The organism is Oligella ureolytica DSM 18253, from assembly GCF_000373745.1.
Taxonomy (GTDB): domain Bacteria; phylum Pseudomonadota; class Gammaproteobacteria; order Burkholderiales; family Burkholderiaceae_B; genus Oligella; species Oligella ureolytica.
In genome coordinates, this window is record NZ_KB892280.1 from 57,672 (window position 1) to 115,342 (window position 57,671).

50 protein-coding genes, 1 tRNA gene and 1 other RNA gene (2 of these 52 cut by a window edge) are annotated in these 57,671 nt (G+C 43.7%); 21 read left to right on the top strand and 31 right to left on the bottom strand.

Annotation, left to right across the window (positions count from 1 at the left end; all coding sequences use genetic code 11):
- From rpsA to gyrA, 7 genes are all read right to left on the bottom strand, one after another.
- Positions 1–565, bottom strand: the start of a protein-coding gene (gene rpsA / locus B092_RS0100965) for a 30S ribosomal protein S1 (protein WP_018573373.1). Its footprint begins 1,151 nt before the window's first position; the window shows 565 of its 1,716 coding nt (coding positions 1–565); the start codon lies at positions 563–565; its stop codon lies off the left edge, out of view.
- A gap of 141 nt (positions 566–706) precedes the next feature.
- The gene (cmk, locus tag B092_RS0100970) at positions 707–1,384 is read right to left on the bottom strand and encodes a (d)CMP kinase (RefSeq protein WP_018573374.1); all 678 of its coding nucleotides are present in this window, start codon (positions 1,382–1,384) and stop codon (positions 707–709) included.
- Positions 1,385–1,423: 39 nt separating this feature from the next.
- Positions 1,424–2,740 carry a 3-phosphoshikimate 1-carboxyvinyltransferase gene (gene aroA / locus B092_RS0100975; protein WP_018573375.1) on the bottom strand — a complete coding sequence of 439 codons (1,317 nt, stop codon included), beginning with the start codon at positions 2,738–2,740 and terminating at the stop codon, positions 1,424–1,426.
- Positions 2,741–2,822: 82 nt separating this feature from the next.
- The gene (locus B092_RS0100980) at positions 2,823–3,779 is read right to left on the bottom strand and encodes a prephenate dehydrogenase (RefSeq protein WP_018573376.1); all 957 of its coding nucleotides are present in this window, start codon (positions 3,777–3,779) and stop codon (positions 2,823–2,825) included.
- Positions 3,780–3,872: 93 nt separating this feature from the next.
- Positions 3,873–4,973, bottom strand: a complete 1,101-nt coding sequence (gene pheA, locus B092_RS0100985; protein ID WP_018573377.1) for a prephenate dehydratase — start codon at positions 4,971–4,973, stop codon at positions 3,873–3,875.
- Positions 4,974–4,979: 6 nt separating this feature from the next.
- A complete protein-coding gene (gene serC, locus B092_RS0100990; RefSeq protein ID WP_018573378.1) occupies positions 4,980–6,110 on the bottom strand; it encodes a 3-phosphoserine/phosphohydroxythreonine transaminase in 1,131 nt (376 codons plus the stop codon).
- A gap of 5 nt (positions 6,111–6,115) precedes the next feature.
- Positions 6,116–8,788, bottom strand: coding sequence for a DNA gyrase subunit A (gene gyrA, locus B092_RS0100995; protein WP_018573379.1), 2,673 nt, complete (start codon positions 8,786–8,788; stop codon positions 6,116–6,118).
- A 451-nt stretch (positions 8,789–9,239) separates the two neighbouring features.
- Here gyrA and ompA point away from each other — a divergent pair, with 451 nt between their 5' ends.
- From ompA to B092_RS0101015, 4 genes are all read left to right on the top strand, one after another.
- Entirely contained in the window at positions 9,240–9,806 is a 567-nt protein-coding gene (gene ompA / locus B092_RS0101000; protein WP_018573380.1) for an outer membrane protein OmpA, read from the top strand.
- Positions 9,807–9,951: 145 nt separating this feature from the next.
- Positions 9,952–10,665, top strand: coding sequence for a bifunctional 2-polyprenyl-6-hydroxyphenol methylase/3-demethylubiquinol 3-O-methyltransferase UbiG (ubiG, locus tag B092_RS0101005; protein ID WP_018573381.1), 714 nt, complete (start codon positions 9,952–9,954; stop codon positions 10,663–10,665).
- Complete coding sequence (locus B092_RS0101010; protein ID WP_018573382.1) at positions 10,662–11,345, top strand: HAD family hydrolase; 684 nt, start codon at positions 10,662–10,664, stop codon at positions 11,343–11,345. The genes ubiG and B092_RS0101010 overlap by 4 nt, the downstream gene beginning before the upstream one ends.
- A complete protein-coding gene (locus B092_RS0101015) occupies positions 11,338–11,952 on the top strand; it encodes an OmpA family protein (protein WP_018573383.1) in 615 nt (204 codons plus the stop codon). The genes B092_RS0101010 and B092_RS0101015 overlap by 8 nt, the downstream gene beginning before the upstream one ends.
- Positions 11,953–11,979: 27 nt before the next feature.
- Here B092_RS0101015 and ssrA read toward each other — a convergent pair.
- Positions 11,980–12,313: a transfer-messenger RNA gene (gene ssrA, locus B092_RS14850) on the bottom strand.
- Positions 12,314–12,405: 92 nt separating this feature from the next.
- On the opposite strand from ssrA, the gene B092_RS0101020 reads away from it, so the two are divergent.
- Entirely contained in the window at positions 12,406–13,095 is a 690-nt protein-coding gene (locus B092_RS0101020) for a hypothetical protein (protein WP_018573384.1), read from the top strand.
- A gap of 57 nt (positions 13,096–13,152) precedes the next feature.
- On the opposite strand, the gene B092_RS0101025 is transcribed toward B092_RS0101020, so the two are convergent.
- Entirely contained in the window at positions 13,153–15,378 is a 2,226-nt protein-coding gene (locus B092_RS0101025) for a carboxy terminal-processing peptidase (protein WP_083907437.1), read from the bottom strand.
- 112 nt (positions 15,379–15,490) lie between these two features.
- Between B092_RS0101025 and B092_RS0101030 the strand changes: the two genes are divergently transcribed.
- Entirely contained in the window at positions 15,491–16,720 is a 1,230-nt protein-coding gene (locus B092_RS0101030) for a lytic murein transglycosylase (protein ID WP_018573386.1), read from the top strand.
- 66 nt (positions 16,721–16,786) lie between these two features.
- Here B092_RS0101030 and B092_RS0101035 read toward each other — a convergent pair whose 3' ends face one another.
- Together B092_RS0101035 and B092_RS0101040 are read right to left on the bottom strand one after the other, a co-directional pair.
- On the bottom strand, positions 16,787–17,356 hold the full coding sequence (locus tag B092_RS0101035; protein WP_018573387.1) for a SecDF P1 head subdomain-containing protein: 570 nt from the start codon (positions 17,354–17,356) through the stop codon (positions 16,787–16,789).
- 128 nt (positions 17,357–17,484) lie between these two features.
- Complete coding sequence (locus B092_RS0101040; RefSeq protein ID WP_018573388.1) at positions 17,485–18,228, bottom strand: pseudouridine synthase; 744 nt, start codon at positions 18,226–18,228, stop codon at positions 17,485–17,487.
- A 25-nt stretch (positions 18,229–18,253) separates the two neighbouring features.
- Here B092_RS0101040 and B092_RS0101045 point away from each other — a divergent pair, with 25 nt between their 5' ends.
- A complete protein-coding gene (locus B092_RS0101045) occupies positions 18,254–18,832 on the top strand; it encodes a chorismate--pyruvate lyase family protein (RefSeq protein WP_018573389.1) in 579 nt (192 codons plus the stop codon).
- A 5-nt stretch (positions 18,833–18,837) separates the two neighbouring features.
- Here B092_RS0101045 and B092_RS0101050 read toward each other — a convergent pair whose 3' ends face one another.
- Both B092_RS0101050 and B092_RS0101055 read right to left on the bottom strand, forming a co-directional pair.
- On the bottom strand, positions 18,838–19,176 hold the full coding sequence (locus B092_RS0101050; protein WP_018573390.1) for a P-II family nitrogen regulator: 339 nt from the start codon (positions 19,174–19,176) through the stop codon (positions 18,838–18,840).
- Between the two features lie 100 nt (positions 19,177–19,276).
- Positions 19,277–20,968, bottom strand: a complete 1,692-nt coding sequence (locus B092_RS0101055; protein ID WP_018573391.1) for an NAD+ synthase — start codon at positions 20,966–20,968, stop codon at positions 19,277–19,279.
- A gap of 134 nt (positions 20,969–21,102) precedes the next feature.
- On the opposite strand from B092_RS0101055, the gene argH reads away from it, so the two are divergent.
- Positions 21,103–22,521 carry an argininosuccinate lyase gene (gene argH, locus B092_RS0101060; RefSeq protein WP_018573392.1) on the top strand — a complete coding sequence of 473 codons (1,419 nt, stop codon included), beginning with the start codon at positions 21,103–21,105 and terminating at the stop codon, positions 22,519–22,521.
- Positions 22,522–22,602: 81 nt separating this feature from the next.
- Here the strand turns inward: argH and B092_RS0101065 are convergent, their stop codons facing one another.
- The gene (locus B092_RS0101065; RefSeq protein WP_018573393.1) at positions 22,603–23,217 is read right to left on the bottom strand and encodes a regulatory protein RecX; all 615 of its coding nucleotides are present in this window, start codon (positions 23,215–23,217) and stop codon (positions 22,603–22,605) included.
- Positions 23,218–23,233: 16 nt separating this feature from the next.
- On the bottom strand, positions 23,234–24,319 hold the full coding sequence (gene recA, locus B092_RS0101070; protein ID WP_018573394.1) for a recombinase RecA: 1,086 nt from the start codon (positions 24,317–24,319) through the stop codon (positions 23,234–23,236).
- 187 nt (positions 24,320–24,506) lie between these two features.
- On the opposite strand from recA, the gene B092_RS0101075 reads away from it, so the two are divergent.
- Entirely contained in the window at positions 24,507–25,403 is an 897-nt protein-coding gene (locus tag B092_RS0101075; protein WP_018573395.1) for a recombination-associated protein RdgC, read from the top strand.
- A 34-nt stretch (positions 25,404–25,437) separates the two neighbouring features.
- On the opposite strand, the gene B092_RS0101080 is transcribed toward B092_RS0101075, so the two are convergent.
- The 4 genes from B092_RS0101080 to uvrB form a co-directional block, all read right to left on the bottom strand.
- Positions 25,438–26,256, bottom strand: coding sequence for a class I SAM-dependent methyltransferase (locus tag B092_RS0101080; protein ID WP_026253514.1), 819 nt, complete (start codon positions 26,254–26,256; stop codon positions 25,438–25,440).
- Position 26,257: 1 nt separating this feature from the next.
- On the bottom strand, positions 26,258–26,773 hold the full coding sequence (locus B092_RS0101085; RefSeq protein ID WP_018573397.1) for a DUF2478 domain-containing protein: 516 nt from the start codon (positions 26,771–26,773) through the stop codon (positions 26,258–26,260).
- A 19-nt stretch (positions 26,774–26,792) separates the two neighbouring features.
- Complete coding sequence (locus B092_RS0101090) at positions 26,793–27,338, bottom strand: hypothetical protein (protein WP_018573398.1); 546 nt, start codon at positions 27,336–27,338, stop codon at positions 26,793–26,795.
- Positions 27,339–27,410: 72 nt separating this feature from the next.
- A complete protein-coding gene (gene uvrB, locus B092_RS0101095) occupies positions 27,411–29,438 on the bottom strand; it encodes an excinuclease ABC subunit UvrB (RefSeq protein ID WP_018573399.1) in 2,028 nt (675 codons plus the stop codon).
- A 103-nt stretch (positions 29,439–29,541) separates the two neighbouring features.
- On the opposite strand from uvrB, the gene B092_RS0101100 reads away from it, so the two are divergent.
- Positions 29,542–30,741: an amino acid aminotransferase gene (locus B092_RS0101100; protein ID WP_018573400.1), complete on the top strand. Its 1,200-nt coding sequence runs from the start codon at positions 29,542–29,544 to the stop codon at positions 30,739–30,741.
- 91 nt (positions 30,742–30,832) lie between these two features.
- A complete protein-coding gene (gene lexA, locus B092_RS0101105) occupies positions 30,833–31,510 on the top strand; it encodes a transcriptional repressor LexA (protein WP_026253515.1) in 678 nt (225 codons plus the stop codon).
- A gap of 57 nt (positions 31,511–31,567) precedes the next feature.
- On the opposite strand, the gene B092_RS0101110 is transcribed toward lexA, so the two are convergent.
- The gene (locus B092_RS0101110) at positions 31,568–34,162 is read right to left on the bottom strand and encodes a heavy metal translocating P-type ATPase (RefSeq protein WP_018573401.1); all 2,595 of its coding nucleotides are present in this window, start codon (positions 34,160–34,162) and stop codon (positions 31,568–31,570) included.
- A 179-nt stretch (positions 34,163–34,341) separates the two neighbouring features.
- Here B092_RS0101110 and B092_RS0101115 point away from each other — a divergent pair.
- From B092_RS0101115 to B092_RS0101150, 8 genes are all read left to right on the top strand, one after another.
- Positions 34,342–34,419 (top strand) — tRNA-Arg (locus tag B092_RS0101115).
- Between the two features lie 415 nt (positions 34,420–34,834).
- Positions 34,835–35,092: a metal-sensing transcriptional repressor gene (locus tag B092_RS0101120; RefSeq protein ID WP_018573402.1), complete on the top strand. Its 258-nt coding sequence runs from the start codon at positions 34,835–34,837 to the stop codon at positions 35,090–35,092.
- 607 nt (positions 35,093–35,699) lie between these two features.
- The gene (locus tag B092_RS0101125) at positions 35,700–37,304 is read left to right on the top strand and encodes an isocitrate lyase (RefSeq protein WP_018573403.1); all 1,605 of its coding nucleotides are present in this window, start codon (positions 35,700–35,702) and stop codon (positions 37,302–37,304) included.
- A gap of 98 nt (positions 37,305–37,402) precedes the next feature.
- Positions 37,403–39,577: a malate synthase G gene (locus tag B092_RS0101130; protein WP_018573404.1), complete on the top strand. Its 2,175-nt coding sequence runs from the start codon at positions 37,403–37,405 to the stop codon at positions 39,575–39,577.
- Positions 39,578–40,117: 540 nt separating this feature from the next.
- Positions 40,118–40,588: an NAD(P)H-dependent oxidoreductase subunit E gene (locus B092_RS0101135; RefSeq protein WP_018573405.1), complete on the top strand. Its 471-nt coding sequence runs from the start codon at positions 40,118–40,120 to the stop codon at positions 40,586–40,588.
- Positions 40,585–42,165, top strand: a complete 1,581-nt coding sequence (locus B092_RS0101140) for a formate dehydrogenase beta subunit (protein WP_018573406.1) — start codon at positions 40,585–40,587, stop codon at positions 42,163–42,165. The genes B092_RS0101135 and B092_RS0101140 overlap by 4 nt, the downstream gene beginning before the upstream one ends.
- The gene (fdhF, locus tag B092_RS0101145; RefSeq protein ID WP_018573407.1) at positions 42,159–45,023 is read left to right on the top strand and encodes a formate dehydrogenase subunit alpha; all 2,865 of its coding nucleotides are present in this window, start codon (positions 42,159–42,161) and stop codon (positions 45,021–45,023) included. Before B092_RS0101140 ends, fdhF begins: the two co-directional genes overlap by 7 nt.
- Positions 45,024–45,035: 12 nt before the next feature.
- Complete coding sequence (locus tag B092_RS0101150; protein WP_018573408.1) at positions 45,036–45,275, top strand: formate dehydrogenase subunit delta; 240 nt, start codon at positions 45,036–45,038, stop codon at positions 45,273–45,275.
- 71 nt (positions 45,276–45,346) lie between these two features.
- Here B092_RS0101150 and B092_RS0101155 read toward each other — a convergent pair whose 3' ends face one another.
- From B092_RS0101155 to B092_RS0101165, 3 genes are all read right to left on the bottom strand, one after another.
- Positions 45,347–45,733, bottom strand: a complete 387-nt coding sequence (locus B092_RS0101155; protein ID WP_147277855.1) for a long-chain fatty acid--CoA ligase — start codon at positions 45,731–45,733, stop codon at positions 45,347–45,349.
- A gap of 134 nt (positions 45,734–45,867) precedes the next feature.
- The gene (gene codA / locus B092_RS0101160; RefSeq protein ID WP_018573410.1) at positions 45,868–47,124 is read right to left on the bottom strand and encodes a cytosine deaminase; all 1,257 of its coding nucleotides are present in this window, start codon (positions 47,122–47,124) and stop codon (positions 45,868–45,870) included.
- A gap of 24 nt (positions 47,125–47,148) precedes the next feature.
- Positions 47,149–48,336, bottom strand: coding sequence for an MFS transporter (locus B092_RS0101165; protein WP_018573411.1), 1,188 nt, complete (start codon positions 48,334–48,336; stop codon positions 47,149–47,151).
- A gap of 512 nt (positions 48,337–48,848) precedes the next feature.
- Here B092_RS0101165 and B092_RS13440 point away from each other — a divergent pair.
- Positions 48,849–50,525 (top strand): ABCB family ABC transporter ATP-binding protein/permease, encoded by a 1,677-nt coding sequence (locus B092_RS13440; protein ID WP_018573413.1) that lies wholly within the window; start codon positions 48,849–48,851, stop codon positions 50,523–50,525.
- An 83-nt stretch (positions 50,526–50,608) separates the two neighbouring features.
- The gene (sbcD, locus tag B092_RS13445; RefSeq protein ID WP_018573414.1) at positions 50,609–51,439 is read left to right on the top strand and encodes an exonuclease subunit SbcD; all 831 of its coding nucleotides are present in this window, start codon (positions 50,609–50,611) and stop codon (positions 51,437–51,439) included.
- Positions 51,440–51,643: 204 nt separating this feature from the next.
- Here the strand turns inward: sbcD and phoU are convergent, their stop codons facing one another.
- The 8 genes from phoU to B092_RS0101220 form a co-directional block, all read right to left on the bottom strand.
- Positions 51,644–52,408, bottom strand: a complete 765-nt coding sequence (gene phoU, locus B092_RS0101185) for a phosphate signaling complex protein PhoU (RefSeq protein ID WP_018573415.1) — start codon at positions 52,406–52,408, stop codon at positions 51,644–51,646.
- A gap of 62 nt (positions 52,409–52,470) precedes the next feature.
- Positions 52,471–53,151, bottom strand: a complete 681-nt coding sequence (rpiA, locus tag B092_RS0101190; protein WP_018573416.1) for a ribose-5-phosphate isomerase RpiA — start codon at positions 53,149–53,151, stop codon at positions 52,471–52,473.
- On the bottom strand, positions 53,148–53,495 hold the full coding sequence (locus B092_RS0101195) for an arsenate reductase family protein (protein WP_018573417.1): 348 nt from the start codon (positions 53,493–53,495) through the stop codon (positions 53,148–53,150). The genes rpiA and B092_RS0101195 overlap by 4 nt, the downstream gene beginning before the upstream one ends.
- 39 nt (positions 53,496–53,534) lie before the next feature.
- Positions 53,535–54,335, bottom strand: coding sequence for an ABC transporter permease subunit (locus B092_RS0101200; RefSeq protein WP_018573418.1), 801 nt, complete (start codon positions 54,333–54,335; stop codon positions 53,535–53,537).
- Positions 54,335–55,246: an ABC transporter permease subunit gene (locus tag B092_RS0101205; protein ID WP_018573419.1), complete on the bottom strand. Its 912-nt coding sequence runs from the start codon at positions 55,244–55,246 to the stop codon at positions 54,335–54,337. Before B092_RS0101205 ends, B092_RS0101200 begins: the two co-directional genes overlap by 1 nt.
- A complete protein-coding gene (locus B092_RS0101210; RefSeq protein ID WP_018573420.1) occupies positions 55,243–56,364 on the bottom strand; it encodes an ABC transporter ATP-binding protein in 1,122 nt (373 codons plus the stop codon). The genes B092_RS0101205 and B092_RS0101210 overlap by 4 nt, the downstream gene beginning before the upstream one ends.
- Before the next feature lie 112 nt (positions 56,365–56,476).
- Entirely contained in the window at positions 56,477–57,574 is a 1,098-nt protein-coding gene (locus B092_RS0101215; protein ID WP_018573421.1) for a polyamine ABC transporter substrate-binding protein, read from the bottom strand.
- A 76-nt stretch (positions 57,575–57,650) separates the two neighbouring features.
- Positions 57,651–57,671, bottom strand: partial view of a 3-deoxy-D-manno-octulosonic acid kinase gene (locus B092_RS0101220; protein ID WP_018573422.1) — the 3' end only. It continues 741 nt past the right edge of the window; only the last 21 of its 762 coding nucleotides appear in the window; its start codon lies off the right edge, out of view — the gene reads right to left on this strand; the stop codon is at positions 57,651–57,653.

Below are 57,671 nucleotides of genomic sequence, written 5' to 3' on the forward strand. Positions count from 1 at the left end.
CCATAGTTACTTCTAATACCGCACGACGTGACAATACAACGTTGTTGCGCTTGCGATCTAATTTGATCACTTTGAATTCTAAAGTTTTGCCTTCGAAGATGCTTGTATCTTTGACAGGACGTAAATCAACTAAAGAACCCGGTAAGAACGCACGAATACCGTTAGTCATAACAGTTAGACCACCTTTAACCTTGCCGGTGATGGTACCGTTAACTAATTCGCCGGACTCTAATGCCTGCTCCAACTGTAACCAAGCAGATAAACGCTTAGCACGATCGCGAGAAAGAATAGTAGCACCGTAACCATTTTCGATAGAGTCGATTGCAACAGATACAAAATCGCCGATTTCAACTTCTAAATCGCCTTGATCGTTTAAAAACTCTTCGATAGGGATTAACGCTTCAGATTTAAGGCCGGCATTAACAGTAACAAGGTTACGATCAATACCAACAACTTCAGCAGAAATCACCTCACCAGATTTCATTTCCTGGTCTCTAACGCTTTTCTCGAATAAATCGGCAAAGCTTTCGCCCCCTAGGGCTTCTTGGTAGTTTAAGGATGTCATTAATTTAATATCCAAAGGCAATACTTGCCTAATAAAAAACACGTCAATATAAAATCGACGGAGTTAATAAAACTTTTGTGCCATCTAAAAAAACAGCACAAAAGACCAAAAATCATTAATCAATTAATTTAAGCCTATACTTTAGGCTTGATTGCACTTGTCTTGCCAATGCTCTAAGACGACTGCTAGGGTTTCTTCGATATCTAAATCTGAAGAATCTACAACAATCGCATCGTCGGCCGGCTTTAAAGGTGCGTGCGAACGATTTAAATCGCGCTGATCGCGCGCTTCCAAATCCGCAATTAAACCGTTGATTTTAACTGAAAAACCCTTTTTCATCAACTGCTTATAGCGCCTTTCCGCTCTTTTTCGCACATCCGCAACAAGATAGATCTTTAAATCCGCATCAGGAAAGACCATCGTCCCCATATCGCGACCATCAGCAACCAATCCCGGCGCTCGGCGACAGTTACGCTGACTCTGTAGCAGAGCAGCACGCAACTCAGGATAAACAGCAATTTTAGAAGCAATAGCACCAACCTGCTCACTCTCAATGCTATCAGTCACATCCTCGCCATGGAGAAAGATACCCTCAGGCAAAAACTTGACGGACAATGCATTAGCAACCTCAGCAACTAACTCTTGATCCTCTAAATCTACCTTTCTCTTCATGCAGTCTAAGGCAGTTAAACGATATAAGGCACCGGAATCTAATACATACCACCCTAATTCTTGAGCCAATAAAGTGGCCACAGTACCTTTACCTGACGCACTTGGTCCATCAATAGTGATCACAGGGACATCGCTGAAGGAGTTCATTTGCTTTTACCTCAATTGTAATTTTTATATGATTTTAACTTATTTCAAAAGCTGCTTGTATTCGTCAAAGTACGTAGGGAAAGTTTTGTTAACACACGCAGGATCCATGATACGTACCGGCACACCCGCAAACACCGCCAATGAAAAGCACATCGCCATACGATGATCATCATAGGTCTCAATGCTTGCTCCCTTCCATTGCACAGGAGGAGTCACTTTGAGATAATCATGACCTGATTCAACAATCGCTCCAAGCTTTTCAAGTTCGGCATGCATCGCATCAATGCGATCTGTTTCTTTGACACGCCAAGAAGCAATATTTCTAAGCGTGCACGGACCGTCAGCATAAAGCGCTAAAACAGCTGCAGTCATTGCCGCATCAGGAATTAAGTTAAAATCCTCATCGAAGGCCTGGACGCGAGGAGCATCCCCCTCTTGAATCGAACTCACCTCAATATAATCGGCCCCATACGCTAGCTGAGCACCCACTCTTTCTACAAACTCAGCAAATAAAATATCGCCTTGAATACTCTCTTTATTAATACCGTAAATACGAATAGGACCACCAGCTAACAAACCTAAGGCGAAAAAATAGGAAGCCGATGACGCATCGCCCTCTACCCAAATCTCTTTTGGTGAAACATACTCCGCATCCGCAGCGATAATATAGCGTTGCCAATCATGGTTTTCCACGCTTACTCCGAAATGCTGCATAAGATTGAGAGTAATTGCAATATAAGGCTTTGAAATCAGCTCCCCTTCGACCTCAATTTCAATCGCCTGATTCAATTGCTTAGCTAGAAGCGGCGCAGCCATCAAGAGAGCGGTCAAAAACTGGGAGGAAACAGAACCTGCCACCTTAATCACAGTATCTTTTTTTAGTACCGGCGGTTCAATTTGTAAAGGCGGATAACCCGGATTTTCTAAATAATCTATTTTTGCACCAATGCTTTTTAAAGCCTCTACTAAATCACCAATTGGCCGCTCGTGCATACGAGGAATCCCATGTAAATGATAACGACCATCACTTACTGCCAAAGCAGCGGTTAGAGGGCGAATAGCCGTGCCGGCATTTTGCATAAACAAATCGGCTTCTTTAACCGGAAACTCGCCTAAACCATGGACTCTCACAGAACGATTTCCCAAATCATCGATTTGTAAACCAAGCTTATTAAGCGCGCTTAACATCACCTTTGTATCATCAGAGTCCAATAAGCCGTGAACAATAGTTTCCCCTCTTGATAAGGCTGCCAACAACAACACTCGATTTGAGATACTCTTGGAACCTGGCAGATGAATTTCTCCCATGGCTTTTTTTGTAGGCTCTAAATCCAGATAAGGTAGTGTTTGAACCACTGCTTCCCCCCAAAAAATGATTAAATTATTTTAATACTTAACAAAACTCAATTACTCAGTAGGTTACATTATAAGTAATCGATTATGTTTTTAAGTGCCAGTTTTTTCTTTTATCAGAGGCTTGCTTAAACCATTTCAACATGCTGTCTTCTTTATCTTCTTCTAAATAAACCTTGGCTTTTTCCAGCTGTTGAATAAAATCATTTAACTGACAGAGCATCGCCTCTTTATTAGCATAAAAAATATCATTCCACATTTCGGGTGAACTAGCGGCAATACGAGTAAAGTCTTTAAAACCCGTACCGGCCATTGTAAAAAACAACTCATGATCCTCTGCAGCCAATAAACTATTCATATAGGCAGCAGTAATATAATGGGGCAAATGACTCGTGGCAGCAAAGATTTTGTCATGCAGCTGCGCATCCATACAATACACTGATGCGCCCACAGCTTGCCATACAGCGGCTAAGATCCCAATATCTTCAAGTGAATTTTCTGTCAGAGGGGTAATAATCAGCTTACGATCCTCATAGAGATCACTGCGTGCCGCAGCTGCCCCTGACTGGTGCGAGCCCGCAATCGGATGCAGTGGCACAAACTGCTTAATACGCTCTCCCATAATGGCACGGGCATCAACAATCAATTCATATTTGGTGCTACCACCATCACAAACGATCGCCCTATCAGAAAGATGTGGGGTCAATTGCTGTAAAACACTCGCAAATGCTTTGACAGGTACGGCGATGTAAATAAGATCGGCATGCTGAGCCAAATACTCCATGCTAACCACCTCATCAATGACACCCAAGGCCTTGGCATTTAGCAAGCTCGACTGCTGCCGACCCGATGCGATCACACGCCTGCAAAGACCGGCACGCTTTAAGGCCAAAGCAAATGAACCACCGATTAAACCGGCACCGACAATACCGACCGTTTGAAACGACTCAGGTTCAACTTGCGCTTCGATCTGGGCAATACCATCATCAAAACTCACTCGGACTGCTTCACTAAGCGCTGATACTGGGAGCAATTTAGGCATTAGCTCAGGGTCTCATTTAGTATAGTTAAACTAGCAAGCAGTTTATTGTTGCTTACGCTAAAATTATTCATAGATAAAAAGCAGCTCAGAACATTACCTATTATCATGTTGGCGCGGATATGAACCTAGAATTTTTAGGAAAGACGAGCGCGCTTCTAATTCAGTCAATGCTTGGCGAACATTTTCATCATCTTGATGACCTAAGATATCAATATAGAAGTAATACTCCCATTGTCCTGTACGCGCCGGACGCGACTCAAAGCGAGACATAGACACACCATGAGCAGAAAATGGCATCAATAAGTCGTGCACTGCACCCACTCGATTAGGCACCGCGACAATTAAACTTGTTTGATCGTCACCACTTGGTTGATTAACAATATGCCCTATCGCCAAAAAGCGCGTTTTATTGTTGGCGTCATCCTGAATATTTTCAGCCACCATTAGTAACTCCCACGCTGCAGCGGCATGAGCCCCTGCAATGGCTGCAACAGTCGGATCCTCAGCGGCAATACGCGCGGCATCTGAATTACTTGCTGCCGGCTCAAGCACCAGGTTTGGAAAATTGAGGGACAACCACTGATGACATTGAGCCAAAGAATGTGGATGAGCCATGATTTTCTCAATGCCCTCCATATTTCCTGACTTGGTCATTAGGCATTGATGAATAGTCAATGTGCGTTCACCATGCACTTTTAATGTGGTGCTTAATAACAGGTCTTGCGTACGATTTACTGCTCCTTCCGTAGAGTTTTCTACAGGCACCATGCCGACATCAGCCTGCCCCGCTTCTACTGCTCTAAAAACCTCATCAAACGAAGGACAAGGCAAAGCCTGTACTGCATGACCATAAAAATCGTAAGCGGCTTGCTCTGAAAATGAGCCTTTAGGACCTAAATAAGCAATCGTCAGACCGCGCTCTAAACCACGACAAGCAGAGATAATTTCGGTCCAAACCGCAGAGACTGACGCATTAGGAAAGACACCATTGAGGTTATCCTTTTGTAAAGCACGAATTACTTGTGCTTCTCGCTCAGGTTTGATCACTGCATCATCAGCATCAAAACCATGCTTAACCTTACCCACCTCAATCGCCGTCTGAGCGCGCTGATTCAATAAGTCTAAAATTTGATGATCAAGCGCATCAATTTTGTCGCGCAATGGCTTAAGTAATTGATTTAATTCACTGCTCATTGCTAATTATCCGTTTTGACGCTCAAAATCTTTCATATAGGCTACCAACGCCTCAACCCCCTCAATAGGCATGGCATTATAAATAGACGCACGCATACCTCCCACAGACTTGTGTCCTTTTAAGTTCAGCAATCCTTGCTCCTTAGCACCGGCCAAAAACTTAGCATCTAAAGCTGCATCATGAATGATAAAGGGTACGTTCATAATGGAACGGTGCTCGGGCTGAACAAAATTATTATAAAAATCTGTGCTATCCACATAATCATATAGAAGCTGAGCTTTAGCCTTGTTTTTTTGCTCAACTGCAGCTAAGCCGCCTTGTGCTAGGAGCCATTTATACACTAATCCGGCGATATAAATGCTATAAGTTGGTGGGGTATTAAAGCAGGAATTTGCCTCGGCGACCTTTTGATAATTAAAAACATCAGGGCAAACTGATCGGCACTTACCCAATAACTCACGACGGATCACTATCACTGTGATTCCTGCTGGACCTGCATTTTTCTGAGCGCCGGCATAAAGCATATCAACTTTATTTAGGTCCCAATCTCTGGCTAAAAAATGAGATGAAACATCTAACACCAGCGGCACATTTTCTGCACCTATCTGCTCTTTGTTAGGTAAGTCAGCAAACTCGACACCACCGATGGTTTCATTACTGCAATAGTGTAAATAGGAAGCCTCAGGATTAACACGCCATTCGCTAAACTCCGGAAGCCAATGCCAAGGCTTGTACTCTACACCATCAATTACTCGCGAGTCGCCACTACTTGCTGCAATACGTAGTTCACCGTAGCCTACCGCTTCTTTATACGCCTTATTTGACCAAGATCCGGTCAAAACATAGTCAGCAGTTTGAGCCTCTTTTAAGTCGAGCAGGTTCATAGGCAAAATAGCATTTTGCGCTGTCGCACCACCTTGCATAAATAGCACGGCCCACTCTTCACCCACTCCTAAAAGCTTGGCTAAATCAGCCTCAGCCTCGGTGCAAATTTGTGTAAACTCTGCTCCTCGATGGCTCATCTCCATAACAGACTGACCGCTACCCTGCCAATCCAACATCTCATCAGCAGCTTGCTGTAACACTACCTTAGGTAACACTGACGGGCCGGCAGAAAAATTCCAAAATTGCTTCATGTCGATTATTCCTCATTTGTAGAGTCATCTGAAGCGTCAGTCCCTTGCTGACCCTCATCACCAATCTCTACACTTTCCATATCTTCTGACTCTTCTGAGTCTTCATCTAAATCACTTTCTACAACTCGCTTAACACCGGTTAAGAAGTCATCCTCATCACAATTGATGAGTGTAACCCCCTGAGTCGCCCGACCCATCTCACGAATCTGCTCGACCTCCGTGCGAACCAACACACCGGCTGAGGTAATCAACATAATCTCATCCTCTTCGTCGACAAGCACTGCACCAACTACCTTACCGTTACGCTCAGAAGCTTGAATAGCAATCACACCCTTATTACCGCGCTTATGTCGTGGGTATTCTGCAATGGAGGTACGCTTACCATAGCCATTTTCAGTCGCAGTTAACACGCTGCGCGATTCATCGTTAGCAACTAACATGGCAATTACCGCTTGCTCAGCATCCAGATTCATACCGCGGACGCCTCGTGCATTACGCCCCATCGGACGTACATCCTCTTCATCAAAGCGAACTGCCTTACCCTCATCCGAAAATAGCATCACATCATGCTTGCCATCAGTTAGCTCAGCACCAATCAGGAAGTCACCCTCATCGAGACTAACAGCAATAATCCCGCCACGACGTGGGTTAGAGAAATCAGAAAGCTTAGTTTTCTTAACAGTCCCTTGGGAAGTTGCCATAAAGACGTACTGGTCCTCAGTAAACTCTTTCACAGGCAAAATCACGTTAATTCGTTCGTTTTCTGCTAATGGGAAGAGGTTCACAATAGGACGCCCGCGAGAGTTACGACCGCCCTGAGGCACAGCATAAACCTTCAACCAATACATACGCCCATGATTCGAGAAGCACAATAAATAATCATGGGTATTGGCGATAAACAAGCTATCAATCACATCATCTTCTTTCATGGAGGTAGCTTGCTTACCGCGACCGCCACGACGCTGAGAACGATACTCTGATAAAGGCTGGCTCTTGATATAACCACCCTGAGATAGTGTGACGACCATATCGGCAGGCGTAATCAAATCCTCCATATCGATTTCTGAGGCATTAACCTCAATAGTCGAGCGACGTTCATCTTTAGTATTGGTACTAAATTCGGTCTTAATTTCCTCTAACTCTTCAGCAATAATATTAGAGATGCGCGCTGGCTTAGATAAAATATCGATTAAATCGGCGATTAAACTCATCACCTCTTCGTACTCGCTGACAATCTTATCTTGCTCAAGTCCGGTCAACCTCTGCAAACGCATATTAAGAATTTCTTGGGCTTGGACATCGCTTAGATAATATAGTCCATCAGCTTGCAAGCCAAACTCCGGATCTAGCGTCTCTGGTCGATAGGCTGAGCTACCGCCCATCACCTCTCCCTCATCAGCAGCGGCAAGCATGGTGCGCACCAATGAAGCATCCCACCCCTTGGACATCAGTTCTTCACGAGCAACCGGAGGTGTAGGAGCGGCACGGATAATACGAATAAACTCATCAATATTAGCAAGAGCAACTGCTAATCCCTCTAGCACATGACCGCGGTCACGTGCCTTACGCAACTGGAAAACAGTTCGACGAGTAACCACTTCGCGTCGATGCTGTAAGAAATAATCAACTAACTGCTTAAGATTCAGAAGACGTGGCTGACCATCAACCAAAGCAACCAAATTCATACCGAAGGTGTCTTGAAGCTGGGTCATTTTAAAGAGGTTATTAAGAACAACCTCAGGCATTTCACCGCGTTTTAGCTCAATAACCAAACGCATACCGTCCTTATCGGACTCGTCACGGATATCAGAGATACCCTCAATGCGCTTATCATTAACCAACTCCGCAATTTTCTCTTGGAGGGTCTTCTTATTTACTTGATAAGGAATCTCATCAACCACTATCGCTTGGCGATTACCACGCTCGATATCTTCGAAATGGGTCTTAGCGCGCATCACAACACGCCCACGCCCCGTACGATAGCCCTCAACCACTCCTTGAGTGCCGTAAATAATACCGCCTGTCGGAAAATCCGGTGCCGGTATAATTTCGATCAACTCATCGACTGTGCAGCCCGGATTGCGCAACGCATATAAACAACCATCAACCACTTCTGCTAAATTGTGCGGCGGAATGTTTGTAGCCATGCCAACCGCAATCCCTGAGCTACCGTTAACCAATAAGTTAGGTAAGCGTGTAGGCAGAACTAACGGCTCCTGCTCAGAACCATCATAGTTTGGTCCAAAGTCAACCGTATCCTGCTCAATATCCGCTAACAACTCATGGGCAATCTTAGATAAGCGCACCTCGGTGTATCGCATCGCCGCAGCACCATCACCATCAATAGAGCCGAAGTTACCCTGACCATCAACTAATGTATAACGTAAGGAGAAATCCTGTGCTAAACGAACAATCGTGTCGTAGACTGCGCTATCGCCGTGAGGGTGATACTTACCAATGACATCACCGACGATACGGGCAGATTTTTTATGCGGCTTATTCCAGTCATTGTTTAAAACATTCATCGCATAAAGCACACGACGATGCACTGGCTTCAAGCCGTCACGCGCGTCCGGTAACGCACGCCCCACAATCACACTCATCGCGTAGTCTAAATAACTACGTCGCATTTCATGCTCTAAAGAGATTTGAATCGTTTCTTTAGCAAAAGAATCCATACTTACTCACCAATAGCAAAAGTGCCATTTAAATTCATAAAAGTTAACCCCCTATTCTAACATCTATCGTGTTGTAGCAAGCCAAGCCCTCTAATTGAATTAAATTTATGCTCAAACAAACGGCTCACAAAAGACCATGAGATTTGTTTTTATACAACAGGCCAAGCCCATACTCACATCATTATTCTTTGCCTGCACACAACAAACTGTATCTTTTAGACAACATAAAGTTTATAAAAAAAGCTTTTACCCTTAAATTACAACAAGTTAGGGTATTAACTTAAGCGAAAAAACAGGAATTCATTTAAGATCTTAAACATGCATCAGGGAAAATCTATTCAAAACACTTTGAATGATGTTTCATTGATTGCTATACTAAACCTGATTTCCATTCTGCGGCGGTTTCGCTGCGAGTAACTTTTTAGCTTTATTTAGCTCATCGAGGAGAAACATGAACAAAGCCTCTAAATTCGCATTAGCATTCGCCGTTGCAACCACTGCAACTACTGGCGTAGCATCTGCTCAAACTATCGATAACTGGCAAAGCAACTACGGTATCGTTTGGATGAACAACACAGGCGAGCACTGCTGGCGTAATAACTACTGGACACCAGCTACTGCCGCTCAAGGTTGTGGCGCTCCAGCGGCCCAAGAAATGGTTGCCAACAAGGTTGCCTTTAACGCAGACACTTTCTTTGATTTTGATAAATCAACTATCAAACCTGAAGGTCGTAACATCCTAGACCAGGTTGCTCAGCAAGCTCAACAGCTTTCTTTAGAGTCAATCATCGCTGTAGGTCACACTGACAGCGTTGGCTCTGACGAGTACAACCAAGGTTTATCAGAGCGTCGCGCTGCTTCTGTTAAAAACTATCTAGTTTCTCGCGGTATTCCTGCTGACTCTATCATCGCTTCTGGTCGCGGTGAAGCTCAGCCTATCGCTGATAACTCTACTCGCGAAGGTCGCGCTCGCAACCGTCGTGTTGAAATTGAAATTGTTGGTACTCGTACTAACTAATTAGCATGGAGTTATATTTCTGTCAGTAAAATCCTAACTTTGGTTTATTTTTCTAGGCAGAAATACTACTAATTTTGCAATAGGCTCCGTTTATTTCGGAGCCTTTTTGCTTTTACCCTCACCGTTCAAGAGTACAAGCCCTACTATGAGTGATACTAGCAAAACGATTAATGTCGACCCTTCTGAAATCGAGAAGTTTAGTGCCGTCGCATCAAAGTGGTGGGATACCGAAGGTGAATTTGCGCCACTACATAAACTCAATCCCCTACGCACACAATGGATCATCGATCACACGGGTAGCCTAAACAACAAAGAGGTGATTGATGTTGGCTGTGGAGGCGGCATCTTAGCAGAAAGCCTAGCCAAAGCTGGCGCCAAAGTAACCGGCATTGACTTAGCACAAAAATCACTAACTGTGGCTAGACTTCATAGCCTCGAAAGCCAACTAGTGATCAACTATCAGAAGATACCCGCCGAAGAAATGGCAGAGCAATATCCGGCGCATTTTGATGTAGTAACCTGCATGGAAATGCTTGAGCATGTTCCTGACCCGCACTCCATTATTCGCGCTTGTGCAAAAATGGTAAAACCTGGGGGTTGGGTTTTTTTCTCAACAATCAATCGCAACCTAAAATCATTTTTACAGTTAATTGTTGCCGCTGAATACATCTTAGGCATGGTTCCCAAGGGCACACATAATTACAATCAACTGCTAAAGCCCAGCGAACTTCGCCAGACGATTGAGCAATCGGGCTTATCACTAAAAGAAATCAAAGGCCTTAATTACAATTTATTTTCAAAGGTTTACTCGCTCAGCCAAGACGCCACCGTCAATTATTTTATTGCAGCTCAAAAATGATAGATACTGTTCTATTTGACCTAGATGGCACACTCGTTGATAGCGCACCGGGATTAGCACTTGCGGCTAACTTGCAAAGAAAGAAATGCTTTCTTAAAGATTTAGCTTATGAAGAGCTTCGTAAAGTGGCCTCACACGGAACTCGTGGCTTACTTCAAGTCGCCCTCGAACTTGAACAAAGCGATTTGGTTTACCCTTATTTCAGGGATCGATTTTTAGAAGACTATCGCGAATGTATGCTAGACAACAGTCATTTATTTCCCCAAATAGCCGAATTGCTCGTCACCCTTGAGGATCGAGAGATAACATGGGGGATTGTGACCAATAAAAGTGAGGCCCTCACTTACCCGCTACTGGACTATCTAAAACTCAATACACGCAGTCAAGTCACTATCTGCGGCGATACCACTCCTTTTTTTAAGCCCCACCCCGGAGGCTTAATCTACGCCGCAGAACAAATTAACAAACAAAGTAATCAATGTATTTACGTCGGCGATGACGAACGTGATATTATTGCTGGTAAGAAAGCTGGTATGAAAACAATTGCCGTTACTTACGGCTACAGTCTAGATAAGCTCATGGCTACCGCTTGTGATCCTGACGCAATCGCTGAACACCCAAGCGAGATACTCCCTCTTCTATTTGGCGATGCGCATTCTAAAGGTTTAATTCATGCATAAGATTATCTCTTATCCCTCAATTACAAAACTCTCGCGCTTTGGTGCTATTTCCTGCCTTATTATGCTGAGTGCATGCACCACACTAAACGATACCAGCCAAGGTGGCAAAGGCAGCTTCAGAGTCAATGAAGACGGTAAGCCTGCCAGTAATAGCCGCTTTGCTTGGGTCAGCAACAACTGGAAAGAATTAAGCGAATCGATCCATGCTACTAATACAAACGAACTCGCTATCGAGGTCAACCAAGTTCACGATGGTAGCCTACGCATCTTGATTCCGGCAGATGAAGTCTTTGTTGGCAATACCTTGCGTGTCAATCGCAAGTCTCACCCCCTTCTCAATAAGATCGTAGAAGAGATGAATTCACGCCAAGAGCTGCGCGTTCGGATTGTAGGACACACCGACAGCAGCGGCGATGACCTACAAAATCAACTTCTCTCACTAAATCGCTCCAATAGCGTAGCAAGATACCTCATTTCAAATGGCCTAAGAAGCTCCAGAATCGAACTTGAAGGCAGAGGTTCTATCGACCCGCTAGTGAGCAACGATTCAATAAAAAACCGCATAATCAACCGTCGTATCGAATTATATCTGTATCACTTGAAATAAAAAAAGGGGCCGAAGCCCCACTTGAAATAAAAAAGGGGCCGAAGCCCCTTTAATCCGTTCTGTTGACAAGTGGATCAGTCTCCTAGCAACACCAATTTAGGCGGCTAATGCGTAACTTTCGTCATTTGCATTTATAGAGTTCGCTAGATTTACGGTCTTCGCCTACCGGCTGCCAATCTTCCTATCTTCCCCTGTCGAAACCAATGACGCCCCCGTCATAAATACACTAAACTACTTACTGCACTTATGGTGGAGGCGGCGGGAATCGAACCCGCGTCCAGAAGACCTTCAGTCAATCAGGTATACAGCTTAGGTTCGATTGTAGCAAATTTAATAGAATCAATCAAGATAGAACTAAATATAGTGCCAGTACGTTAAGATATAGGGCTATCTTTAATCATGTAGCGCAGCGATGACGCTGAGCTTTGTTTTGTTTATTTTTGTTCTTAATTCATGAAAGCTGCTTTTCTTATTTTATCTGCCGTCAATCAACACCCTACTAACACCACCAATACGTTAGCTCAACTACAACACCAATTAAAGACGCTAAGCCATCGTTTTGAACAAAGCCCTAATGCCTTAATCGAATACAGCGAAACGGCACTCAGCGAGGAACAAAAACAACAATTACTGCCACACACTGACCTCTTGGCTGAATTTCGCCCTAACGACTTGTTAATCAAACTAAAAGCAGAACGACAAGCCACAAACAATCCGATTGACTCAACCTCTTATCATGAATTATTAAAAATCGTTGCCCTTAATTGGTTTTTACAAAATGCCCATGGTTCCGGTTTATTTAAAGATATCAACTATGTCATAGTGATTGAGTCAGGCACCAATATGAATCTAGACTTTATTGAGTTTCTTAATAAACCCGAGAAAATTAAAGGCAAGTTTTTCTTTAAAAAAGCACTGCCTAACCCTGCTCAAAGTGATAAAAGTCATGCGCTGATGCACTACCCTACAGATCTTTGGGCATATTCTGCCGGACTGACTGACGAGCTAATCGACAACATCATTGATGCCTCAGAAAATGCTTACAATCAATTAGCAGATATCAATACCGACAACGGCCCTGTCGGCTTAGGTTATGAACTCTTTAAAACGATTAATTTATCAAAGGTACATTTTCTAATTTAAGAAAAAAATGCTTGTAGAAGTCATCATCTACAAGCATTTTTCTTAGCGCCTCTTTAATTAATAATAATCGGCTAAATCCACTGCGATATTAACCGCCTCTCGAGTAGGCGTATCAATATTTTCTTTGCGCCTTTTCTCATTCTCGAGCTCTTCATGAAGATTACCCTCACCAAAAGATAGACCATCATCTAAACGGAAGATGCCTACATCAGACTGTCCGAGCTTTTTACGACGCTCGTTAAACTCATGGCGTTGCTCTTCCATTTCCTTACGCTCTTGAAGACGTGTCTCATAGTTTAAGGAGACTTCTTTGCGTTCGGATAGCTTGGCGCTATATGCCACTTCATCAACCAATAGCTGCCAAGCCTCTGAGCTCTTGCTACGCTCCTCATGACGCTTAGCAACAGCCGCAATGATAGGCTTCATATCCTTAAACTGACGATACGTCACGGGCTCAATCTGAGTCCATGGTAAAGCATTTGGATAGCTCGACTCACCAAACTCTTCATGATTGACTATCGAAGGAAAATCAATGTCAGGCTGGACACCTTTAGACTGAGTAGACGAACCATTAACCCTAAAGAACATTTGAATTGTCCACTTTAAAGCGCCTACTTCAGGGTTTTGAACGACTGATTTATTGATAAAATCAGACAAATCAGTCAAGGTTTGCACCGTACCTTTACCCCAAGTATCATCACCAACCACAATACCGCGCCCATAGTCCTGTATAGCCGCCGCAAAGATCTCGGAAGCCGAAGCAGAAACCCGATTGACCATCACCACCACAGGCTTATCCCAGACAATCTCTTGATGGTTACTGCGCACATGCGAAATACGATCATTATTATCTTTGACCTGAACAATATGGTTCATCGGTCCGACAAAAAGACCACTGAGGTTAGCGGCTTCAGACAAAGAGCCACCGCCATTATTACGCAGATCCAATACAACAGCGGAGGCACCCTGCTCATTTAAATCTTTTAATATCTTTTTGACATCACGGGTGACGCTTTTGTAGTCAGCCTGCTTACTCGATCTTCCTTCGAAATCCTCATAAAAACTTGGGATTGTAATAATACCGACCGTCTTCTTGTCGCCTTCTGATTCAACCTCTAAAGTCTTAAGCTTTGCTGCTTGATCCTCCATCATGACCTTATCGCGAATGATATGCACGATTTTAGTCTCTGACTCTAAGCCTTCATCGCCGGGAAGAATTTCAACCCGTACGACGCTACCGCGCTCACCACGCACCTTAGCAACAATATCATCAAGACGCCAATCAATCACATCCTCCATGGGTCCTTCTGTACCCTGTCCCACCGCAACAATTCGATCGCCCGGTTTAATCCGTCCGGACTTTTCAGCAGGCCCTCCTGCTACTACCTCACGAATTTGAGCATACTCATCACGCTTTTGTAATACAGCGCCAATACCTTCAACAGACAGGCTTAATTGCACATTAAAGTTTTTGGCAGAAGTAGGACTGAAGTAGCTTGTATGTGGATCGGTACTATCGGCATAGGCATTTAAAAACATCTCAGCGACATCTTCACTGTTTGCCTGCAAAATCAATTTCTGACTATTGGTATAACGCTTACGGAGACGCTCAATAATCTGCTCATCAGTGCGACCAACTAACTTCAATCGTAAAAAATCATTTTTAACGCGTTGGCGCCATAACTCATGTAAATCCTCTTTGGTTCTTACCCAAGGCAGCTTCTTACGATCTAAAGAAAAAACTTCGTCCTTAGTAAAGTCAAACTCATGATCTGAGTCTAATAAACTAAAAACGTATTGATAATATTCCTGGACACGCTCACGATACAGCGTATAAATATCAAACGCCATATCTAGCTCACCGTGAGAGATCATTTTTGCAGTATCCAAACGATGAGGGTGAAACTTCTCGATATCCGATAACAACAAAAACATACGCTGTGGATCCAAAGCATCAAAATACGCATCAAAAATGCGACCGGCCATCACCTCATCTAATGGCTGCTTGTTATATTCGAATGTGGATAAAATACGGCTTATCAGAATGGATGCTCTTGAGAAATCTGATCGACTAGAAAGCGCCGGTAAAATTTCACTATCGCTCTGCTTTGCTGCAGCGCTATTTGCTTCTGCTACAGCAGCCAAATAAGGCGCTCCTACAGAGCCAACTTGGGCAATACTCGGTCGAGGCTGCTCAGGAAGCACAGAGCTCTCACATGCGCTTACTACAAAGCAGGAAGAAACAACTAATGCTAACAATCTAATTCTTGATCTAATCGTCATATAGTAAAAAAACCTCAAAGCCAGAATTTACAACCTTATCATTTTAGCGATCTTTCGGTAAGACTGTTAAAATGCAAGGAAATTCCCTTAATTTCGCTTGCTGGAAGATAAAATGCGCCAACACTCCTTGACTAAACCGACATTAGCCTTAGTAAGTCTTACTCTTGCACTGACAGCATCAAGCACCTTTGCTCAATCTGCATTAAGCTTTCCATCTTGTCTACAATCTTTACAAACAGAAGCAAAGCGCGCTGGCGTCAGCACAGCGACTTATACTGAATTAACCAATAATTTAGCACCTGATTTAAGTATTTTAGAGAAACTTAATTATCAACCTGAATTTCGTCAGCCAATCTGGGACTATATGTCTGCTTTAGTCGATGAGCAGCGAGTCACCGAGGGTAAGGCCAAGCTTTACGAGCATTACGATACGCTACAGCGCGTACAACAAGTTTACGGCGTCGACCCCGCTACGGTCGTTGCCGTCTGGGGAGTAGAGAGTAATTTCGGACAAAACTTCGGAACCTACCCCATTATTCAGGCGCTAGGAACATTAAGTTGCTATGGTCGTCGTCAAGCTTTTTTCCGTAAGGAATTTTTTGCTGCTTTAAAGATTGTCCAAGCCGGCGACATTAGGGCAGAAGAATTTAAGGGTTCGTGGGCCGGCGCTTTTGGCCATACTCAGTTTATGCCCACCACCTTTGAACGTCTAGCAGTTGATTTTGATGGTGATGGTCGCCGCGATCTAATGACCAATACCGCTGATGCCTTAGGCTCTACGGCTAACTACTTAAAACGCAACGGTTGGCTGAGCGGACAAAGATGGGGGTTTGAAGTCAAACTACCGGAAGGCTTCAATGTGTCCGGAGAAGGACGCCGCACCAAGCGTAGCCTCCAAACTTGGCAGCAACGCGGTGTGACAGGTATCTTGGGGCAGCCTTTGAGTGACTTTGCACCATCTTCTGAGCTGGCAGGCTTATTAACGCCAGCGGGCGCTCAGGGACCTGCTTTTTTAGTCTTTAAAAACTTTGATGTTATTTATAGCTACAATGCAGCAGAAAGTTATGCCTTAGCCATTGCCCATCTCTCTGATCGCCTACGTGAAGGACCCGGTTTTTTTACGCCATGGCCGACAGACGATCTGGGCTTATCTCGTCAAGAGCGTGTCACACTACAAAACATCTTGCTTGCTCGTGGTCATGATATTGGAGAAGCGGATGGCATGATTGGTGCAAAGTCTCGCGCAGCCATTAAGCTCGAAGAAGCGCGATTTAATCTACCTATCAGCGGTCGCGCAGGTCAAAAAATTCTAAGGCTTTTACAGCGCGACTCAACTCACTGATTATCAATAACAAAAGCTCACCGCAACACAGTGAGCTTTTATCTTTGTTGACTAACAGCCAATCAATTAATCACCATCAAGAATACGTCCCTCGAGGGAAATCGCTTCATCGGCAGATGGCATTGGCACATTTAAAACACCGTTTTGAACCGTGTTGTCGATACTAATCGTGGAAATTAAGCTATCTTTGTAAGTAACCGCTAATGAACGACCAATGTTATTACTGGTAATGTGCTGCAGCTTTTGAGTGCCCGAAGCATTAAAAGATAAGTTTAGGTAAGGTCGACCCTGATCATCTTGAACGGCGATGACATCAGACAAATCACTGCGCAATAAAGTCTGTCTTGGATCAACATAAATGCGCTGATTATTACGCTCTACCAAAACGTAATCTTGCATAGGAGTCGCCGATGAAGCATAAACAACCAATGAAGAAGTTGTCGTTTGCTGAGTCGGTGGAGTGGTCTGTGCTGGCGGCGGTGTCGTTGGAATTGATTCGATCGGCGTACCCGCAGAAGCAGAGTCTTTTTTACCGGAACCAAAAGCACCATCCATCACGTCATTAAAAGTCTGACATCCCGCTAACAGCGAGGAGCAGATAACTGCGCCCAAGAGCAACTTTTTATTAATCTGCATTATCCTATACTCTCAAAATTGATTAATAATCATAAATATCACTGCACACATTTTACCGCAATATGCCCTTAAAAAGTATAAAGACGGTCAGCATGGCAGGCCAATTAGTATTTTTGCTAAATGACAATCTATAAAAAGCGCTCATGGGGCTTTAAATAGCGCCATCGCCCTATGGGCAAATCAGCTAAGGTCACATTACCCATGCGCACAAGCTTGAGGCCCACCACATTTAGACCGACTACTTTACACATATTGCGGATTTGGCGTTTTTTATCTTGCTGTACGATAAATTTTAACTGATCATCATTTTGCCAGGTAACTTCTGCAGGCCTTAGCTGCTCACCCTCTAGGGTAATACCATAATTCAGTAAGCGTAAGCCATTATCAGTGATTGTGCCCTCTACTCGCACCAAATATTCTTTTTCTATTTCCAGCTCCTCGTTATTTAACTGTCTGGCAATACCTCCATCTTGAGTAAACACCAACAAGCCCTGAGAATCAATATCCAAGCGACCTGCCGGGGCCATCCCTTTTAGGTGTTGCGGATCAAACTTATTTCGATTACGATCGAATTGATTTTGAGTCGTAATTAAAGCGCCGGCAAGTCTATAATGACCTTCTTCATCACTTTGATGTGAAATATAGCCCACCGGTTTATTTAAAATAATGGTTGCACGCATTTGTTGTTTTTCTTGTGCTAATTTATGCAATGTGATGGTTTGTTTAGGATAGGCCTTAGCACCTAAACCGATCACTTTACCATCAACTTTGACCCAGCCTTTTTCAATATACTGATCGGCTTCTCGACGTGAGCAAAAGCCTCTGTCGGCTAGCAATTTTGATACACGAATTGGTTCTACTGATTTTTTCATGGTTTTATTCATTTAGTTTTTAATTATGTCTGATACTCATTTACTACCGGAATTTTGGAATACTGAGCTCGATACTGCCTTTACTGATGTAGAAAAGTATTGGCTTAGTCGGCCTGGTGCACTAACTAGTGGTTTAAGAAAAGTAGGTGAATTTTCGATTAAGGTGCTGAATGAATACCCTGCCTATGTTAGGGAAGACGAAGCCTACCCGCTCAGTTTAGCGATTAATCAGCCGGTCTGGGTACGAGAAATAGTAATGAGCATCAACGGCCACTTAGCAGTCTATGCCCGTAGCATAGCAGAGCTCAATGCATCCGAAACAACTTGGCGAGGCATAAGGGCACTTAATAATCGCCCGCTTGCTGATATTTTATACAATGATCCGGCCATTAGTCGAAGCAGCTTTGAAAGTACCAAATTAAATAGCCAATTATCTTTATATCTGTCAATGACAGAATACGCCGAATTACCTAAGGGTGAATTTCTAGCACGACGCTCTACTTTTTTTCAACATAATGAAGGGCTGACAGTTAATGAAGTTTTTCTACCAAACTTCTGGCGAGAGCTAGCAAAACACCCCTTAAAACAACAACTAAGCTTTTGAATTAATTAAATTGCTAAGTCGTCTCGCTCACCGGTACGGATACGAATTACTTTTTCGACATTGGTGACAAAGATCTTGCCATCACCGATTTTGCCAGTGCGCGCAGCTTTAATAATAGCTTCAATACACGCATCTGCCTGATCATCGGTGACCACCACATCAATTCTTACTTTAGGTAAAAAATCCACGACATACTCCGCGCCGCGATATAACTCAGTATGACCACGCTGCCTGCCAAATCCTTTGACTTCAGTGACAGTAAGACCATTTACTCCTATTTCTGACAACTCCTCACGCACTTCATCCAACTTGAAGGGCTTAATAATTGCTGTGATTTGTTTCATTAGTTAAACCTTAAATAAATTGTTATTCTAAATATGACTGCTACTATTATCGTCTATTTACGAAAACTTTACAGCATGATGCCAGCACTTTACAGTTGTTTTAATAGTTAAATCCATGGGACAAGGGATAGCACCAATCCAAAGCAAAGGCTCCCTCACTAATTCTGGGACCCGGTGCAGTTTGATATCTTTTGTATTCGTTAAATTTTAATAGGCGACTAATTCTATCCACTGTATCCGCATCAAACCCCGCCCGTACGATATCAGCACTACTCTGCTTTAACTCAATTAAACGATATAAAATCTCATCCAGAATATCGTATTCGGGCAAACTGTCTTGATCCACTTGTCCCTCAGCCAACTCAGCAGATGGCGGGCGAGTAACAATGCCGATAGGAATAATTTCTTCTTGTAGATTACGCCATTTAGCTAAACGATAAACTAAGGTTTTAGGCACATCTTTTAAAACCGCAAATCCACCAACTGTATCACCGTACAATGTACTATAGCCTGTAGCAGCTTCAGATTTATTGCCACTGCAAATAATCATTCCACCCAACTTATTTGACAAGGCCATCAAGATCACACCGCGAATCCTGGCTTGAAGATTTTCTTCTGTTGTGTCGGCCGGCAAATCCTCAAAAATCGGTGCCAGGCCCTCCATATACGCCTTGAACATAGGCTCAATACTGATGTCGTGATAGGTCACACCAAGACCTTTTGCCATGCCCTCGGCCAAATCCAAAGAAAGTTGAGAGGTATATTGTGATGAGAGCATCACTGCGGTAATATTTTCAGGGCCAATCGCGTCATATAAGACGGCCAGCACCAATGCTGAATCCATCCCTCCCGATAAACCGAGCATCGCTTTATTGATTCCACTGTTTTTCAAAAAATCACGCGTACTTAAAACCAAGGCTCGCCAAATCTCAGACTCTACCACTTCACTTTGTTGATAGAGTAGATTAAGCGCGCTTGTATTGTTTTTTTCAATATCATCAGATACTAACGCCTGCACTGCTAGGCATGACCACGTGTTATCTGCACCTAATTGATAAATCACCATGGCTTCCACAAAGTGGTCGACTTCCACTTGGAACTCATTTTCTTGATTTAATAAAAATGAACGGCCCTCATAAATCAGCTCATCATGACCGCCAACATGGTTCGTGTAGAACAGATTGATTGCCTTATCACCTAGCTGATCTAACAGTCGCTTTTGAAATTCGGTCATACGACCCATATGGTATGGCGTCGCATCAAGCAACAAAACACTTTGCACACTCTGACTGACTAATTGCGTTATATATCCATCATGCCAGATATCACTACCCAAGCTAAAAGCAAAACGATGCCCTTTAAGCTGTAGCGTTTTTTGCTCTGAAAGGGGCAACCCATCACAATAGATTGAAGCAGCTAACTGCCTTTTTTCAGTGGTTGATAATTGATGATGTATCGGTGTAATTTCGCCTTGAGATAAAACTGACACGCTATTTAAAAGCCTATCGTCAGTTATGCTGAGATGCCCTACTGCCACACTTAAGGTGGGAAACTGAGCTAACTCCTTGGCTAAGGCTTGCAAGGCGACTTCTTGCTCTAATAAAAAGCTTTTACGCAAAAGCAAATCTTGCATGGCAACTCCGGGAAGTGCCAGCTCAGGTAAAACCAACAGGTCAACATCTTGTCTGTGAAGCTTTTTGGCAATCCCAACAATTTTTTGAATATTTGCTCTTAGGTCCGCTGTCACAAATTTAGCTTGAACCATCGCAATAGTCAAAGGAGTCATAGTCATAACATTTTCACAAATAAAATAGTGTTTTGATAAGTCAGTGAGCAAAGCCTTTATAATTAACTAACAATTTAAATTAATCAGTGTCCTAGGCTATTTGCTTAGCGCTCTTCTATTTTACAGATATTTTCAATCACATGACTGATTCTACTCTCCCAGATAACAACATCCACAATCAATTTGATAACAAAGCCAAGGCATGGTCTGCGCGTTTTAATGAGCCCGTTTCCGACTTGGTTAAGCGCTACACGGCTTCTGTTAATTTTGACAAACGCCTCGCTAAATTTGATATTCAAGGCTCCCTAGCTCACGCAGAGATGTTGACTCATGTCGGTGTGATCAGCCAAGAGGACTTGCAGCAAATCCAAACCGGGATGGCCACCATCATCCAAGAAATTGAGGCCAGCACATTTGAGTGGTCTCTGGATCTTGAAGATGTTCATTTAAATATTGAAAAAAGACTGGTCGAATTAATTGGTGATGCCGGTAAGCGCTTGCACACTGGTCGCTCTCGCAATGACCAAGTCGCCACCGATATGCGCCTTTGGTTACGTGAAGAAATTGACACCGCAATTAAATTAGTTAAAGAGCTACGCCGAGCTTTAGCAAAAGTCGCCTTAGAAAATCACGACGTCATTTTGCCCGGTTTTACTCATTTACAAGTAGCGCAACCCGTCACCTTTGGTCACCACCTATTAGCCTATGCGGAAATGTTCGGTCGTGACGCCGAACGCTTAGAAGACTGTCGTCGTCGAGTGAATCGTTCACCACTTGGTGCCGCTGCATTAGCAGGCACTTCTTACCCCATTGATCGTGAGCGCACTGCCAATAGTTTAGATTTTGAAGCAGTGTGTCATAACTCCTTAGATGCCGTTTCTGATCGCGACTTCGCTATTGAATTTTGTGCAGTTAGCAGCATGATCATGATGCACATTTCACGTCTATCCGAAGAGTTGATTATTTGGATGAGCCCACGTTTTGGCTTTATTCAGTTGGCTGACCGCTTCTGCACCGGTAGCTCCATCATGCCGCAAAAGAAAAATCCTGATGTTCCTGAACTGGCTCGCGGCAAAACCGGGCGCGTCTATGGTCATTTAACCGCTTTGCTGACACTTATGAAAGCTCAGCCTTTAGCGTACAACAAAGATAACCAAGAAGATAAAGAGGGTTTATTTGATACGGCAGACACCTTACGCGACACCCTGACCATTTTTGTAGATATGGTTGGAGGAATCACAGTGAAAGCTGACAATATGCGCGCTGCTGCCTTACAAGGCTTCTCAACCGCCACTGACTTAGCAGACTATTTAGTGAAAAAGGGTCTACCGTTCCGCGATGCCCACGAAGTTGTTGCTCTCGCTGTACGTCAGTGTGAGGACTTAGGCTGCGATCTCGCTGATTTGGACCTAGCCCAACTCAAAGACTTTGATCCGCGTATCGAAGAGGATGTATTTGATGTGCTTACCTTAGAAGGTTCTGTTAATGCTCGCAGTCATATCGGCGGCACAGCACCTGCACGAGTAAAGGCTGAAGCAGAGCGTATTCTTAGTGAATAAACGCTAATCTGTTAAAAAGTAAATAGGCTAAGAATTTATATTTCTTAGCCTATTTTTAACTACGGGAGACAAGGATTGATGCTAATCCTCTTCCGGGGCGCCACGTGAATTAACCACTTTATACACGACATCTGCACTAAAGCCTCTAGATGCTAAAAAGCGCAACTGCTTAGCCTTTTCTTTAGCCTGCTCTTCGAAACTCTGTTGCTCTGTCTCGCTTAAAAACTCATCATCACCTGATGTCTCAGTATCATAAAGGCTCACTCCGTATTTATCACCAAAGCGCCTAATCCATACCTCGCGCGCCCTCTGATACTCCGAGTCCTTAAGCTCCTCTTTAAGCTCGCTTAATTGCTCACTATCAAGATCATGCTGAGATAAGGCATGAAAAATCTTTTGATTGCCCCAACGCTGCTCCCTACTCTGGACAAAGCTTTCAACAAAGCGCTCATCAGACTGCCAATTTTCGCGCTGCAATCTACTAACCACAGCATTGATAGCACCCATATCATCTGTATAACGCTGCAGCCGCTGCCTAAGCTCCTTCTCTGAACACTCACGCCTGGAAAGGATAGCGACAGCCTTGGCCAGCAGATTAACCTCTGATTTTTGCTTGGCACCGGCTGTCGATTTAGCAACTAACTCCTCAGCTAAAGAAGCATACTCAGTCGTATTGTCAGCGTCTTTGGAACTCATCTGTCAACTCGAACAACTATACTTCATCTGGGGTATCAGGTGAGTCTACATCGGCCCCTTCGACCGGCTCAATAGTAATAGCACGCTCGATAAGGCCAAGATTCTCACGAATCTTATTTTCTATCTCTACCGCTAACGCAGGATGCTCACGCAAGTATTCACGAACATTGTCCTTACCCTGACCGATACGCGTGCCGTCATAGCTATACCAAGAACCCGCCTTGTCGACAATATCAGCCTTGACACCTAGATCAATAATCTCACCCTCTCGTGAAATGCCAGCACCATACATGATGTCAAATTCAGCCTGCTTGAATGGAGGAGCAATTTTGTTTTTAACGACCTTAACACGGGTTTCATTACCGACAATCTCGTCACCCTTTTTGATCGAACCGATGCGACGAATATCTAGACGCACAGATGAATAGAATTTCAACGCGTTACCACCTGTGGTGGTCTCAGGGCTACCGAACATGACACCGATCTTCATGCGAATCTGATTAATAAAAATTACCATGCAGTTGGTGCGCTTAATAGAAGCCGTCAACTTGCGCAGGGCTTGGCTCATTAAACGAGCCTGTAATCCTGGCAAATTATCACCCATATCGCCTTCAATCTCAGCACGAGGTGTCAGCGCAGCAACAGAGTCAATAACAATTAAATCGACAGAACCTGAACGCACTAGGGCATCCGTGATCTCGAGCGCCTGCTCGCCGGTGTCTGGCTGGGAAATTAACAGGTCTTCGAGATTAACACCCAAACGACTGGCATACTGAACATCTAGGGCATGCTCAGCATCAATAAAGGCACAAGTACCGCCAATTTTTTGCATTTCAGCAATAACTTGTAGCGTCAGTGTGGTTTTACCGGAAGATTCCGGACCATAGATCTCAATCACACGACCTCGCGGTAATCCACCTACCCCTAAGGCGATATCCAGTCCTAGAGAGCCTGTAGATACGACTTGAATGTCATGCTGGATCTCATTATCCCCATAGCGCATCACGGAGCCCTTACCAAATTGCTTTTCAATTTGAGATAAGGCAGCCGATAAAGCTTTTGAACGCTCATCATTAGCTGCTTTATTTGCTTTTGTACTCATGCAAAGTTTCCTTATAAAAAATCTGATACTGCGATAGCAGATACCACCCCACTACGTTGCAGTTATTATGCCACCAATTATACTGTATGTTTACACAGTATTGCTAGTTTTATCCACCTCTTGTATTTTTCTTGCGACTTATTAGCAAAATGCTACACTTAGCCTTTTGGAAAAATTTGGAAAAAACATGTGGTTCAAAAATCTTAAACTATTCCGTCTCAACCCCGATTGGAAAATAACAGCGCAAGACCTAGAGGAAAAGCTTCAAGCCAATGCGTTTATTGAGGGCAGTCCAGGTCAGGATACTAAATTGGGCTGGGTTAATCCACTCGAGCACAGTGGCCTAGTTTATGAGCTGGGACAATATTATTTTCTAACATTACAAGCTGAAAAAAAACTATTACCCGCCAGTGTAATCAACCAATTCGCCCGTGAAAAAGCCATTGAAGTAGAAGAACAACAAGGGTATAAGCCGGGCCGCAAGCAAATGCGAGAAATCAAGGAAATGGTGACAGACACCTTAATTCCCAAAGCGTTTAGTATTTTTCGCCAAACGCGCGTGTGTCTGGATTTGGAAAATCACTGGCTCTACATTGATGCCGGTACCGCCTCTAAAGCGGATGAAGTGATCTCTTTACTTGTTAAAGCCTTGGATCCGGTGCCTATTCAATCTTTTATGACCGAGGTTTCTCCAAGTACCGCCATGACCGAGTGGATCTTCAGTGATGAGGTAACTGACGCCTTCAATATTGAACCACAGACAGAGTTTAAATCCACCCAAGAAGACCGTGCAACGGTACGCTTTACGAACGTCATTCCCAGCCAAGAAGAAGTATCTAAGCACATTGAAAGTGGCAAGGTAGTGACTAAACTTGGACTGACTTGGCGTGATCGCGTCAGCTTTGTGCTTCATGACACCTTAGAAATCAAACGCATTCAGGCCTTAGAGATTTTAGATGAGCAACGCAACCCAAGTGGCGCCGATGATATCGAACGTTTTGAAGCCGATATGACCCTGATGTGTAAAGAGTTTTCAGGTTTGCTGGAAGACTTAACAGCTGCTCTCGGCGGTGAAAAGAACTAATACATTGCAAAGCCTCTACATTGGAGGCTTTTGCTTATTTCTTTTCCGGTACCACCCAATCAATCAGCGCCCATTTCATTGCATAGTTATCTTTGACAAAGTTAGCAGATTCTTTTTGATAAAAATGTCTTAAGGCATCAATATCATCAGCGGTCGAATCACCATAATAAGCAGTCACTAACTCAATAAAATGCGCTTCGTCAGTACAGTGCTGAAATCGACCGGGCGCGTGTACAAAGCTTAATGCAGGATCGATACCCATCTCATAAAGTATATTAATGATATGGATATAATCAGGAAAAGCTTTTCTTTCTTTATTTAATAGACTGGAAATTTCCGGTTGATCAAAACGGCCACCCGCTAAATAAGAAAAATAGATATGCTGCCTGGTATGACGGTGAAACTTCTCAAATAAGCGCTCAATATCAATATCTAAGCCTGAACGTGAGGACACAAGCACATCAACCTCGGGCACCAAGCCCTGCCAATCATCTTCTTTTGATAAATGAATGGTGCTGATATTAGCCAACTTCGCTTCACGTGCGTTTAACTCCACATAATCAAGCATCGCACGACTATAGTCTAAGCAATATACATGGTCGACGTGAGGTGCAAGTTGGAGGGCCAAAGCACCTGTGCCTGAACCCACATCCAACACCGTTGAAATACCATTTAAATCAATGGCGTTAATAAAAAAATCAAAGTATTTGGAACGCGGGTTACCCTTTTTCTGCATAGAGTGAGCACGCTTATCCCAAGACTCCGCGGGCTGTTCAGAAAAAGCAATCTCCTTCATGTACTCCCTGTACCACTGAGCAGCATTTAGCACAGGATAAATCGTTCTTGTCGACATACTAGGCCTCTGCTAATTGTGCCTCAAGCCAAGCTTGCACTTCTTCCACCATCGGAAAAAGCTCTACGCCCAAATCACCACTAAAGCGGCGCCATTGCTCTGCATATTTATCATGCACTGTCGACAAGACGGGTACCCCTTCACTGACAGCGCGGCTAATTTCTGCCACCAGACCGCTACCCTCTGCTTCTGCAATACCGAATTTATTAATAACCAAAACATCAATACCTTGGTCCAGCGCCTCTCTTGGCACAGCGCTGGATGCCGCCAACGCCTCGCTATCCAAACGACAACCACTGGCACCGGCTCCTCGATCGACTAAAATTCGATACTCACGGTCATCACTGATAGAGCAAATAACCTCACCAATATATCCGCCTTGCCCATCTTTTTTATTGAGTAAACCACCAACTTTTAAGCCTTTTTGTTGTAATTGCTCAACGGCCTCCCAGAGCGTCTGTACTGCTTCGTTACCATCATCTTCAAACACGATCACTGCTAATGGTTTATTTTGCATGACTTATCTCTCTAAAAAACTACTGTAACTTTAAAGTTAAATTAAAAGCCTGAGGTACTGCTTGATGCTTTTCGTCCTCTACATCCTGAGTGACTTCAATATGGCTACGATAAACAATACGCAATTCATAAAGGCCATGGCTGGGAATTTTAAAAGGCTCACCACTAATTAATGTGAGCACACTACTATTAAAATTATTATAAAGAAGCATCTCAAATAATTGACTTTCTTGCTCGGCTAACTCCACCACCAGTTCCTGATCTGCCTCTGCATTGAAGCGGAAAATAGCATTGCCCGCCCCCTTTATATAGCCCGTATAAAGCGCCTCACCTTCACTTAACAAATAGCTATCAATGTCATGTGAGAAATTAGTTAAAGAACGTACTAAGGCTTCTTCTTGCTTTTGCTTATTCAGCGCCTCAATATCATCAATTTCAGCAGGGACTTCAGGTACCTCTTCGGGCATCCTCTCGCGTTGAGGCACTAAGCCCACTAGAGCCACTAAGGCAAAGGTGACGGCAATGATGATAACAATTAATTTCTTTGATAGCGGGGTAATACGCATTGGTCCAACATTTTTTAAAACGATTGAAATAGCTAATCATACATGGATTAGCGCATCGACATCAGACGGTCTTTAGGAGTTTAACAAAACTTCTTGCTTTAGCCTTTGCAACTGATCACGAGCCGCAGCCGCTTGCTCGAACTCAAGATTTTTAGCATGGTCCATCATCGCCTTTTCTAAGCGTTTCAACTCACGGCTAAGCGCTTTTTCATCATTAACAAAACGCTTTAGATCCTCTGTCTTAAAGCCGATGTTGGTGTCTTCTACCGGAGCCATGACACCATCGATCATTTCTTTTACTTCTTTGATTACACCCACCGGCGTAATACCATGCGCTTCATTAAAACTCATTTGCTTGATACGACGACGCTCGGTTTCATCCATGGCACGCGCCATTGAATCGGTAATACGATCGGCATATAGGATCGCTTTACCATTGAGGTTACGTGCAGCACGACCAATGGTTTGAATCAAACTACGCTCAGAACGGAGGAAACCTTCTTTGTCTGCATCTAGAATCGCAACTAAAGACACTTCAGGAATATCTAAACCCTCTCTCAAGAGGTTGATTCCTACCAGCACATCAAAAGTTCCCAGCCTCAAATCGCGAATAATTTCTACCCGTTCAACCGTATCAATATCCGAATGTAAATATCGCACCTTGAGTCCATTTTCTTCCAAGTACTCAGTGAGATCCTCCGCCATACGCTTAGTCAACGTGGTAACCAGCACACGCTCACCAAGCGCAATACGCTCTTTGGCCTCACCCAAAAGATCATCAACTTGAGTCAATGCAGATCGAACCTCAATAGTTGGGTCAACCAAACCGGTCGGTCGCACCACCTGCTCCACTACTTGATCAGAACGCTCGCTTTCATAATCAGCCGGCGTAGCAGAAACAAAGATGCTTTGACGCATTCGCTGCTCAAACTCGTCGATTTTGAGAGGCCTATTATCGAGCGCCGAGGGCAATCTAAAACCAAACTGCACTAAGGTTTCTTTGCGCGAACGGTCACCTCGATACATACCGCGCAATTGCCCCATCATGACATGACTCTCATCAAAAAACATCAATGCATCTTGGGGTAAATAATCAATCAAGGTAGCCGGTGGCTCCCCCGGCGCAGCCCCCGATAAATGCCTTGAGTAATTCTCAATGCCTTTACAAAAGCCCAACTCCTGCATCATTTCAAGATCAAACAGCGTGCGTTGCTCAATACGCTGCGCCTCCACCAGCATGCCTTGGTCGTAATAATACTGCTTACGCTCACGAAGCTCTTCTTTAATCGTCTCCATTGCTCGCAAAATAGTTTCTCGGGGCGTCACAAAGTGAGAACTCGGGTAAATTGTAAAACGAGGGATCGCTTGCCTTACTTTACCGGTCAATGGATCAAATAGCTCAATCGTTTCAATCTCATCATCAAACATGCTTAAACGAACGGCAAGCTCCGCGTTTTCAGAAGGGAACACATCAATAACGTCACCACGCACCCTAAACGTACCGCGACTAAATTCCATATCATTACGCTCATATTGCATAGCTACTAAGCGCGCCAGTAATTCGTTACGAGGAATCTCATCACCTGTCCTGAGCAATAAAATCATGGCATGGTAGTCACTCTGGTTACCAATACCATAAATGGTCGATACGGTACCAACCACAATGGTGTCACGCCTTTCTAACAAGCTCTTGGTCGCAGATAAGCGCATCTGTTCGATATGCTCATTAACAGACGAGTCTTTTTCAATAAACAAATCACGTGCCGGCACATAAGCCTCCGGCTGGTAATAGTCATAGTATGAAACAAAATACTCAACTGCATTACGCGGGAAAAACTCCCGCATTTCAGCATAAAGCTGGGCCGCCAGTGTTTTATTTGGTGCTAACACGAGTGCCGGCCTACCCGTCCTGGCAATGGTATTGGCCATGGTGTATGTTTTGCCGGAACCGGTTACGCCCAGTAATGTTTGAAACATCAGACCGTCATTAATCCCCTCTACCAAAGCGTCAATCGCTGCTGGCTGGTCGCCAGCCGGAGGAAAGGGTTGATACAACTGAAAAGGGCTATTGGGAAATTCTATGAATTTTGCTTGGTTCATTTGTTATATTGTTATAATTAACTATTACGTGAAGTATCTTGAAGCTAGTCTTTCATTATCGCTTTTATTTTCTTTTTTTTCAAAAATCAGGTGTGTGCATACGATGAGCAGTCTATACCAACATGTGGAAATGGCTCCAAACGATCCCATTTTAGGTCTTAACGAGCAGTTTATAGTCGATAGCCGTACTAACAAGGTTAATTTAAGTATTGGTGTGTATAGTGACGATAATGGTCATCTGCCGTTACTCAAAGCGGTACGTGCAGCAGAGCAACAGCATTTTGAAGGTGCTAGTCCCCGCGGCTATTTACCCATTGAAGGTTTAGCCTCATACAACAAAGCAGCTCAGGCGTTACTACTAGGTGAAGACTCGCCCATCATAGCTCAGGGCCGTGCCGTTACCGTAGAGACCATCGGTGGTACAGGTGCACTTAAAATTGGCGCTGATTTTTTAAAAAAACTGACACCCGATTCTAAAGTCTATGTCAGCAACCCCAGCTGGCAAAACCATGAGGCCATCTTCCAGGACGCCGGCTTTACCGTAGAAGCTTATCCATACTATTCAGCCGATATCCATGGTCTGGATTTTGCAGCAATGAAATCTCATCTAGAGCAGGTCGACGCTAGAAGCATCATTGTGCTTCATGCCTGCTGCCACAACCCGACCGGTATAGACCCTACATTAGAGCAATGGCAAGAGATTTTGGACATTGTTAAAGCTCGCGACCTAATTCCTTTCTTAGACATTGCTTACCAAGGTTTTGGTGCAGGTTTACAAGAAGATGCTCAAGTTGTTCGCTTATTCGCTGAGGCAGGCGTTGAAATACTTGTCAGCTCTTCATTTTCAAAGTCATTCTCACTCTATGGCGAGCGTGTCGGTGCCTTGACACTGACAACAGAAAATCACGAGCTTGCTGAAAAAGTGTTGAGTCAGGTACGCACGGTTATTCGCACTAGCTACTCTAACCCTCCTACTCATGGAGCAACGATTGTCGCTGCCGTTCTTAATTCCCCTGAATTATTTAGCATGTGGGAAGATGAGCTAAGTCAGATGCGCGTACGTATTCAATCGATGCGTGAACAGCTCGTGGAGAAAATCAAAGCAGCCGGCGTGGAGCAAGACTTTAGTTTCATCCTCAAGCAAAAAGGTATGTTCTCGTTCTCTGGCCTGACTAAGGAGCAGGTGGAGCGCTTACGCAAAGACTTTGCTATTTATGCCGTCGGCTCAGGCCGTATTTGTGTTGCTGCACTTAACTCTAAAAACATTGATTATGTCGCTAAGTCAATTGCCACGGTGCTCTAACGACCTATATCAAGTAAATTAGGCTTGCTTTTCTTGCTGTTATGATAGAAAATGACTGTACACATGTACAGTCATTTTACCCTGGAGTGATATGAGCATTAAACTCACCACCAGACAGCAAGAAGTCTTTGATCTTATCAAAAGCAATATTCGTCGCACCGGCTTCCCGCCGACACGCGCCGAAATTGCTCAGAGCTTAGGTTTTCGCTCAGCCAACGCTGCCGAAGATCACCTCAAAGCATTAGCAAAAAAAGGAGCTATCATTTTAGTTCCCGGCACCTCGCGTGGCATTCGTTTAAACCCAGAGCTTGACGATACTCCCAAGCCATCTGAAGCTCACAGCAATGATAACAACACCATCACGACACCTATTATCTTTGACAACATTAAGACACTGCCTCTGATTGGTCGTGTGGCTGCCGGTAGTCCTATATTGGCTCAAGAGCATATCGAAAAAGAAATCCCAGTTGACCCTGCTATGTTTGAAGACAAAGCAGACTACCTACTACGCGTACGCGGTGAATCGATGATTGATATTGGTATTTTTGATGGTGATTTACTCGCTGTCAGAAAAACGACCACCGCCCACAATGGTCAAATTGTCGTTGCTCGGATTAATGACGAGGTCACTGTCAAACGCTTTGAAAAAGGCAGCAAACATATTTCCCTACTCCCTGAAAACAAGCGATTTGAACCGATTATCGTCACACCAAAAGATGATTTCGCAATCGAAGGCCTAGCGGTAGGACTGATCAGAAGTCTACATTAATTTAAATTGACAACTGGGGTGACAGACAATAAGCTCTCACCCCAGTTTTTTGCTGAATCAATCAAGCAGCGGCGTTTTAAACGTTTTTAATCGTAGCGCATTACTTAAAACAAAGACACTCGATAAAGCCATCGCTCCGGCTGCAAACATGGGTGATAAGAAAATACCATAGGCAGGATAAAGCACGCCTGCAGCAACCGGAACTAACGCTGTGTTATAAGCAAAGGCCCAAAACAGATTTTGATGAATATTTTTAATCGTCGCTTTTGATAAAGCAATCGCATTAGGCACCCCTTTAAGACTACCGGACATTAGCACGACATCCGCCGCTTCCATTGCAACATCGGTACCTGTACCAATAGCAATACCAACATCAGCCTCTGCCAAAGCAGGTGCATCATTAATACCATCACCGACAAAAGCCACCGAGCCGTACTTCTCACGTAGCAATTTTATCTGCTCTAATTTCCCCTCTGGCATCACTTCCGCAATGACCTCGTCAATGCCTAGATTCTTAGCAATGGCTTCCGCTGTTTGTCTTTTATCACCTGTGACCATTACTACTTTGAGACCTAAATCATGTAACACCTTAATCGCCTCTGGGGTACTTTCTTTAATCGGATCGGAAACAGCAATCATTGCCGCTAGCTTATTGCTAATCACAACATACATTGGTGACTTACCTTCGTGAGCAAGACGTAAAGCGTCAGCATCAAAATAGCTAGGGTCTAAATCCAATGATTTTATAAAACGATCAGCACCAATCTCGACCTTGGCACCATTGACAGAGGCTCTGATACCCATACCTGTGATCGACTCAAACTGAGTAATGCTAGGTATCTCTATCCCCTCGTCAAGTGCTGCCTGAACAATCGCATGAGCGATGGGGTGCTCAGACTGCCGCTCAGCTGCGGCAATTAAAGCCAACACCTCACGTCGTTCAAAACCATCAGCAAGCTCTAAATCAGTCATTGTTGGGCGGCCAAGAGTTAATGTACCCGTTTTATCGACAGCCACCACCTTAGCATCACGAAGCGTTTGCAACGCTTCGCCCTTGCGGAACAACACGCCCATCTCTGCCCCACGTCCTGTACCCACCATGATAGACGTTGGTGTCGCTAAGCCCATCGCACAAGGACAAGCGATAATAAGCACAGCAACGGCATTTACTAATGCCAAGGTTAAGGCAGGATGAGGGCCGATAAGTAACCACACAATAAAAGTCAGTATGGCTAAACCAATGACTGCGGGGACAAACCAATAAGTCACCTTATTAACCACTGATTGAATAGGCAGTTTGGACCCTTGAGCCTGCTCAACTAAATTAATAATTTGTGAAAGCACAGTTTTTCCACCAACGGCAGTCGCTTTAAATATAAAAGCGCCCTGCTGATTGACCGTACCGCCAACCACCTCACTATCGACAGACTTCTCAACCGGAATAGGCTCGCCACTGATCATCGACTCATCGACAAAGCTCTGCCCCCCAAGGACCAAGCCGTCTACCGCAATACGCTCACCCGGTCGAACCTGAATAACATCGCCCTCTTGAACCTCAGCAATGGGGATTTGCACCCACTCACCCTCTCGCTGCACATTAGCTTCTTTAGGCTGTAAACCAACCAAACGCTTAATGGCCTCAGAAGTACGGCCCTTTGCCCTCGCTTCTAAATAGCGACCAAATAGTATCAGCGTGACAATGACCGCGGCAGACTCATAATAAACATGAACAGAGGCTTCAGGTAATAAAAAAGCAAAGAAAGTAGCTACCACCGAATAACCATAGGCTGCCAAGGTACCAACCGCGACAAGCGAATTCATATCAGGCCCAAGCCTCAATAGCGCCGGAATCCCTAATTGATAAAAACGCCTCCCCGGAAAAACCAACACCAACGTTGTCAATACAAATTGTATATACCAACTTTCCTGTAAACCGATACTATCTATAACCCAACGGTGCATGGCCGGGATCATGTGAGATCCCATTTCTAAGATAAATACAGGAAGCGTTAAAATAGCAGCAATGATCAAGTCTCGCTTTAAGATGTTCTCTTCCTGCTCTTTACGCTTTGATAGCTCCTCTACCCATGACTTATCACCTGAACCAGCGGCATTAGACTCGCTTAATTGCTGAGACTGCGTGATGAGATGAGCGTCAAAACCGGCCTTATTAATCACAGCAATCACATCATCAACCGTGGTGCTAGTGCCTGACTCAAAAGCAATTTCTGCCCGTTCAGTAGTTAAGTTAACCGCCACTTGACTGACACCATCCATACGACCAACAAAGCGCTCTACACGCGCTACGCACGAAGCACAGGTCATGCCGCCAACAGCCAAACTGAAATGCTCAGATGACTCTGCAATCAGCTCAGGCTGGGAAACTGATTCAACGCGATAACCGGCCTTTTTAATCCCCGCCTCAATATCTTCTACACTGGTCGACGAGCTCGAATCAATAACAATGTCGGCTCTTTCTGTTGCCAGATTGACACTGACCGACTTCACCCCATCCATGCGCCCAACAAAACGCTCTACTCGTGCTACACACGAAGCGCAGGTCATGCCGCCAATATTCATACTGACATGCTTCACCGGAGCAGCATGTTGCTCCGAATTAGAGCTTCTAGTGTCACTAATTTGAGTATGCATAAAACCTCATCAAAAACTTACGGTTATACTATCCAAGGTCGGAAACCATAAAAATCCGTCACTACATAACAACGAAAAACAATAAAAAGACAAAAAAACAACAGCTCTGTGCTTTATTTTTATATTTCAATCAAATAACCTTCACAAGTTGAGTTGCTTGTTATAGAATTACTAATTCAGCGCCCGTAGCTCAGTTGGATTAGAGTACTTGGCTACGAACCAAGGGGTCGTGGGTTCAAATCCTGCCGGGCGCGCCAAATTCTATGTAAAAGCCTTCGTGATTTTTTTGCGAAGGCTTTTTGCTTTTCTGAATCGATAAAAAAACTATATACCAAAGCTCTCCCCTTGCAAATCTTATCCTAAAAATACATTTCAATGCGTGCACGCCAACAATAGTCAATTAAGAAACTATTCTAAGTGTGTCATCAAAAATCTGAGCAAATCAACTAAAGCAACAACGTTTGTAAAACAACTGCAGTCCTTGTCTCACCGCTGTGGCTACACCTTCATAGTCACAGGAGCAGGCAAGAAATCTATCAAAACAAATCCTTTATCCTTTACCATATCCCCCCCATGGGGTTATTATACGGCTATGATATACTCTTGAGCAAGATTTAAACAGTTAAAATATAACTTTCTTAATTCTCCCCCTTATAGGGTTACTATGTACCTATGACACATCCTGATAAACAGTTAACTCATCAAGCACTGATCAAGCGGCTAAAACGCGCACAAGGACATCTACTTCACGTTATCAGTATGATTGAAGAAGAACAGACTTGTGTCGATATTGCGGTGCAATTGACTGCCGTAGAACGCGCTATTACTGCGGCCAAACGGGTTCTAATCCATGATCACATCGATCAATGTCTCACCCATGATACAAGCACGGCCCTGGAAGATATGAAGGCGCTTGCCAAACTTCTTTAATGACATCGCCATACTCAATAGCGACAAAGCTGTACTGATTGTTGCTTATTTTTCGTAGAGTTTATATGGAGTCACAACAATTAGCCAAGCTTTTGTCACTCAAGAAGCTGTCTACTTTTAGTCAATCTGCATTGCTCTAGCCAGCACAGACATAGAATCATCTATATGTTGTAGATTGTAGACATACTCCGACGCATCAACTGCACTCCTTCGGAGATTAACTCAAACAAAACAACAATCAACGATAGATGAACGCCTTCCAAACTCAAAGTTAGACTCTGGAGTCTTGGCAATAACTCTCAGCCGATAACCCTATTCCACCCCCTCCCCCTAAACAGCATTGCAACCAAACCATTACCATCCTCAGCAACATACCATCTAGTGGATTACCCCTAATTGAGCAATCTCTAGGGTTAGCACTATTTACAGCAGAAAAAAATTGCGCTAATTTATTGCTATGCATCAACAAGTCTTATGTTTTATATAAGACTTGTCATATAGCAGCAATATCAAGCAATTAAGTCCTATACAAGACCAATAAAAAATGACTAAACAGCTATATTTGATTGCTATGCAACAATTTTTTTATAAATAAACGGAGAGTACTATGTCTAACACTTACCAATCAGAAGTACAGAAAGCTCAAGAAGAAATCAACCAAAGCGGCAATAGTTGGCATGCTATTAGTGCTGAGTCGGTTACTCGTATGCGCTTAATGAATCGCTTCCAAAATGGGCTAGATATTGCGCGCTATACGGCTAATATCATGCGCAAAGACATGGAAGAATATGATGCAGATCCATCAAAATATACCCAATCTCTAGGTTGCTGGCATGGCTTTGTAGCTCAACAAAAGCTAATTTCTATCAAAAAACACTTTAAAACGACCGATAAAAAATATCTTTACCTGTCCGGTTGGATGATTGCCGCATTACGCTCAAAGTTTGGGCCCTTACCAGATCAATCGATGCACGAGAAAACGACTGTTTCTGATGTCATCGAAGAGCAATATACCTTCTTACGTCAGGCGGATGCTCGTGAACTAGACTTGTTATTCACGGCGCTTGACGACGCTCGTGCTGCCGGTGATAAAAACAAAGAAGCGGATATTTTAGATCAGATTAACAATCATGAAACTCATATTGTGCCGATCATTGCCGACATTGATGCCGGTTTTGGTAATGCAGAAGCAACCTATTTACTCGCTAAAAAGATGATTGAAGCAGGTGCTTGCGCAATTCAAATTGAGAATCAGGTGTCTGATGAAAAGCAATGCGGCCATCAGGACGGTAAAGTAACAGTACCTCATAGTGATTTCTTAGCAAAGATCAATGCAGTTCGTTATGCCTTCTTAGAATTAGGAATTCCTAACGGCATTATCGTTGCTCGTACTGACTCATTAGGTGCCGGACTTACTAAGCAAATCGCAGTAACTAACGAACCGGGCGATTTAGGCGACCAATACAATAGCTACTTAGATTGTGAAGAAATCTCAGCTGAGGAGTTAAAAAATGGTGACGTTATCATTAAGCGTGAGGGTAAATTATTACGTCCTAAACGCTTAGCTAGTAACCTCTTCCAGTTCCGTGCAGGTACGGGCGAGGATCGCTGCGTATTAGACTGCATTACCTCATTACAAAATGGGGCGGATATGATTTGGATTGAAACTGAAAAACCTCATGTTGGCCAGATCAAAGCCATGGTTGACCGCATCCGCGACGTGATACCTAATGCCAAGCTTGTGTACAACAACAGCCCATCATTTAACTGGACACTAAACTTCCGTCAACAAGTCTTTGACAAGTGGACAGAAGAAGGTAAAGACACCTCTGCCTACGACCGTGATAACTTGATGAGTGCTGACTACGATGATAGCGAACTTGGCAACGAAGCTGACAAAATGATCAGCAGCTTCCAAAAAGACGGTTCAGCGCATGCCGGTATTTTCCATCACTTGATTACGTTACCAACCTATCACACAGCGGCTCTTTCAACAGATAACTTAGCCAAAGGCTACTTCTCTCGCGAAGAATCGATGCTTGCTTATGTTAAGGGGATACAGCGAGAAGAAATTCGCCAAGGTATTGCCTGCGTTAAGCATCAAAACATGGCTGGTTCAGATATCGGTGATAATCACAAAGAATACTTCGCAGGTGATGCAGCACTTAAAGCCTCCGGTGAAGACAACACAATGAACCAATTCGATTTATAAAACAGGGTTATCACAATTATCTGATTGAATAATTCCATGTCTTTAAATTGGCTTGCTCAGGCAAGCCAATTTAATTTAAACCATTCCAGGAGAAAATTATGACTCGATACAAAAAAATCGAATCTCTTCAGGTTGAGGAAACTCTTTTTAATTTGATTCATCATCAAATCTTAGCCAATCATCCTCAGCAACTTTCTGCAGAGGAGTTTTGGAAAAACTTTTCTGACTTAGTCAAAAACTTTGCTCCTAAAAACCAAGCGTTACTGGATAAGCGTGACGAGTTACAAACGCAACTAGACGCGTGGCATCTAAAAAACCCTGGTCCTATCAAGGACATGAATGCCTATAAAACATTTTTAAAAGACATTGGCTATTTAGTTGAAGCACCGGCGGATTTTAAAATCACCACCGACAATGTTGATCGTGAAATTGCTGAGCAAGCTGGCCCTCAATTAGTGGTACCGGCGACCAATGCACGTTATGTATTAAATGCTGCCAACGCTCGCTGGGGCAGCTTATATGATGCCTTGTACGGAACAGATGCGATTGATCAAACAGGTGATTTAGCACATACAGGCGAATACAACCCAACACGTGGTGCCGCTGTCATTGCCTTTGGTCGCAAGCTCTTAGATCAAAGCGTGCCACTAGAAGAAGGCTCACACGCCGATGCCGTGCAATATCGTATCGATGCCGGTGCGCTTAGGGTTAAACTAAGCAATGACACTGAAACCACCTTGCAGCAAGGTGACTTACTAGTCGGTTTTAACGGCTCACCAGAAGCGCCTAGTTCAATTCTTTTTCTCCATAACGGCTTGCACATCGATATTTTAATCGATAAAAACCATCCAATTGGCAGTCAAGATCCGGCCGGGGTCAAAGACATTGTGATGGAAGCCGCACTAACATCTATTTTTGATTTAGAAGATTCTGTGGCTGCAGTCGACGGCGAAGACAAAGCCCTAGTCTATAGCAACTGGTTTGGTTTAATGAAGGGTGATTTAAGTGAGGAAGTTGCTAAAGATGGCAAAACCTTCACCCGTCGCTTAAATCCTGACCGTGAGTATCTATCGGCTGCCGATCAGCAACCTCTAAAGCTACCGGGTCGTTCCTTATTGTTTTGTCGTAATGTCGGGCATTTAATGACCACACCGGCGGTACTTGATGAGTCCGGCAATGAAATTCCTGAAGGTATTTTAGATGCCGTGGTTACCGCGTTGATAGCCGCTTACGATCAGGCCAGAGGAAGCAATCAAAACAGTCGTACTGGTAGTGTTTATATTGTTAAACCCAAAATGCACGGCCCGGAGGAAGTTGCTTTTGCCAATGAGTTATTTGCCGCTGCTGAAGACCTTGCTAGACTACCAAGAAACACCTTAAAAATGGGTATCATGGATGAAGAGCGACGTACTTCGGTCAACCTTAAAGCGTGTATTTACGAAGCTAAAGAGCGCTGTGTATTTATTAATACCGGCTTTTTAGATCGCACCGGTGACGAAATGCATACCTCAATGCTCGCTGGCCCTATGGTACGCAAGGGGGATATGAAAAGCCTACCGTGGATCAAAGGCTACGAAGCCAATAATGTGCAGGTCGGCTTAGCTTGCGGCCTAGCAGGCAAGGCGCAGATAGGTAAAGGCATGTGGGCCATGCCCGATCTGATGAAGGATATGCTTGAACAAAAAATTGCTCACCCGAAATCGGGCGCTACGACTGCATGGGTGCCCTCTCCTACCGGCGCGACACTTCATAGTTTGCACTATCACCAGGTCAATGTCTTTGACATTCAAAAGCAAAAAGCACAAGACAACACAAACTATCTTGACGATATCCTAACCATTCCTGTAGCAACAGACACCTCATGGTCTGATGCCGAAAAACAAGAAGAGTTAGATAATAATTGCCAAGGTATTTTAGGCTACGTCGTACGTTGGGTTGATCAAGGGGTTGGTTGCTCTAAAGTTTTAGATATCCATGATGTTGGACTCATGGAAGACCGCGCAACGTTACGCATTTCCAGCCAACATATTTGCAACTGGCTAGAGCACGGCATTGTTAGTCAAGGTGAAGTTGATGCAGCGTTATCGCGTATGGCAAAAGTTGTAGACAATCAAAATGCCGCTGATCCGCTCTATCAGCCGATGTCCGGCAACGAAAAAAACTCTGCTGCCTTCCAAGCCGCTAGAGATTTAATTTTTAAGGGCAAAGAGCAGCCAAATGGCTACACTGAACCTTTATTACATCACTGGCGTCAAGAGGTTAAAAAGCGCTAGGCCTCCTTTAGTATCGTCAGCTTAAGCCCACTGTTATCAACAACAGTGGGTTTTTTCTATCACTTAAAAAATTAAACCAATCACTTATCCACTGAAACGGTGGATAACTTTGTGTATTATCTGCTGAATAGACGCTATCTAGTTGATTCATAATACTTAGTCACGACTGCTGATAGATTAACCAAAGAGTCGCAAACACAGGAATAATGCGCTTTAGAAGCAATTAAGGGTTATCGAACAGCGAACAACTCCAAACATTAGGGTTATCCACTAAAATTGTGGATAACTCTGTGTACTCTATGACGAATAGACTCTAACTCATTGATTTGTAGCAGTTAATCATACTTGATAAAACATTGATCAAAAAATACACTTTCTCAGCACCATGGCTAAACCGACTCCCTAATACGGTTCACGGGTGAGTAAAACTCATGATTAGCTGAATTTTATAATTCAACTTCTAGGGTTTACTCTTAAGGGATAAAGCAGCTTACTAAGATATGATAATTAGTATTACCAATGACTTTAAGTTGCTAAAATATGCCAATTAATCAACCACTTAACTTTCAAAGAAATGATAAACCCTTATTAAAAAAAATCTTAGCTGAGCACCAAGACAAAGAAGGAAATCTGCTACCTATTTTGCACAGCATACAAGATGAATTGGGATTTATTCCCCAGTCTTTAATCAGTCCTTTAGCTGAGGCTTTAAACTTGTCCTTTGCCGAAATTCACGGGGTAATTTCTTTTTATAGCCACTTTCGGACGATTGCACCGAAAAAAGTAGTGATAGAGATATGCCAAGCGGAGTCCTGTCAATCCATGGGCGCACGCCAATTAAAAGAAGAGTTAGTCAATTACCTACAAAAAAACAAATTTGATGTGACGGTGGAGAACATTTACTGCCTTGGGCTATGTGCACAAAGTCCTGCCGCTACGATTAATAATAAAGCGATTGCTAAGCTCACCCTAGATAAAATCAAAACTTCCGTTGAGAGGGCTTTGGTATGAGTACTGTCACTATCTATATCCCAAGAGACACAGCCGCTGCCGCAGTAGGTGTTGAGGATCTCATCGAGCCAATTCTCTTCGAAGCCAAGTCACAAGGCATTGAACTCACTATTATCCGTAATGGCACGCGCGGCCTACTCTGGCTTGAACCCTTAATCGAAGTACTCACAGACAAAGGTCGTATCGCCTATGGTCCTGTGACTGAGGAGGATCTGGATAGTTTATTCGCAGCAGATTGGCTGCACGGCGGTGCACACCCGTTATGCCATGGCCTTACAGAAGAAATCCCCTACTTAAAAAATCAGGAACGCCTTACTTTTACTAGGGTCGGCGTGATTGATCCTCTTAGTATTGAAGACTATGCAAAACACGGCGGTTGGCTTGGCTTACAAAATGCCTTAAAGCTAAATGATGAAGCTATCGTTCAACAAGTCATCGACTCAGGACTTCGCGGCCGTGGTGGGGCAGCCTTTCCCACCGGTATTAAGTGGAATACGGTAAGACAAGCTGTAAGCGATCAAAAATACATCGTCTGCAACGCAGACGAAGGAGACTCCGGGACTTTTTCAGACCGTATCCTTATGGAAGGCGATCCCTTCTGTCTGATTGAGGGCATGATTATCGCCGGTTTAGCTGTTGGTGCTAAACAAGGCTATATTTACGTACGATCCGAATATCCCTTAGCAATTGACGTACTGAATGAAGCGATTCATATTGCCAATCAACATCAGTACTTGGGACAGCATATTCTTGGTACGGACAAAGAATTTACTATCGAAGTTCGCAAAGGGGCAGGTGCTTATATTTGCGGTGAAGAAACCTCATTACTCAATAGTCTAGAGGGTAAACGCGGCACCATTCGACCCAAACCGCCACTGCCTGCTCTTCAAGGTTTTATGAATCGCCCAACGGTTGTTAACAATGTGGTTTCCTTAGCCTCAGTTCCAATTATTTTAAATAAAGGTGCCGAGTATTATCAACATTATGGGATGGGTCGTTCACGTGGGACCTTAGCTTTCCAGCTTAGCGGAAACATCAAGCAAGGTGGTTTGGTCGAAAAAGCGTTTGGCATCAGCTTAAAAGACTTACTTTATGACTTCGGGGGTGGCAGCGCGAGCGGTTTAGCGCTTAAAAGCATTCAAATAGGAGGCCCACTCGGCGCTTACTTATCTGCTGACGAATGGGATACCCCCTTAGATTACGAAGCTTACACTGCCATTGATGCCATGGTCGGACACGGTGGTATTGTGGCCTTTGATGAAACCGTCGATATGTCACGGATGGCAGAATATGCAATGGAATTTTGCGCTATTGAATCGTGTGGCAAATGCACGCCCTGTCGCATCGGTTCCACTCGTGGTGTAGAGGTTATTCAAAAAATACGCAACAACATAGACCCTCAACAAAACACCGAATTATTGCATGAGCTATGCGACACCATGACGGCCGCCTCACTATGTGCCCTAGGCGGATTAACGCCTTTGCCAGTTTTGTCAGCTCTAAAAAAATTTCCGGATGACTTTAAAAACAAACACTCCACACAAGACACTCAAAACACAGGAGTCGAATTATGCTAGAAACTGTTTTAATACGCGAGCGTGACCTAGGTACTCCCGAAGTAACCAATGACCTCCTCGTGACTCTCAGTATTGATGGTCATCCCATTGAAGTACCTGCAGGAACCTCTGTGATGCGTGCGGCAACGTTGGCCGGCATCACCATTCCAAAGCTTTGTGCAACAGACTCCTTAGAAGCCTTTGGATCCTGTCGTGTCTGCTTAGTGCAAATTGAAGGCATGCGAGAATTTCCCGCTTCCTGTACTACACCGGTTAGCGAAGGTATGGTGGTCACCACAGAAAACAAGCGTTTAAACGACTTACGCCGCAATGTCATGGAACTTTATATCTCAGACCATCCGCTGGATTGCTTAACCTGTCCTGCGAATGGCGATTGTGAATTACAAGACACGGCTGGACAGCTGGGTTTACGTAATGTTCGCTATGGCTTTGAGGGTGCGAATCACCGACAGTCTGCAAAAGACACATCTAACCCCTATTTCACCTTTGATCCCAGTCTATGTATTGTCTGTAGTCGTTGCGTAAGGGCATGCGAAGAAACACAAGGTACTTTTGCCCTCACGGTAGAAAACCGAGGCTTTAATTCAGTCATCAGCACCGGGGCAGCATCTAATTTTTTAACGAGTGACTGCCTATCCTGCGGGGCCTGTGTCAATGATTGCCCTACCGGCGCACTCATAGAAAACAGCGTCATTGAAATGGGACAACCGACTCATGCTGTTATCACCACCTGTGCTTATTGTGGTGTGGGCTGCGGACTAAAAGCAGAGCTTAAAGGTGATACGGTTGTTCGCATGACCCCATGGAAGGATGGCAAGGCCAACGAAGGGCATACCTGTGTTAAAGGTCGATTTGCATGGGGCTATGCACAGCACCCGGATCGCATAACGACTCCCATGATTCGTAAGAGCATTTATGAAGCGTGGCAAGCGGTTAGTTGGGAAGAAGCGCTTAATTATGCGGCGACCGAAATTAAACGCATTCAAACAAAATACGGTGTTGATTCTGTAGGCGGTATCACCTCCTCTCGCTGTAGTAATGAGGAAACCTATTTAGTTCAGAAGTTAGTACGTGCAGCCTTTGGCAATAACAACGTAGATACCTGTGCCCGAGTATGTCACTCACCGACCGGTTTTGGCTTAAAGCAAACGCTAGGGGAATCTGCTGGCACACAAACCTTTGAATCGATTGCTCAATGCGATGTGATTGTCGTGATGGGGGCCAATCCGAGTGATGCACATCCGGTATTTGCTTCACGTATGAAGCGCCGTATTCGTGAAGGCGCAAAACTCATTATTATTGATCCGCGAGCCATCAACTTGGTCTCTTCTGCACACGTCAAAGCGGATTATCATTTACCGCTAAGACCCGGCACTAACGTCGCCATGCTCAATGCCTTTGCTCATGTCATTGCCAAAGAAGGGTTATATGATCAGGCCTTTATACAAAACCGCTGTGAAACGGATGCTTTTAACGACTGGCTAAACTTTATTCTTCAGGATGAAAATTCACCTGAAACCGTTGCTGAAGATACAGGTGTCAACGCCGATGATATTCGCGCGGCAGCACGGTTATATGCTACGGGTGGCAATGCGGCCATTTACTACGGACTGGGCGTGACTGAACACGCTCAAGGCTCTACAGCGGTAATGGCCATTGCCAATTTAGCGATGCTGACCGGTAATATCGGCAAGCCCGGCGTTGGAGTCAATCCCTTACGTGGACAAAATAATGTTCAAGGCTCCTGTGATATGGGCTCATTTCCGCATGAGCTTCCCGGCTATAGACATGTTGCTATCGATGAGGTACGCGAGAGCTTTGAAAAAGCCTGGAATGTCAGTATCAATCCCGAGCCCGGTCTGAGACTCCCTAATATGTTCAGTGCGGCAGTCAGTGGCAGTTTTAAAGCGCTTTACTGCCAAGGTGAGGACATCCTCCAGTCCGACCCAAACACACAGCATGTTGAAGCGGCATTGGCCTCTATGGAATGTGTCATCGTACAGGATTTATTTTTAAACGAGACGGCTAAATTTGCTCATGTTTTTTTACCCGGTTCTTCTTTCTTAGAAAAGGACGGCACCTTCACTAATGCGGAACGTCGCATCTCGCGCATACGCAAAATTTCTCAATCACCTTCGGAGATGGCTGACTGGGAAATTACCGTCGCTCTATCAAACGCTTTAGGCTACGAGATGAGGTATGAACACCCCGGAGAGATTATGGATGAAATCGCTTCGCTAACCCCTACCTTTGCCAATGTAAGTTATGACTTAATTGATAAATTAGGCGGCAGCGTACAGTGGCCATGTAATGATAGCTACCCCGAAGGCTCTCCTATTATACATATCGATCATTTTTCGCGTGACAATGGTAAAGGGCTTTTTATACCGACAAACTATATTCCAACGTCTGAACGTGTTAATAAGCGCTTTCCATTATTGTTAACGACTGGTCGTATCCTGAGTCAATACAATGTGGGTGCCCAAACTCGTCGCACCAATAACTTTGTCTGGCATGCCGAGGATATCCTGGAAATTCACCCTCATGATGCCTCAGATCGTGGGATTAAAAACGGGGATTTTGTCCAATTATCCAGCCGCACAGGTATGACCACCCTACGTGCCGAGGTATCTACTCGTATGCAACCCGGTGTTGTCTATACAACGTTTCACCACCCTATCTCAGGTACGAATGTAATTACTACGGAAAACTCAGACTGGGCAACCAACTGTCCTGAGTATAAGGTGACTGCGGTAGCTGTAGAAAAAGTGGAGTCCAAACACTCGGCCTGGCAGGATAATTGGTTAAAACAAGATAAAAAACAACGCCGTTTTATCGCTGTTTCTGAGGAAAATTAAAAGGACGATAGAATGGAAATTCAATCTCTCATCAAAATGCTTAATGACATCGGCGATTTTTATCAAACCATGCCTGATAAATCACAAGCCATAGAAAACATGGCTAAACATATTCGCGCTTTTTGGGATCCGAGAATGCGCGAATCAATGAACAGATATTTAGCAGAGCATACAGAGGGAAAAAGTGCTGAAGGTGAGTTAGGCGAATTTTCCTTAACGGCTTATCGCTATATGCTATCACATCTTGCTTAGTTGTGTCTTAGGGATATAAAGTCATGCGCTCGCATAACTAACAAATTATGCGAACGCATGAAAATAGTGCGTTAAATACCTATCTTTTGTACCAACTTTTCCATATAGTACTCATCGTCCTCAGGGAATAAGATATGCTTATCCTCCATGCTGTCTTGGGTTTCCCCGGGCCAACGCCCCTCAAGCACGGCAACACGAGTTTGCGATACCAAAAAAGAATGTAGCTTAATATGCTGCCTATCAGGGTGGTTGGCGTGTAATGTTCGCTCTAGATCTTTGATGCTAAGATAAAAGTTGACCTTCGGGTCATTAGCTTGGTATTGGCGTAAGCCTTTAGGGTCGATAAACACCACTTGTTGTTGTACTTGGTGTTTAATCCACAAAATAAAGTCGGGTTCAAAGCCACCATCAATAAATACACCCACAGCGCCTTTACCGGCAATATTGCGTAGCTTCACAATCAGCCTATGGAAGGAGTTTTTAACCATCAGGCTAAGAATGCGGAGTCATAACTTGCCTAGCAATGAAAAAACTGTTTTTGGGATAAAAAAAGCGTACCTATAGATACGCTTTTTCTCTATTTAAGCGAGGCTTATTTAGTTTTTCGATGTAGGTCTAGCTCTATTTCATAGCTAGGCTCTGGCTTTTTAAATAAGTATTCACCATGACGAATTGATGACAATACATCGGCGCGTTGACGCACGGCTTCAAATGGAGTCAGAGCATCGAGTACTAAAAAGTTCGCAGGCTTGCCTACATCCAGACCATACTGCTCTTCAATATTTAAGGTTTTAGCCCCATTAAAAGTAATTAAATCTAAACACGTATCAAGTTGCTCAAAAGACATTGTTTGAGCTAAGTGAATACCATTGTCTAAGATGTTCATTAAATTACCATTACCTGCAGGGTACCAAGGATCGTTAATGGAGTCTTGACCAAAACACACATTAATACCACTTTCCCAAAACTCTTTGACGCGCGTTAGTCCACGACGTTTAGGGTAGGTATCTTGACGTCCTTGTAAGTAGGCATTTTCAGTGGGTAAAGCAATAAAGTTCAACCCTGATTTTTGGAATAAACCCATCATACGAAACGCATATGCATTATCTGCTGAACCAAAAGAACAAGTATGGCTAGCCGCTGTGCGTGATCCAATGCCTTCGCTCATAACCAGAGCATTTAAAAGCTCTACAAACCGGCTCATTACATCATCGGTTTCATCACAGTGCACATCAATAAGCTTATCGTATTTTGTTGCCAGTTCTACCGTTGTATGAATGGAGCGCTCACCGATTTCACGAGCCCACTCAAAATGAGGAATACCTCCTACACAGTCTGCACCCATTTTTAAGGCCTCTTCGACCATCTCTGCGCCCCCTTTATAGGCATACATGCCCTCTTGGGGAAAGGCTACAATCTGAATAGTGACATTGTCTTTAAGCTCTTCGCGAAGCTCTAGCATCGCTTTTAAGCCAGTTAATTTAGGATCATCCACATCAATATGTGTACGAATAAATTGAACGCCTTTAGAGACTTCTTCTTGAATGCCTTTTAGGGCTCGTGCTTTAGCATCTTCAAAAGTTTGATGTTTTTTTACTTCGTGCCAACGAGCAATGCCTTCAAATAATGTGCCTGAGTCATTCTTAGCTCCAGGATTTCCTCCAGTATATACATAGTCTAGATGTAAATGGGCATCCACATAGGGAGGAACGACCAAGCGCCCTTTTAAATCAATTTCTTCTGGAGCTGAGGGCAAGTTACGCCCAATAGCACGAATTACCCCATCTTCTACTAAAATTTCTGTTGCTTCATCATTACGATAAATGGTTGCATTAATAAATTTCTTCATCAGTTCTTCCTTTCAAATTATGAGTTAGGCACTCAAGGTACGTTGAGCTGCGTAAGAGATAATCATAGCTGGCACAAAACAAAGTATGGATAGGTACACCACTCCCATTACACCTAGCTGCGGCGCATTGATTAAAATGAGCCCTCCAAGCCATGTAGCTATCATGATGGAAAAGTTAAATACGCTCGATTGCACTGAGGTTGCTACCGCTTTGGCGTGTTCCACCTGTTTGCTCACGGCGGTTTGATACATAGTCACTAGCGGCCCAAAAGCCACACCCCAGAAGAAAAAGGCAACATGCGACCAGCCATTTAGAGTTCCCACAAACACAAATAACAGCATCGCAAGCGCGCCTAAAAGCAGCATCGCTACAATTAAACCGCGTAAATGCGTATCAATAATTTTGGCAGACAACACCACCGAAAGCACAGAGCCTAGACCAAATAACAATAACGCTAAGCTAATACCGCCTGAGAAATTGATTTTTTCTACTAATAAAGTGATATAGGTATAACTGCCGTAATGAGCCATAACACTTAAAAACGTCAGTAACAAGACAATGAGTACACCTTTGTTTTTTAATACCGCAAAAGGTGAGTTTTGCTGACTGCGTTTTTCTCCTGGCACATTAGGTAAATACTTCAGTGCGAGAAATCCAATAAGAGCAACGATTAAGCCTAAGGCTATAAACTCAGTCCGCCAGCCTACATGTGTACCAATATAAGTCATTAAGGGTAAGCCTAGACTTACTCCAAATGTGTTCCCTGACATAATAATGGTGATGGCTTTGCCATGCATTGATACGGGTACGAGTGCAGTTCCGTACGCAGCGATCATGGGCCACATAATGCCTGCACAGATGCCCCCTACTATACGCATGGCTATAATCAAGTCATAAGAGGAGCTCAAACCAACAACTATATTAGAGATGGCAAAACCTGCTAATAATAGCAATAGCAACGTTTTACGATTCATCGCTAAGGTCAAGCTAATCAATGGAATAGCGCATAGAGCTGATGCTAAAGCATAGACTCCCACTAAGAACCCTACCTGAGAGTCCTCTATTCCTAGACCTGCAGCCATTTCTGGCAAAATCCCAGAGGGAATAAGTTCAGACAAGATACCTACGAAGGTTACACTGGCCATAAGGCCAAAAATGAACCAGGAAATATAAGTTTGCCCGCTAGGCCGCGCTGCACCTGTGCTTGACATTACATACTCTCCAATAAGTCGGGGGATATTTTAAGTAGACACTGTAACATGTACTTAAGCATAAAGAGCTTTGCTTTACTTGATATTTGCCTGCGCATGATTTAAATCAAATGAAGAGAAAAACATATAAAGTACTTGGGGGTTATTCAACACCAATCTTTAAATGAGCTTTTAATTTAAAAAATATCAGTTTATAAATTTTTTTATTTTTGAATATAAACAGAGAGAAAACCATATTAAATAGCAAAATAATAAAGCTCTTTGGTAGTAACAATCTCTTCGCTACCTTTTTTCAAATGAGGGCAATAGAGCCCTATGCTAAGTGAGAAAGTAGAGTTTTAGTTCCCCATGGTGCGATACACTAGTTTTCCAATATAAAGTCTTGTAGGAGCTAGCGTGCGTCATTTTGTGAATGAGTCTTCCTTGTCGATAAAAAAATCGAATTGGAAAGTGATTTCAAGTTTATGGCCTTATCTTTCAGAGTATAAAGGCCGGGTTTTTTTGCCATAGCCATGCTTGTGTTGGCAAAAGTTGCTACCGTTTCCACCCCTATTGCTCTTAAATACATTGTTGATTATTTGGACCGGCACTCGGGTGGCGAAGTGGTGCTGTGGGTGCCTTTGATTTTAGTGCTTGTCTACGGTGTGTTGCGTTTCAGTAGTACTTTTTTTAGCGAGTTAAGAGATGCTGTTTTTGCTCGTGTGGCTGAAAGAGCTATGCGACGAGCCTCTTTAAGCGTATTTAAGCATTTACATCAATTACATTTGGCTTTTCATCTTGATAGAAAAACAGGGGGATTGGCACGGGATATTGAGCGAGGTACTACCGGTATAAGTTTTTTATTACGTTTTGCCCTATTTAATATCTTTCCAACTTTAATAGAGATTTTTTTAGTAGCTGGTGTTTTATTCGTTGCATTTAATTTTCACTATGTACTAGTGATAGTGGCTGCTATTAGTCTTTATGTGCTTTTTTCGATTGTGGTTACTGAGTGGCGCACTCCTTTTGTACGCGAGGCAAACGATCGTGATAATCAATCAAACTCTCGTGCTATTGATAGTTTGTTGAATTATGAAACAGTCAAATACTTTAATAACGAAGAGTTTGAAGTCAAACATTACGATCAAGGTTTGCAGCTATGGGAAAAAGCTCGCTTGAAAAACCGTTTGTCAATGGCGGCATTAAATACGGGCCAAGCATTTATTATTAGTGCCTCATTAGTAGCCATGATGACAATGGCGGTGCGTGAAGTGATAAATGACACCATGACGATTGGCGACTTTACCATGATAAATGCGTATTTAATTCAACTGTTTGTACCATTAAATGCGCTAGGTTTTGTATATCGAGAAATTCGTCAGTCTTTAGTGAATGTAGAACGTCTTTTTAGTTTGCTCAAAACTAAGCCCAAGTTAATAGACGCACCGAATGCGCAACCTTTGCTCATTAGGGCAGGGAACATCATTTTTGATGATGTGCATTTTGGTTATCATATCGACCGGCAGATATTGAAAGGCGTAAGCTTTGAGATTCCTGCGGGTCATACTGTTGCAGTGGTGGGGGCGAGTGGCGCCGGGAAATCCACCTTAGCACGGCTTTTGTTTCGTTTTTATGATGTGGATAAAGGTGCTATTTATATAGATGATCAAGATATACGTACTATCAGTCAAGATAGCTTGCGGACTGCGATTGGTATAGTGCCACAAGACACCGTGCTATTTAACGATAGCTTATATAATAATTTATTGTACGGTCGTCCTAATGCCACACGTGCCGAGGTAGAGCAAGCGGTAAAACAGGCGCAACTAGAACAGTTTATCCAGCATTTACCCCATGGCTATGAGACACAGGTGGGTGAAAGAGGATTGAAGCTGTCAGGTGGAGAAAAACAACGAGTGGCAATTGCTCGCGTTTTCCTTAAAAATCCCCCGCTGCTGATTCTAGATGAGGCCACCTCTTCGCTAGATTCGGTATCGGAGCAGGCTATTATGGCCGCTATTCATGCTGTGAGCCAACAACGCACTACCTTGGTGATTGCGCATCGTCTTTCTACTATCCGTGAAGCCGATCAAATTTTAGTCATGGAGCAAGGACAATTAGTTGAAAGAGGTACGCATGCCGAGTTATTAGCACTTCAAGGTTATTATGCTCGATTATGGTGGCAGCAGCATCTCGACCCAGAAGCCTAAGGGCTTTTAACTCAATGAGTTAAAATACTTAAGAGCCGCTGTTTTTATTTGGTTTTACTTCTATTTTTTTGTTTTTCAAACACATGAAACTATTGCACACCTCTGATTGGCATTTAGGTCGATCGTTGTATGGCAAAAAACAAGATGAGGAGCATCGAAAGTTTTTGCAATGGTTGCTACAAACCATCAAAGAGCAAAAGATTGAGGTAGTGGTAGCAGGAAATCATGACTCCCCTTCTTTTATTAATGCTCCTCAAGTCTTGTTGGCTGCGTTAAATGTATACGTGGTTGGGCAGTCGTCTGGATGTGTGGAAGACGAGGTTTTGCAATCAAAAAATGCCCAAAATGAAGTGGCATTAATAGTTTGTGCGGTACCTTATTTGCGAGACCGCGATATTAGAGAGGCTCAGGTTAATGAGTCAGTTGAGGAAAAAGCAAAAAGCATGTTGCAGGGCATTGAGCATCATTATGAGCGAATAGCTGCCTATGCTGAGCACCTTAATCAACAGCTGCCCTTTCCTGTGCCAGTCATTGCAACTGGGCATTTATTTGCTGCGGGCGGAACCTTACTCGCTGATGATGGGGTGCGTGATTTATACGTGGGTAGTTTGGCTCATGTATCTGCTTCAATTTTTCCTGCTACTTTTAATTATGTGGCTTTAGGTCATTTACATGTGCCTCAAAAAGCCGCTAAACTGGCTCATATTCGTTATTGTGGTTTGCTCATTCCCATTGGTTTTGGTGAGGAAACTCAGCAAAAGATGGTTTGCATTATTGAGTTTGAAGCGGAGCATCAGCCGATCATTACAGAATGGCCTATACCCTGCTTTCAAAAGCTAGCCCGTATACGCGGAAATTGGGATGAAATGGAAGAGGGTTTATGCAATCTAAAAAATAAAAAAGCCAAGGTATGAGTGGAAATTAGTTACAGTGGCACCGAGCTAATTATCGATTTGCGCTGAGCACTCCAAGTTCTGGCATCGAGCACTTGGCAAGGGAGATTAAACTTTTCTTCTAAAATAAACCCCCAAGCCTTGGATATATACTCTCCAACTTTTGGGGGTCACTTCAATCAGCTTAGGGCTTTTGCTATTAAGTAACTGCTCACTACGCACTACCTATTTATCTTCAGCCTCGTCAGAATCACTTTCTTCATCAGCATCAACCGATACATTGAAATTATATCTACTAGCCACTTTAAGGATATTTTTACTACCGGTGTGACGTACATCCTCACCCTGAACAGTATAAATAACACGCTCGGCCATGTTCTTGGCATGGTCACCGATTCGTTCTAGCGCACGAGCCATAAAGATAACGTCTATCGCCGTTGTGATCGTACGAGGGTCCTCAATCATAAAGCTACTGGTTTCACGCAACACACTACGCCACTCTTTATTAATCTTTTTGTCAGCACGAACAACTCTAGCTGCGGCCACCGGATCCAAACGAGCGAAGGCATCAAGCACTTCATGAAGGTTTTGAGAAACTAAGCTGCCCATATAGTTCAACTCTACGATAGGTCCAAAACGTATATTTTGATCATAGAGACGACGCGCTGTTCTGGCGATTTTCTCAGATTCATCTCCACAACGCTCTAAGTCCGTCACCATTTTGGTGATCGATAAAAGCAAACGCAAATCAATCGCCGCCGGTTGCTGACGAGCAATCACTTGCGTAATTAGAGAATCTATTTCAATCTCCAGCTTATTGACCTCAACTTCATAGGCAAAAACTCGCTCGATTAGTGCCGTATCGCCCGTGCTAAGCGATTCAACGGCATCATTAATCATGGACTCAACTAAACCGCCCATGCGTAAAAACTGGGAGCGAACCTCCTCTAGCGACTCACCGTAACGGGTACTTGTATGCTCTTCAAACATATGACACACTCCATATTGAAAATTATTCTATTGTAAGAGGTATTTGTTACTATTCAATGACATTAAACAGTGATCGTTTTGACACCATCCTGACTAGCCATTAATACAACGCTGGCAGGGACAACAGCAAACAGCCCGCACGTGACAACACCCGGTATTTGGTTAATTAAGCACTCAAGATCGGCAGCATCTTCTAACTGAAATCCGGCAGCATCTAAAATAGGATGGCCATTATCAGTAATAAAATCAGCTCGCTCTATGACCTCAGATGCGCCTAGTGACTCGAGCCGATTAGCGACAGCATTTGACGCCATATGTATCACTTCAACCGGAATATTAAAGCTACCTAAGCGCTCAACCCATTTGGAATCATCAACGATACATACAAATCGCTCTGCGACCGAGGCAACAATCTTTTCACGAGTTAATGCGCCGCCCCCACCTTTGATCATTTGCAGCTTAGGATTGACCTCATCGGCACCGTCTACATAGACCGGCATCGTATCGATTTCATTGAGATCAAATACCTTAATACCATGCTCTTCCAAGCGCTTGGCAGTACGCTCCGAACTCGCTACAGCACCCTTGAACTTGTCTTTGTGTTCAGCCAAGGCATCAATAAATCGGTCCGCGGTTGATCCCGTACCTACACCAATAACGGCATCAGTCGAAAAAAACTGACCAATATACTCTACCGCTGCCTCTGCCACTTGCTGCTTTAATTGATCCTGATTGAGCGTCATGCCACGAACTCCTGATAGGTTTTTTCAGAAAAGCCTAGCTTAAAGCCTTCAGGATAGACAAGTAAAGGACGTTTCATTACGCTGGGATTAGCCTGAATCAATGCGATGCGCTCTTGATCAGAGCTAAGCTCCTTTGCTGCGTCATCTAGTTGACGCCAAGTTTGGGAAGCTTTGTTAATCAACTTATCCCAACCCAACGCATCAGCCCACTCAGCTAACTGGTCAGCACTTGGGACCTGCTCACGCACATCGATTATCTCGACTTCGTGACCATGAGCCTCTAAAAACTTTTTGGCCTTGACGCAGGTGCTACAACGCTTTAGGCCGAATAATGTAAAAGTCATTAATATACCTTAATTAATTTAAGCGGCGTATTGAGCTTATCAGCTCTCGCCCTTTTTAAACTGTAGGCGATTACCAATTATGACACATACACCCACAATGAAAATCATAATAGTCGCCAAGGCATTAACCTCCGGCTTAATACCCAACCTAACTCGTGAGAAAACCTCAACCGGCAAGGTGGTATAACCCGGTCCATTTAAAAATGAGGCAATCACCACATCATCCATCGATAAGGTAAATGCCAACAGCCATGCAGCAACCATCGCCGGTGCAATCAATGGTAAAACAATACTGAAAAACACTTTAGTCGGTGTTGCCCCCAAATCCAGCGCAGCTTCTTCTAAGGAACGATCAAGTTCGCGGATTCGTGATGAAACAACCACCGAAACATAAGCGATACACAGCACCACATGCCCTACCCAAATTGTAAACATTCCATTTTCAGCAGGGAAGCCAATCACCGATCTCAGCTCAATAATCATCAGTAAGATAGACACACCTAAAATCACTTCAGGAATCACTAGCGGTGCATTGAGCATCCCGATAAAAAGAGGAAAACCTAAAAAAGGCCCCTTACGGACCAATACATAGGCAGCCCAGGTTCCTACAATCACAGCGGCAGTCGCTGATACGACGGCAATTTTTATGGATAACCAAGCAGCTCTTAAAAGGTTAGTATCTTCCAATAAGCTTTGATACCAGCGAAAAGAAAAACCGGTCCAGGTTGACTGTAATGCTGAATCATTAAAGGAGAAAACCACCAATGATAAAATCGGCAAATATAAAAAACCAAAACCTAAAATAAATACTAAATATTTAAAGCAAGTGCCCAATCTCATCAGTCCTGCTCCTTATATTGCTTAGCTTGGTTAATCTGGAAAAGAACCAACGGAATTAATAAGATCATCAACATCACCACAGCAATCGCAGCAGCCATTGGCCAATTGGAGTTGGTAAAGTATTGATCCCACATCACGCGACCGATCATATAGGTGTTGGTACCGCCTAACAACTCAGGAATCACATACTCACCTACTGCAGGGATAAACACCAACATGGATCCGGCAATCACCCCTGAAATAGATAAAGGTAAGGTGATCGTCAAAAATGCTTTGAAAGGTCTAGCTCCAAGATCATAAGCTGCATCTAATAAGCGCCGATCATGCTTCAGTAAATTGGTATACAGCGGCAAGATAAAAAATGGCAAATATGTATAAACCAAGCCAATATACACCGCGGTATCGGTTCGATATAACTCAATGGGCGAGTCAATCAGACCAGTCCATAGTAAGAAACTATTTAAAAGACCTTCATTACGTAAAATGCCGGCCCATGCATAGACACGCAAAAGCAGCGACGTCCAAAAAGGTAAAATCACCCCGAGCAATAGCAAATTACGCGTCTTAGGATTGGCTTGGGCGATAAAATACGCCATCGGATAACCAATCAAAACACAGAATAACGTCGTTACAACGGCCATTCTGATCGATCGTAAATATGCATCAACAAAAAGCGAATCACTAAATAAGGTGATATAGCTTTCTAAATAAAGGGCGATTCTCAGCACCCCGTCTTTATACTCTAAGAGCTGAGAGTACGGAGGTTGTCCAAAAATTGACTCTGCAAAGCTGATTTTTAAAACAATTAAAAAAGGCACTAACAGCGTTAGAATCAGCCACGCATAAGGCGGTAAAATACTTAAGCGTTCACGAGTCGGTAGCCAGGCAAATGATTTTTTTAGCTTTGTCATGATGGTAATACCGTCCCGCTATCTGCACCCCAAGTGATGTACACCTCATCGTCAATACCCGGTGCATCTTCCAGCGCGGTCAGTGCAGACATATTGGCCTCAACCACTTTGCCTGATGACAATTCAATCTGATACAGCATATAACTACCCATCCAAGCGACGTGCGTAACCACACCAAAGGCGACGTTAACTGAATCATCGGGCTCTTCCGGCAACACGCGAATTTGCTCGGGGCGCACGGAAACATAAACCTCCATACCTAGCGGTTCATTGACACCGTGATTCACGTACAGCGGATCGTCTAAATCGTCTGACTCAATCAATACGTGGTCCGGTTCGTCAACAACAATACGGCCTTTAAAAATATTGGTATTACCAATAAAACTAGCCACAAACTGCGAATTAGGGAAGTTATAAACCTCTTGAGGGGTGCCATGCTGAATGATTTCGCCGGCCGTCATCACAGCTAGACGATTAGCCATGGTCATCGCCTCTTCCTGATCGTGCGTAACCATGATGCAAGTTACACCAACCTGCTCAATAATCTTGCTCAGTTCAATTTGTGTTTTCTGACGAATTTGCTTGTCTAAAGCAGACATCGGTTCATCCAAAAGCAACAGCTTAGGGCGCTTTACCAAACTTCTCGCTAAGGCCACACGTTGCTGTTGTCCGCCTGATAATTGCGAGGGTTTGCGACGTGCATAACCCGCCATTTGCACTAGATCCAATGCTTCAAAAACGCGCTGATGGATCTCTTGCTTATCTACCCCTTCTTGCTTTAGTCCAAAGGCTACGTTAGCCTCTACGGTCATATGCGGGAATAAAGCATAAGACTGAAACATCATATTTACCGGACGCTTATAAGGCGGAATATTTGCAATGTCCTCACCATCAAGAAAGATTTGACCTGATGTCGGCTTCTCGAAACCGGCCAACATTCGTAACAAGGTTGACTTACCACAACCTGAACTACCCAATAAGGCAAATATCTCATTACGCTTTACTGTTAGATCCACACCTTTAACAGCAACGACGTCACCAAAAATCTTTTTTAAGCCGACCAGCTTTAAAAACTCATCATCAGCTGTAGCACTTGTTGCTATACGCCCATCTGTCATTTTTATCTCAATTCCTATTCAATAAATTGATTAATGGCCCGTAGATTAAGTAAATACTCAATCAATACGGGCCATTTTTATCAGCAAAAGCCAGTTTGTTACTTATGACTAGTTAACGACCTGCTTTTAATTCTGCCCATAAGCGAGTTTGTAAACGAAGAATTTTCATCGGCTGAGGTTTGATGACAAATAACGTCTTCGCTTTTTCAGGACCTGGATACAACTCTTCATTTGCGGCAAGTTCCGGTAAAACATGTTCGCGCGCTGTTTTATTAGCGTTGGTGAAAAACATTTCATTGGTAATGGCAGCATGTACTTCAGGCGTTTCGATGTAATTGATAAACTTCATCGCATTATCAAAGTTAGGTGCATCCTTAGGAACCGCCATCGTGTCAAACCAGACGGGAGCCCCATCGTTTGGAGTAAAGTAGGCAATCTCAAAGTCGCGATTAGCTTCTTTAGCACGATCCGCTGCAATCATGACGTCACCGCTGTAACCATAGACAAAACACAAATCGCCGGAAGCTAACTCATCAATATAGCCGGAAGAGCTAAATTGACGGACATAAGGACGGATATTTTTAAGCACCTCAATAGCCTCACGATAATCAGCCTCTTCGGAGCTATTAGGATCTTTGCCTAAATAGTGTAAGACCGCAGGGAAAACCTGAGCAGCTTCATCGAGGATAGAAATACCGCAACCTCGTAACTTTTCGATTTTTTCCGGATCAAAAAGATTAGACCAATCTCGAAAATCATAGTCATCACCCATGATCTCTTTGACTTTAGTGACGTTATAGCCAAGGCCATTAGTACCATAACCCCAAGGCACTAAATACTCGTTACCCGGGTCAACTTGCGCCACAACGGCCATGATCTCAGGGTCCAAATGCTCCCAATTAGGGATTTGAGATTTATCGAGCTTTTGCAGCAGGCCTGCCTCGATTTGGCGTGCAGCATAATGCGTTGCCGGCACAACAACGTCATAACCGGAATTCCCGGTTAATAACTTGGCTTGAAGAATATCGTTAGTATCATAAGTGTCATAACGAATACTAATGCCGGTCTCACGCTCAAAACCGGGGATTGTATCGGGGGCCGTATATTCAGCCCAATTATACACATTGACAACATCACTATCTTGAGCAGCGGCTGTACTCGCTACAAGCGTAGCAGCCACAAAAGAGAGACCAATAGACTTCAATTTCATCTGAACAATCCCCTATCACAAAAACGAAAAAATAGAGAACTAATGATATAGCTAAACGCTCAAAAAAGGGCTATTTCTATTCAAATTGATGATAATA

Bases quoted from the DNA above. Each gene is read 5' to 3' on its own strand.
- gyrA (WP_018573379.1), bottom strand. From the start codon at position 8,788: ATGGATTCTTTTGCTAAAGAAACGATTCAAATCTCTTTAGAGCATGAA.
- recA (WP_018573394.1), bottom strand. From the start codon at position 24,319: ATGAGTACAAAAGCAAATAAAGCAGCTAATGATGAGCGTTCAAAAGCT.
- B092_RS0101135 (WP_018573405.1), top strand. From the start codon at position 40,118: ATGCCAATTAATCAACCACTTAACTTTCAAAGAAATGATAAACCCTTA.
- B092_RS13440 (WP_018573413.1), top strand. From the start codon at position 48,849: ATGCTTGTGTTGGCAAAAGTTGCTACCGTTTCCACCCCTATTGCTCTT.
- uvrB (WP_018573399.1), bottom strand. From the start codon at position 29,438: ATGAACCAAGCAAAATTCATAGAATTTCCCAATAGCCCTTTTCAGTTG.
- B092_RS0101140 (WP_018573406.1), top strand. From the start codon at position 40,585: ATGAGTACTGTCACTATCTATATCCCAAGAGACACAGCCGCTGCCGCA.
- B092_RS0101090 (WP_018573398.1), bottom strand. From the start codon at position 27,338: ATGCGTATTACCCCGCTATCAAAGAAATTAATTGTTATCATCATTGCC.
- B092_RS0101055 (WP_018573391.1), bottom strand. From the start codon at position 20,968: ATGACTATGACTCCTTTGACTATTGCGATGGTTCAAGCTAAATTTGTG.
- argH (WP_018573392.1), top strand. From the start codon at position 21,103: ATGACTGATTCTACTCTCCCAGATAACAACATCCACAATCAATTTGAT.
- lexA (WP_026253515.1), top strand. From the start codon at position 30,833: ATGAGCATTAAACTCACCACCAGACAGCAAGAAGTCTTTGATCTTATC.
- B092_RS0101015 (WP_018573383.1), top strand. From the start codon at position 11,338: ATGCATAAGATTATCTCTTATCCCTCAATTACAAAACTCTCGCGCTTT.
- B092_RS0101085 (WP_018573397.1), bottom strand. From the start codon at position 26,773: ATGCAAAATAAACCATTAGCAGTGATCGTGTTTGAAGATGATGGTAAC.
- B092_RS0101100 (WP_018573400.1), top strand. From the start codon at position 29,542: ATGAGCAGTCTATACCAACATGTGGAAATGGCTCCAAACGATCCCATT.
- rpiA (WP_018573416.1), bottom strand. From the start codon at position 53,151: ATGACGCTCAATCAGGATCAATTAAAGCAGCAAGTGGCAGAGGCAGCG.
- B092_RS0101065 (WP_018573393.1), bottom strand. From the start codon at position 23,217: ATGAGTTCCAAAGACGCTGACAATACGACTGAGTATGCTTCTTTAGCT.
- pheA (WP_018573377.1), bottom strand. From the start codon at position 4,973: ATGAGCAGTGAATTAAATCAATTACTTAAGCCATTGCGCGACAAAATT.
- serC (WP_018573378.1), bottom strand. From the start codon at position 6,110: ATGAAGCAATTTTGGAATTTTTCTGCCGGCCCGTCAGTGTTACCTAAG.
- B092_RS0101035 (WP_018573387.1), bottom strand. From the start codon at position 17,356: ATGCAGATTAATAAAAAGTTGCTCTTGGGCGCAGTTATCTGCTCCTCG.
- B092_RS0101165 (WP_018573411.1), bottom strand. From the start codon at position 48,336: ATGTCAAGCACAGGTGCAGCGCGGCCTAGCGGGCAAACTTATATTTCC.
- fdhF (WP_018573407.1), top strand. From the start codon at position 42,159: ATGCTAGAAACTGTTTTAATACGCGAGCGTGACCTAGGTACTCCCGAA.
- B092_RS0101150 (WP_018573408.1), top strand. From the start codon at position 45,036: ATGGAAATTCAATCTCTCATCAAAATGCTTAATGACATCGGCGATTTT.
- phoU (WP_018573415.1), bottom strand. From the start codon at position 52,408: ATGTTTGAAGAGCATACAAGTACCCGTTACGGTGAGTCGCTAGAGGAG.
- B092_RS0100980 (WP_018573376.1), bottom strand. From the start codon at position 3,779: ATGCCTAAATTGCTCCCAGTATCAGCGCTTAGTGAAGCAGTCCGAGTG.
- B092_RS0101025 (WP_083907437.1), bottom strand. From the start codon at position 15,378: ATGACGATTAGATCAAGAATTAGATTGTTAGCATTAGTTGTTTCTTCC.
- B092_RS0101075 (WP_018573395.1), top strand. From the start codon at position 24,507: ATGTGGTTCAAAAATCTTAAACTATTCCGTCTCAACCCCGATTGGAAA.
- B092_RS0101215 (WP_018573421.1), bottom strand. From the start codon at position 57,574: ATGAAATTGAAGTCTATTGGTCTCTCTTTTGTGGCTGCTACGCTTGTA.
- B092_RS0101120 (WP_018573402.1), top strand. From the start codon at position 34,835: ATGACACATCCTGATAAACAGTTAACTCATCAAGCACTGATCAAGCGG.
- codA (WP_018573410.1), bottom strand. From the start codon at position 47,124: ATGAAGAAATTTATTAATGCAACCATTTATCGTAATGATGAAGCAACA.
- sbcD (WP_018573414.1), top strand. From the start codon at position 50,609: ATGAAACTATTGCACACCTCTGATTGGCATTTAGGTCGATCGTTGTAT.
- B092_RS0101125 (WP_018573403.1), top strand. From the start codon at position 35,700: ATGTCTAACACTTACCAATCAGAAGTACAGAAAGCTCAAGAAGAAATC.
- B092_RS0101020 (WP_018573384.1), top strand. From the start codon at position 12,406: ATGAAAGCTGCTTTTCTTATTTTATCTGCCGTCAATCAACACCCTACT.
- B092_RS0101045 (WP_018573389.1), top strand. From the start codon at position 18,254: ATGTCTGATACTCATTTACTACCGGAATTTTGGAATACTGAGCTCGAT.
- B092_RS0101010 (WP_018573382.1), top strand. From the start codon at position 10,662: ATGATAGATACTGTTCTATTTGACCTAGATGGCACACTCGTTGATAGC.
- B092_RS0101080 (WP_026253514.1), bottom strand. From the start codon at position 26,256: ATGTCGACAAGAACGATTTATCCTGTGCTAAATGCTGCTCAGTGGTAC.
- B092_RS0101030 (WP_018573386.1), top strand. From the start codon at position 15,491: ATGCGCCAACACTCCTTGACTAAACCGACATTAGCCTTAGTAAGTCTT.
- B092_RS0101210 (WP_018573420.1), bottom strand. From the start codon at position 56,364: ATGACAGATGGGCGTATAGCAACAAGTGCTACAGCTGATGATGAGTTT.
- B092_RS0101200 (WP_018573418.1), bottom strand. From the start codon at position 54,335: ATGAGATTGGGCACTTGCTTTAAATATTTAGTATTTATTTTAGGTTTT.
- cmk (WP_018573374.1), bottom strand. From the start codon at position 1,384: ATGAACTCCTTCAGCGATGTCCCTGTGATCACTATTGATGGACCAAGT.
- B092_RS0101040 (WP_018573388.1), bottom strand. From the start codon at position 18,228: ATGAAAAAATCAGTAGAACCAATTCGTGTATCAAAATTGCTAGCCGAC.
- B092_RS0101195 (WP_018573417.1), bottom strand. From the start codon at position 53,495: ATGACTTTTACATTATTCGGCCTAAAGCGTTGTAGCACCTGCGTCAAG.
- B092_RS0101110 (WP_018573401.1), bottom strand. From the start codon at position 34,162: ATGCATACTCAAATTAGTGACACTAGAAGCTCTAATTCGGAGCAACAT.
- ubiG (WP_018573381.1), top strand. From the start codon at position 9,952: ATGAGTGATACTAGCAAAACGATTAATGTCGACCCTTCTGAAATCGAG.
- B092_RS0101205 (WP_018573419.1), bottom strand. From the start codon at position 55,246: ATGACAAAGCTAAAAAAATCATTTGCCTGGCTACCGACTCGTGAACGC.
- B092_RS0101050 (WP_018573390.1), bottom strand. From the start codon at position 19,176: ATGAAACAAATCACAGCAATTATTAAGCCCTTCAAGTTGGATGAAGTG.
- B092_RS0101130 (WP_018573404.1), top strand. From the start codon at position 37,403: ATGACTCGATACAAAAAAATCGAATCTCTTCAGGTTGAGGAAACTCTT.
- ompA (WP_018573380.1), top strand. From the start codon at position 9,240: ATGAACAAAGCCTCTAAATTCGCATTAGCATTCGCCGTTGCAACCACT.